This window comes from Streptomyces antnestii (assembly GCF_004005495.1).
Classification (GTDB): domain Bacteria; phylum Actinomycetota; class Actinomycetes; order Streptomycetales; family Streptomycetaceae; genus Streptomyces; species Streptomyces antnestii.
Genome location: NZ_RZYA01000020.1, coordinates 115,343 through 163,587, shown reverse-complemented (window position 1 = coordinate 163,587; position 48,245 = coordinate 115,343). Strand labels below are relative to the sequence as shown.

General features: G+C 71.1%; 42 protein-coding genes and 1 tRNA gene (1 of these 43 cut by a window edge). 23 read left to right on the top strand and 20 right to left on the bottom strand.

Annotated elements, in window-relative coordinates; all coding sequences use genetic code 11:
• Nucleotides 1-321: 321 nt before the first annotated feature.
• From rsmI to EOT10_RS31985, 6 genes are all read left to right on the top strand, one after another.
• Nucleotides 322-1,218 (top strand): 16S rRNA (cytidine(1402)-2'-O)-methyltransferase, encoded by an 897-nt coding sequence (gene rsmI / locus EOT10_RS32010; RefSeq protein ID WP_127831878.1) that lies wholly within the window; start codon nucleotides 322-324, stop codon nucleotides 1,216-1,218.
• A gap of 195 nt (nucleotides 1,219-1,413) precedes the next feature.
• Nucleotides 1,414-1,854, top strand: coding sequence for a hypothetical protein (locus EOT10_RS32005; RefSeq protein ID WP_223281326.1), 441 nt, complete (start codon nucleotides 1,414-1,416; stop codon nucleotides 1,852-1,854).
• Between the two features lie 26 nt (nucleotides 1,855-1,880).
• A complete protein-coding gene (locus tag EOT10_RS32000; protein ID WP_127831877.1) occupies nucleotides 1,881-2,762 on the top strand; it encodes a TatD family hydrolase in 882 nt (293 codons plus the stop codon).
• Nucleotides 2,763-2,870: 108 nt separating this feature from the next.
• A complete protein-coding gene (locus tag EOT10_RS31995) occupies nucleotides 2,871-4,229 on the top strand; it encodes a resuscitation-promoting factor (RefSeq protein ID WP_127831876.1) in 1,359 nt (452 codons plus the stop codon).
• 41 nt (nucleotides 4,230-4,270) lie between these two features.
• Nucleotides 4,271-5,149 carry a 16S rRNA (adenine(1518)-N(6)/adenine(1519)-N(6))-dimethyltransferase RsmA gene (gene rsmA / locus EOT10_RS31990; RefSeq protein ID WP_127831875.1) on the top strand — a complete coding sequence of 293 codons (879 nt, stop codon included), beginning with the start codon at nucleotides 4,271-4,273 and terminating at the stop codon, nucleotides 5,147-5,149.
• On the top strand, nucleotides 5,146-6,054 hold the full coding sequence (locus EOT10_RS31985) for a 4-(cytidine 5'-diphospho)-2-C-methyl-D-erythritol kinase (protein WP_127831874.1): 909 nt from the start codon (nucleotides 5,146-5,148) through the stop codon (nucleotides 6,052-6,054). The genes rsmA and EOT10_RS31985 overlap by 4 nt, the downstream gene beginning before the upstream one ends.
• On the opposite strand, the gene EOT10_RS31980 is transcribed toward EOT10_RS31985, so the two are convergent.
• Entirely contained in the window at nucleotides 6,042-6,302 is a 261-nt protein-coding gene (locus EOT10_RS31980; RefSeq protein WP_127831873.1) for a Txe/YoeB family addiction module toxin, read from the bottom strand. The two genes, EOT10_RS31985 and EOT10_RS31980, sit on opposite strands and share 13 nt — an antisense overlap.
• Complete coding sequence (locus EOT10_RS31975) at nucleotides 6,299-6,550, bottom strand: type II toxin-antitoxin system Phd/YefM family antitoxin (RefSeq protein WP_127831872.1); 252 nt, start codon at nucleotides 6,548-6,550, stop codon at nucleotides 6,299-6,301. Before EOT10_RS31975 ends, EOT10_RS31980 begins: the two co-directional genes overlap by 4 nt.
• Before the next feature lie 128 nt (nucleotides 6,551-6,678).
• On the opposite strand from EOT10_RS31975, the gene EOT10_RS31970 reads away from it, so the two are divergent.
• The 4 genes from EOT10_RS31970 (at nucleotide 6,679) to EOT10_RS31955 (ending at nucleotide 13,448) form a co-directional block, all read left to right on the top strand.
• Nucleotides 6,679-8,490: an ABC-F family ATP-binding cassette domain-containing protein gene (locus EOT10_RS31970; RefSeq protein WP_127831871.1), complete on the top strand. Its 1,812-nt coding sequence runs from the start codon at nucleotides 6,679-6,681 to the stop codon at nucleotides 8,488-8,490.
• A 181-nt stretch (nucleotides 8,491-8,671) separates the two neighbouring features.
• Nucleotides 8,672-10,489, top strand: a complete 1,818-nt coding sequence (locus EOT10_RS31965; protein WP_127831870.1) for an outer membrane protein assembly factor BamB family protein — start codon at nucleotides 8,672-8,674, stop codon at nucleotides 10,487-10,489.
• A 103-nt stretch (nucleotides 10,490-10,592) separates the two neighbouring features.
• Nucleotides 10,593-12,509, top strand: coding sequence for an outer membrane protein assembly factor BamB family protein (locus tag EOT10_RS31960; protein ID WP_127831869.1), 1,917 nt, complete (start codon nucleotides 10,593-10,595; stop codon nucleotides 12,507-12,509).
• Nucleotides 12,510-12,752: 243 nt separating this feature from the next.
• Nucleotides 12,753-13,448, top strand: coding sequence for a helix-turn-helix transcriptional regulator (locus EOT10_RS31955; protein WP_127831868.1), 696 nt, complete (start codon nucleotides 12,753-12,755; stop codon nucleotides 13,446-13,448).
• 140 nt (nucleotides 13,449-13,588) lie between these two features.
• On the opposite strand, the gene EOT10_RS31950 is transcribed toward EOT10_RS31955, so the two are convergent.
• Nucleotides 13,589-13,870, bottom strand: coding sequence for a hypothetical protein (locus tag EOT10_RS31950; RefSeq protein ID WP_127831867.1), 282 nt, complete (start codon nucleotides 13,868-13,870; stop codon nucleotides 13,589-13,591).
• A gap of 18 nt (nucleotides 13,871-13,888) precedes the next feature.
• Nucleotides 13,889-15,571: a sodium:solute symporter family protein gene (locus EOT10_RS31945; RefSeq protein ID WP_127831866.1), complete on the bottom strand. Its 1,683-nt coding sequence runs from the start codon at nucleotides 15,569-15,571 to the stop codon at nucleotides 13,889-13,891.
• Between the two features lie 256 nt (nucleotides 15,572-15,827).
• Here EOT10_RS31945 and galT point away from each other — a divergent pair, with 256 nt between their 5' ends.
• The 3 genes from galT to galK are packed head-to-tail and all read left to right on the top strand — an operon-like array spanning nucleotide 15,828 to nucleotide 19,024.
• Nucleotides 15,828-16,889, top strand: coding sequence for a galactose-1-phosphate uridylyltransferase (gene galT, locus EOT10_RS31940; RefSeq protein ID WP_127831865.1), 1,062 nt, complete (start codon nucleotides 15,828-15,830; stop codon nucleotides 16,887-16,889).
• Nucleotides 16,886-17,860 carry a UDP-glucose 4-epimerase GalE gene (galE, locus tag EOT10_RS31935; RefSeq protein ID WP_127831864.1) on the top strand — a complete coding sequence of 325 codons (975 nt, stop codon included), beginning with the start codon at nucleotides 16,886-16,888 and terminating at the stop codon, nucleotides 17,858-17,860. Before galT ends, galE begins: the two co-directional genes overlap by 4 nt.
• 3 nt (nucleotides 17,861-17,863) lie before the next feature.
• Entirely contained in the window at nucleotides 17,864-19,024 is a 1,161-nt protein-coding gene (galK, locus tag EOT10_RS31930) for a galactokinase (protein WP_127831863.1), read from the top strand.
• A gap of 34 nt (nucleotides 19,025-19,058) precedes the next feature.
• On the opposite strand, the gene EOT10_RS31925 is transcribed toward galK, so the two are convergent.
• Nucleotides 19,059-19,514, bottom strand: a complete 456-nt coding sequence (locus tag EOT10_RS31925; RefSeq protein WP_127831862.1) for a GNAT family N-acetyltransferase — start codon at nucleotides 19,512-19,514, stop codon at nucleotides 19,059-19,061.
• Nucleotides 19,515-19,779: 265 nt separating this feature from the next.
• On the opposite strand from EOT10_RS31925, the gene EOT10_RS31920 reads away from it, so the two are divergent.
• Entirely contained in the window at nucleotides 19,780-20,529 is a 750-nt protein-coding gene (locus tag EOT10_RS31920; RefSeq protein ID WP_127831861.1) for a response regulator transcription factor, read from the top strand.
• Between the two features lie 23 nt (nucleotides 20,530-20,552).
• On the opposite strand, the gene EOT10_RS31915 is transcribed toward EOT10_RS31920, so the two are convergent.
• Nucleotides 20,553-21,047 carry a MarR family winged helix-turn-helix transcriptional regulator gene (locus EOT10_RS31915; RefSeq protein WP_127831860.1) on the bottom strand — a complete coding sequence of 165 codons (495 nt, stop codon included), beginning with the start codon at nucleotides 21,045-21,047 and terminating at the stop codon, nucleotides 20,553-20,555.
• Nucleotides 21,048-21,136: 89 nt separating this feature from the next.
• Between EOT10_RS31915 and EOT10_RS31910 the strand changes: the two genes are divergently transcribed.
• Nucleotides 21,137-21,970, top strand: coding sequence for a trans-aconitate 2-methyltransferase (locus EOT10_RS31910; protein ID WP_127831859.1), 834 nt, complete (start codon nucleotides 21,137-21,139; stop codon nucleotides 21,968-21,970).
• Between the two features lie 169 nt (nucleotides 21,971-22,139).
• Here the strand turns inward: EOT10_RS31910 and EOT10_RS31905 are convergent, their stop codons facing one another.
• Together EOT10_RS31905 and EOT10_RS31900 are read right to left on the bottom strand one after the other, a co-directional pair.
• Nucleotides 22,140-22,820: a TetR/AcrR family transcriptional regulator gene (locus EOT10_RS31905; protein ID WP_189492334.1), complete on the bottom strand. Its 681-nt coding sequence runs from the start codon at nucleotides 22,818-22,820 to the stop codon at nucleotides 22,140-22,142.
• The gene (locus EOT10_RS31900; protein WP_127831857.1) at nucleotides 22,820-23,815 is read right to left on the bottom strand and encodes an acyl-CoA desaturase; all 996 of its coding nucleotides are present in this window, start codon (nucleotides 23,813-23,815) and stop codon (nucleotides 22,820-22,822) included. Before EOT10_RS31900 ends, EOT10_RS31905 begins: the two co-directional genes overlap by 1 nt.
• 293 nt (nucleotides 23,816-24,108) lie before the next feature.
• On the opposite strand from EOT10_RS31900, the gene ppc reads away from it, so the two are divergent.
• Nucleotides 24,109-26,847 (top strand): phosphoenolpyruvate carboxylase, encoded by a 2,739-nt coding sequence (gene ppc, locus EOT10_RS31895; protein ID WP_127831856.1) that lies wholly within the window; start codon nucleotides 24,109-24,111, stop codon nucleotides 26,845-26,847.
• Between the two features lie 109 nt (nucleotides 26,848-26,956).
• Here ppc and EOT10_RS31890 read toward each other — a convergent pair whose 3' ends face one another.
• The 7 genes from EOT10_RS31890 to EOT10_RS31860 form a co-directional block, all read right to left on the bottom strand.
• A complete protein-coding gene (locus tag EOT10_RS31890) occupies nucleotides 26,957-27,682 on the bottom strand; it encodes a single stranded DNA-binding domain-containing protein (protein ID WP_127831855.1) in 726 nt (241 codons plus the stop codon).
• A gap of 40 nt (nucleotides 27,683-27,722) precedes the next feature.
• Nucleotides 27,723-28,178, bottom strand: a complete 456-nt coding sequence (locus EOT10_RS31885; RefSeq protein ID WP_127831854.1) for a hypothetical protein — start codon at nucleotides 28,176-28,178, stop codon at nucleotides 27,723-27,725.
• 66 nt (nucleotides 28,179-28,244) lie between these two features.
• A complete protein-coding gene (gene pth, locus EOT10_RS31880; protein WP_127831853.1) occupies nucleotides 28,245-28,841 on the bottom strand; it encodes an aminoacyl-tRNA hydrolase in 597 nt (198 codons plus the stop codon).
• Between the two features lie 86 nt (nucleotides 28,842-28,927).
• Nucleotides 28,928-29,515 (bottom strand): 50S ribosomal protein L25/general stress protein Ctc, encoded by a 588-nt coding sequence (locus EOT10_RS31875; RefSeq protein WP_127831852.1) that lies wholly within the window; start codon nucleotides 29,513-29,515, stop codon nucleotides 28,928-28,930.
• 236 nt (nucleotides 29,516-29,751) lie between these two features.
• On the bottom strand, nucleotides 29,752-30,729 hold the full coding sequence (locus EOT10_RS31870) for a ribose-phosphate diphosphokinase (protein ID WP_116512553.1): 978 nt from the start codon (nucleotides 30,727-30,729) through the stop codon (nucleotides 29,752-29,754).
• A 119-nt stretch (nucleotides 30,730-30,848) separates the two neighbouring features.
• Nucleotides 30,849-32,300, bottom strand: coding sequence for a bifunctional UDP-N-acetylglucosamine diphosphorylase/glucosamine-1-phosphate N-acetyltransferase GlmU (gene glmU, locus EOT10_RS31865; RefSeq protein ID WP_127831851.1), 1,452 nt, complete (start codon nucleotides 32,298-32,300; stop codon nucleotides 30,849-30,851).
• A gap of 128 nt (nucleotides 32,301-32,428) precedes the next feature.
• A tRNA-Gln gene (locus tag EOT10_RS31860) sits at nucleotides 32,429-32,500 on the bottom strand.
• A 161-nt stretch (nucleotides 32,501-32,661) separates the two neighbouring features.
• Here EOT10_RS31860 and EOT10_RS31855 point away from each other — a divergent pair.
• Complete coding sequence (locus EOT10_RS31855) at nucleotides 32,662-33,981, top strand: sensor histidine kinase (RefSeq protein ID WP_127831850.1); 1,320 nt, start codon at nucleotides 32,662-32,664, stop codon at nucleotides 33,979-33,981.
• Between the two features lie 267 nt (nucleotides 33,982-34,248).
• Here EOT10_RS31855 and EOT10_RS31850 read toward each other — a convergent pair whose 3' ends face one another.
• Both EOT10_RS31850 and EOT10_RS31845 read right to left on the bottom strand, forming a co-directional pair.
• Nucleotides 34,249-34,731, bottom strand: coding sequence for an SUKH-3 domain-containing protein (locus EOT10_RS31850; protein WP_127831849.1), 483 nt, complete (start codon nucleotides 34,729-34,731; stop codon nucleotides 34,249-34,251).
• Nucleotides 34,732-34,785: 54 nt separating this feature from the next.
• Entirely contained in the window at nucleotides 34,786-35,343 is a 558-nt protein-coding gene (locus tag EOT10_RS31845) for a YwqJ-related putative deaminase (protein WP_127831848.1), read from the bottom strand.
• Between the two features lie 221 nt (nucleotides 35,344-35,564).
• Here EOT10_RS31845 and EOT10_RS31840 point away from each other — a divergent pair, with 221 nt between their 5' ends.
• The 3 genes from EOT10_RS31840 (at nucleotide 35,565) to EOT10_RS31830 (ending at nucleotide 40,315) form a co-directional block, all read left to right on the top strand.
• Nucleotides 35,565-36,572, top strand: a complete 1,008-nt coding sequence (locus EOT10_RS31840; RefSeq protein ID WP_127831847.1) for an SMI1/KNR4 family protein — start codon at nucleotides 35,565-35,567, stop codon at nucleotides 36,570-36,572.
• A gap of 7 nt (nucleotides 36,573-36,579) precedes the next feature.
• Nucleotides 36,580-39,165 carry an SUKH-4 family immunity protein gene (locus tag EOT10_RS31835; protein WP_127831846.1) on the top strand — a complete coding sequence of 862 codons (2,586 nt, stop codon included), beginning with the start codon at nucleotides 36,580-36,582 and terminating at the stop codon, nucleotides 39,163-39,165.
• Nucleotides 39,166-39,391: 226 nt separating this feature from the next.
• A complete protein-coding gene (locus EOT10_RS31830; RefSeq protein WP_127831845.1) occupies nucleotides 39,392-40,315 on the top strand; it encodes a coiled-coil domain-containing protein in 924 nt (307 codons plus the stop codon).
• Between the two features lie 30 nt (nucleotides 40,316-40,345).
• Here the strand turns inward: EOT10_RS31830 and EOT10_RS31825 are convergent, their stop codons facing one another.
• From EOT10_RS31825 to EOT10_RS31815, 3 genes are all read right to left on the bottom strand, one after another.
• Nucleotides 40,346-41,968, bottom strand: coding sequence for a sodium/solute symporter (locus tag EOT10_RS31825; RefSeq protein WP_127831844.1), 1,623 nt, complete (start codon nucleotides 41,966-41,968; stop codon nucleotides 40,346-40,348).
• The gene (locus EOT10_RS42920; protein WP_317617375.1) at nucleotides 41,965-42,603 is read right to left on the bottom strand and encodes a DUF485 domain-containing protein; all 639 of its coding nucleotides are present in this window, start codon (nucleotides 42,601-42,603) and stop codon (nucleotides 41,965-41,967) included. Before EOT10_RS42920 ends, EOT10_RS31825 begins: the two co-directional genes overlap by 4 nt.
• 166 nt (nucleotides 42,604-42,769) lie before the next feature.
• Nucleotides 42,770-44,347, bottom strand: coding sequence for an MDR family MFS transporter (locus tag EOT10_RS31815; RefSeq protein ID WP_127831843.1), 1,578 nt, complete (start codon nucleotides 44,345-44,347; stop codon nucleotides 42,770-42,772).
• A 285-nt stretch (nucleotides 44,348-44,632) separates the two neighbouring features.
• Here EOT10_RS31815 and EOT10_RS31810 point away from each other — a divergent pair, with 285 nt between their 5' ends.
• The 3 genes from EOT10_RS31810 to mfd all read left to right on the top strand — a co-directional run.
• Nucleotides 44,633-45,421: an ABC transporter ATP-binding protein gene (locus EOT10_RS31810; protein WP_127831842.1), complete on the top strand. Its 789-nt coding sequence runs from the start codon at nucleotides 44,633-44,635 to the stop codon at nucleotides 45,419-45,421.
• On the top strand, nucleotides 45,418-47,997 hold the full coding sequence (locus tag EOT10_RS31805; protein WP_127831841.1) for an ABC transporter permease: 2,580 nt from the start codon (nucleotides 45,418-45,420) through the stop codon (nucleotides 47,995-47,997). The genes EOT10_RS31810 and EOT10_RS31805 overlap by 4 nt, the downstream gene beginning before the upstream one ends.
• A gap of 203 nt (nucleotides 47,998-48,200) precedes the next feature.
• A protein-coding gene (mfd, locus tag EOT10_RS31800; protein ID WP_127831840.1) for a transcription-repair coupling factor crosses the window boundary here: on the top strand, nucleotides 48,201-48,245 show its start. The gene runs 3,486 nt beyond the window's last position; the window shows 45 of its 3,531 coding nt (coding positions 1-45); it begins with the start codon at nucleotides 48,201-48,203; its stop codon lies off the right edge, out of view.

Below are 48,245 nucleotides of genomic sequence, written 5' to 3'. Positions count from 1 at the left end.
CGGCGAGGACGCGGTACTGGTCACCGCGCCATCGTAGGGAACGCGACTGTGCGCGGGGGCGTCCGGCCGTTCCCCGTGTCCCGTCGGCGGCCCGCCGCAGTCGACGCCCAGGGGCGGGACGTGTCGGCCAGGCCGGGCTCGCGGCGTCTGGCACGGCGCCTCGCGGCGTTGTCGTCACTCGCCGACGTCCCCCAGCTACCGCTGGGAGGTGCCCCCACCGCGTCGACTCCCTCCTCCGCCTTGCGATGCACCGCACCAGACGCCGCTCCCTGATCCGGCCTGGCCGACACGTCCCGCCCGCGTCCCTGCGAGGATGGACCGGTGACAGGAAGCCCAGATTCCCCCGGAACGCTCGTGCTCGCGGGTACGCCCATCGGAGACGTGTCGGACGCGCCGCCCCGGCTCAGCAAGGAGCTGGCCGACGCCGACGTCATCGCCGCCGAGGACACCCGCAGGCTGCGGCGCCTGACGCAGGCGCTCGGCGTGACGCCCGGCGGACGCGTCGTGTCCTACTTCGAGGGGAACGAGTCGGCCCGCACGCCCGAGCTGGTCGAGGCCCTCGCGGGCGGGGCCCGGGTACTCCTCGTGACCGACGCCGGGATGCCGTCCGTGTCCGACCCCGGGTACCGGCTCGTCGCCGCGGCCGTCGAGCGGGACATCAAGGTCACCGCCGTGCCGGGCCCCTCCGCCGTGCTCACCGCGCTCGCGCTGTCCGGGCTCCCCGTCGACCGGTTCTGCTTCGAGGGCTTCCTGCCCCGCAAGGCCGGCGAGCGCATGGGCCGGCTGCGGGAGGTGGCGGAGGAGCGCCGCACCCTCGTCTACTTCGAGGCCCCGCACCGCCTCGACGACACGCTCGCCGCGATGGCCGAGGCCTTCGGGGACGAGCGCAGGGCGGCCGTGTGCCGCGAGCTCACCAAGACGTACGAGGAAGTGAAAAGGGGCCCGCTCGGGGAACTCGCGCGCTGGGCGGCCGAGGGCGTACGCGGCGAGATCACCGTCGTCGTCGAGGGCGCCCCGGAGAAGGGCGCGGAGGTCCTCGACGCCTCTGAGCTGGTACGCAGGGTGCAGGTGAGGGAAGAGGCGGGGGAGCGGCGCAAGGAAGCGATCGCCGCCGTGGCCGCCGAGGCGGGACTGCCCAAGCGTGAGGTCTTCGATGCGGTGGTCGCGGCAAAGAACGCCGCTCGCGGAGCCCCATCGGAGGGCAAAGGACTAACCTGAAAAGCAAAGCGCAGGCCGCGTACCGGGCCCTTTGCGACATGGAAAGGCCAAATCAGCTCCAACAGTCGACAGCCCTGATGCGCTCGCGCCGGGAGAAGCGTCCACTGGTCGAAGGGACGCACCCGTCCCAGGCTTCCGGGTGGATGTAATGCCCCGCCCGGAAGGTTCCTTGTCCAGCGGACAAGAGGAGCTGGCATGAGTGACATCGCAGGCGCCGCACCGACCCCGGCCAGTGCGACCGCACCTCCGATACCGAACCGGAGCGCGGCCACGGCCATCGCCCATGAGTCGTACTCGTTCGCGTGCATGCGGTGCGGCCACGGCTGGGAGCAGTCGTTCGAGATCGAGCACCACATCGACGGCGACGGCGCGGAGTTCGTGATGTACGTGGCGGGCGGCGAGCGGGTCCCGTCGCCGCTGACCCGGCCCACGTGCCTCAACTGCGGCGGTCATGTCGTACGGATCATGAGGGCGGGCCGCGTCTCGTCCGTGCTCGACGTGATGCACCGGCAGGAGACGGCTCCGCCGCAGCAGCGCGAGCCCGCGGACACCGGCGGCGCGGAGCGGCCCGCGAAGGACCACCACTGGCACCTCTCCGACCTCCTGCACCCCTTCCACCACCGCAAGACGGACTGAGCGGAGTTCGTTCGTAGGATCGGGGCATGAGCTCTGACCGTTCGAAGGACATCACCCCGCCGCCGCTGCCCGCACCCCTCACGGTGCCGGTCGCCGACTCGCACACCCACCTCGACATGCAGTCGGGCACGGTGGAGGAGGGCCTCGCCAAGGCCGCGTCGGTGGGTGTGACGACCGTCGTCCAGGTCGGCTGCGACGTGAACGGGTCCCAGTGGGCCGCCGACACCGCGGCCGCGCACCCGAGCGTCCACGCCACGGTCGCCCTGCACCCCAACGAAGCCCCCCGTATCGTCCTCGGCGACCCCGACGGCTGGTCCCGGCAGGGCGAGCGGCCGGCCGGCGGTGACGCCGCCCTCGACGAGGCGCTCGCCGAGATCGACCGGCTCGCGGCGCTCCCGCACGTGAAGGGCGTCGGCGAGACCGGCCTCGACCAGTTCCGTACGGGACCTGAAGGCATGGCCGCGCAGGAGCGCTCGTTCCGCGCGCACATCGAGATCGCCAAGCGGCACGGCAAGGCCCTCGTGATCCACGACCGGGACGCCCACGACGACGTGCTGCGCATCCTCAAGGAGGAGGGCGCCCCCGAGCGCACGGTCTTCCACTGCTACTCCGGCGACGCGGCGATGGCCAAGGTCTGCGCGGAGAACGGCTACTACATGTCGTTCGCGGGGAACGTCACCTTCAAGAACGCGCAGCACCTGCGCGACGCCCTCGCCGTCGCCCCGCGCGAACTCGTCCTGGTCGAGACCGACGCGCCCTTCCTGACCCCCGCGCCCTACCGCGGACGGCCTAACGCCCCGTATCTCATTCCGGTCACGCTGCGCGCCATGGCCGCGGTCAAGGGCCTCGACGAGGACACCCTGGCGGCGGCGGTCGCGGCCAACACGGCCCGCGCCTTCGACTACTGACCGCTCCGGGCCGCCGGGTTCACGACACTGCGTAGCCGCGTCGCTTTGGAGAGTGACGAACGCTCCGCTAGGTTCTCCTCGCCCGATCCGGACCCAGGGAGCGTCGTCGTGAGCAGTTCGCCGTACGAGACGTACGAGACCTACGAGCCGTACAGGACGTACGAGCCGAACGAGCCGAACGAGCGGGATGCGGTGTACGCACCGCGGGGCGGCACCTACCGCCCCGGCTACGAGTCCCTGGAGACCCAGCCCGCCTGGCAGGTGCCCGAAGCGGTGTTCCCGCGGCAGGCCGCCCCCGCCGGTGCTCCCGGCGTGCGGGCCGGGGGCCGGGCCGAGGCCCGCCGCGCGGCCCGGCGGGGGAAGCGGACCGAGCGGCCCGAGAGCCTCAGGCGGCTCCTGCCGCAGGCGCTCGTCGTCGCGTTCCTGGCCGGCGGCACCACCGCCTTCGTCGCCGCGGACAAGGAGCTCCAGCTCAGCGTCGACGGCAAGCCCCGCACCCTGCATACCTTCGCGGACGACGTCAGCGAGCTGCTCGCCGACGAGGGACTCGACGTCGGCCCGCACGACATCGTCGCCCCCGCCCCCGGAACCTCCCTGGCCAGCGGCGACGAGGTCGCCGTGCGCTACGGCCGGCCCGTCCACCTCACCCTCGACGGCGAGCGCCGCAAGGTGTGGACCACCGCGAGCACCGTCGACGGCGCCCTGCGCCAGCTCGGCGTCCGCGCCGAGGGCGCCTACGTCTCCACGTCCCGCTCCCGCCGCATCGCCCGCGACGGACTCGCGCTCGACGTCCGCACCGAACGCAGCGTCACGATCATGGCCGACGGACGCGAGCGCACCCTCCGCACCAACGCCGCCACCGTCCGGGACGCCGTCGAGGAGGCGGGCGTCCAGCTGCACGGGCAGGACACCACCTCCGTCCCGCAGGACAGCTTCCCGCGCGACGGGCAGACGATCACCGTCATGCGGATCAAGGGCAGCAGGGAGGTACGGGAGGAGCCCATCGCGTTTGCGGTGGAGCGGACCCAGGACCCGACCCTGTTCCGCGGCACCGAGGTCGTCGAACGGGCGGGCCGCCAGGGCACCCGGCGTGTCACCTACGCCCTGCGCACCGTCAACGGCGTCCGGCAGAAGCCGCGGCGCCTGGAGGCCGAGGTCGTGCGCGAGCCGCGCAGCCAGCTCGTGAAGGTCGGCACCAGGCCGCTGCCGTCCTCCGTCGCCGGCGCGGACAGCCTGAACTGGAGCGCGCTCGCCCGCTGCGAGTCGGGCGGCCGCCCCTCCGCGACCGACGCGACCGGCACGTACGGCGGCCTCTACCAGTTCGACGTGCAGACCTGGCACAGCCTGGGCGGCGGGGGACGGCCCCAGGACGCGTCCGCCTCCGAGCAGACGTACCGGGCGAAGAAGCTGTACGTGCAGCGCGGCACCGGCCCGTGGCCGCACTGCGGGGGCCGCCTGCACGGGTAGGTGTGGCAGGGCCCGTGCGCAGCGCCCCGTACCCTGAGTCCGTGAGCACCACTGACCCCCAGGGCCCCCTGCTTGGCCCCGCCGACATCCGCGAACTGGCGGCAGCCCTGGGCGTGCGGCCCACGAAACAGCGCGGCCAGAACTTCGTCATCGACGCCAACACGGTCCGCCGCATCGTGCGCACCGCGCAGGTCACCCCCGAGGACAATGTCGTCGAGGTCGGCCCGGGCCTCGGCTCGCTGACCCTGGCGCTCCTGGAGGCGGCGGCCCACGTCACCGCCGTCGAGATCGACGACGTGCTCGCCGCCGCGCTCCCCGCGACGATCGAGGCCCGCATCCCGCAGAAGAAGGACGCGTTCGCGCTCGTCCACTCCGACGCGATGCTCGTCGACGACATCCCGGGCCCGGCCCCCACGGCGCTCGTCGCGAACCTGCCCTACAACGTCGCCGTGCCGGTCCTGCTCCACATGCTCGACACCTTCCCGACCATCGAGCGCACGCTCGTCATGGTCCAGGCCGAGGTCGCCGACCGCCTCGCGGCCGCCCCCGGCTCGAAGGTCTACGGAGTCCCGTCGGTCAAGGCCAACTGGTACGCGGACGTGAAGCGCGCCGGATCCATCGGCCGGAACGTCTTCTGGCCCGCGCCGAACGTCGACAGCGGCCTCGTCGCCCTCGTCCGGCGCACCGAGCCCGTCGCGACGACCGCCACCAAGCGCGAGGTCTTCGCCGTGGTCGACGCGGCCTTCGCGCAGCGCCGCAAGACGCTGCGCGCCGCGCTGTCCGGCTGGGCCGGATCGGCCGCGGCGGCGGAAGCTGCCCTGGTCGCAGCCGGTGTCTCCCCGCAGGCCCGGGGCGAGGCCCTGACCGTCGAGGAGTTCGCGCGCATCGCCGAGCACAAGAACGCGGGAGCCGCCGCGTGAGCGTGACCGTACGGGTCCCCGCCAAGGTCAACGTCCAGCTCGCGGTGGGCGCCGCCCGCCCCGACGGCTTCCACGACCTCGCCAACGTCTTCCTCGCCGTCGGCCTGTACGACGACGTCACGGCGACCCCGGCCGACGAGCTGACCCTCACCTGCGAGGGCCCCGGCGCCGACCAGGTCCCCCTGGACCGTACGAACCTGGCGGCCCGCGCCGCGATCGCGCTCGGCGAGCGGTACGGGATCGAGCCCAGCGTCCACCTCCACATCGCCAAGGACATCCCCGTCGCGGGCGGCATGGCGGGCGGCTCCGCCGATGCGGCCGGCGCGCTCGTGGCCTGCGACGCGCTGTGGGGCACGGGTGCCTCGCGGGACGAACTCCTCGACATCTGCGCCGAGTTGGGCAGCGACGTGCCGTTCAGCCTGGTCGGCGGGGCGGCGCTCGGCACCGGACGCGGCGAGAAGCTGGAACTCCTCGACGTGGGTGGGGACTTCTGGTGGGTGTTCGCGGCCGCCGAGGGGGGCCTCTCCACGCCCGCCGTGTACGGCGAGTTCGACCGGCTCACCGAGAACACGGCGGTCCCCGTGCCCGAGGCCTCGCCCGCTCTCCTCGACGCCCTGCGCACCGGCGACGCGTCCGCGCTCGCGGCCACCGTCACGAACGACCTCCAGGCCGCCGCGCTCTCCCTCTTCCCGTCCCTGAAGGCCACGCTCGACGCGGGCACGGCGGCCGGCGCGCTCGCCGCCCTGGTCTCCGGCTCCGGCCCGACCACGGCGTTCCTCGCGGCGGACCCGGAGTCGGCCCACCGCATCGCCGAAGCCCTGACGGCATCCGGCACCTGCCGCTCGGTACGGGTGGCGCCGTCACCGGCGCCGGGTGCGACCGTGCTGCGAGGTCAGCCGCTGTAGTGGTACCGGCAGGCGGCGACCCGGACCTCGTCCTCGACGACCTTGTAGACGAGCCGGTGCTCATCGGTGATCCGCCGGGACCAGTAGCCGTGGAAGCCGTGCTTCAGCGGTTCCGGCTTGCCGATGCCGTCGTTCCCGTTGCGGGCGATGTCCTGGAGCAGCGTGTTGATCCGCTTGAGGATCTTCCGGTCCTGGGTCTGCCACCAGACGTAGTCCCCCCAGGACGACTCGTCCCAGACGAATTTCACTCGGCGAGCTCCCGTGTCGTGCCCCCGCCGTTCTCAAGGCGATCGATCGAGGCCAGCAGGCGACGGGCGTTCTCGGGGCTCCGCAGGAGGTAGGCGGTCTCCTTCAGGGACTCGTACTCGTCGAGTGCCACGATGACCACCGGCTCGTGTCCGGCGCGCGTCACTATGACCTCTTCGCGGTCGTCGACGACCGCGCTGAGGGTCTCGGCGTATTTGGCTCGCGACTCGGTGTAGGTCATCGTCCGCATGATCGCCTCCTCGGCTGTACGGGATTCTGTACGTACAGGAAACTGTACGTCGAGTGCGGGGGTGGCGGCAAGGGGCGGCTGCCGCGCCGTACCCTGGAAGACTGATCCATCCCCTCGTCAGGAGCGAAATGGCAGTCAACCTGGTCAATGTCGAGGCAGTCAGCAAGGTGTACGGCACCCGTGCCCTGCTCGACGGCGTATCGCTCGGCGTGTCCGAGGGGGACAGGATCGGTGTCGTCGGGCGTAACGGAGACGGCAAGACCACCCTCATCCGGATGCTCGCCAAGCTGGAGGACGCCGACACAGGGCGCGTCACCCACAGCGGCGGCCTGCGCCTCGGCGTCCTCACGCAGCACGACTCCCTCGACCCCGACGCGACCGTCCGGCACGAGGTCATCGGCGACATGGCCGACCACGAGTGGGCCGGCGACGCCAAGATCCGCGACGTGCTCACCGGACTCTTCGGCGGTCTCGACCTGCCCGGGTTCGAGAAGGGCCTCGACACGGTCATCCGCCCGCTGTCCGGCGGCGAGCGGCGCCGTATCGCGCTCGCGAAGCTCCTCATCGGCGAGCCCGACCTGATCGTCCTCGACGAGCCCACCAACCACCTCGACGTCGAGGGCATCTCCTGGCTCGCGGCCCACCTCCAGGCCCGCCGCTCCGCCCTCGTCTGTGTGACCCACGACCGCTGGTTCCTCGACCAGGTCTGCACCCGCATGTGGGACGTGCAGAAGGGCGACGTCTTCGAGTACGAGGGCGGCTACAGCGACTACGTCTTCGCGCGGGCCGAGCGCGAGCGCATCGCGGCGACGGAGGAGGCCAAGCGGCAGAACCTGATGCGCAAGGAGCTGGCCTGGCTGCGCCGCGGCGCCCCCGCCCGCACCTCCAAGCCCCGCTACCGCATCGAGGCCGCCAACGAACTCATCGCCGACGTGCCGGAGCCGCGCGACAAGAGCGAACTGATGAAGTTCGCCAGCTCGCGCCTCGGCAAGACCGTCTTCGACCTGGAAGACGTCACCGTGCAGGCCGGTCCCAAGGTGCTCCTCAAGCACCTGACCTGGCAGCTCGGCCCCGGCGACCGCATCGGCCTGGTCGGCGTGAACGGCGCGGGCAAGACCTCCCTCCTGCGCGCCATGGCACAGGCCGCCCGCACCGAGGGCGAGGCGCAGCCCGCGGCGGGCCGCGTCGTCGTCGGCAAGACCGTGAAGCTCGCCTACCTCTCCCAGGAGGTCGCCGAGCTCAACCCCGAGCTGCGCGTCCTGCAGGCCGTGCAGCAGGTCCGCGACCGCGTCGACCTCGGCAAGGGCCGCGAGATGACCGCGGGCCAGCTCTGCGAGACGTTCGGCTTCAACAAGGAGAAGCAGTGGACGCCGGTCGGCGATCTGTCGGGTGGTGAGCGCCGCCGCCTCCAGCTTCTGCGCCTCCTCATGGACGAGCCGAACGTCCTCTTCCTCGACGAGCCGACGAACGACCTCGACATCGAGACCCTGACGCAGCTCGAGGACCTCCTCGACGGCTGGCCCGGCTCCATGGTCGTGATCTCCCACGACCGGTTCTTCATCGAGCGCACCACGGACCAGGTGTTCGCCCTGCTCGGCGACGCCGCCCTGCGGATGCTGCCGCGCGGCATCGACGAGTACCTGGAGCGGCGGCACGCGATGGAGGACGCGGTGGCCGCGGCCTCCCCGGTCGCCGCCGCGACGCCCGCCCAGGAGAAGACCGTCTCCGCCGCGGACGCCCGCGCCGCGAAGAAGGAACTCCAGAAGATCGAGCGTCAGCTGGACAAGATGTCCGAGAGGGAGACCAAGCTGCACGCGCAGATCGCCGATAACGCCACGGACTTCGCGAAGGTGGCCAAGCTGGACGCGGAGCTGCGTGAACTCGGCGGGGAGCGCGAGGAGTTGGAGATGCGCTGGCTGGAGCTCGCGGAGGACGCGTGAAGCTCCCGTAACGGACCCATCACGGGCCGGTCCTCCCTTGGGAACAGGGGAGCGACCGGCCCGATGTGCTACTGCACAGGGTGATAGAAAGGTCGCTCTGGGAATTGCCTGAGAACGACCAGAGAACGTCCGGAAATCGACCAGGCGAGCAGACACATCAGTGAAGACGGGGGGAGCGCTGATGACTCAGCCGCCCAATCAGCCGCCGCAAGGCGGCTTCGGTGCACCACAGGATCCGCAGCAGCCGCCGCAGCCTCCGGGCAACGCGCCGCAGCCACCGGCTCAGCCGCCGGCCGGCGCCCCGCAGCCCGGATACGGCTACCCGCAGCAGCCCGGCCCGTACGGCCAGCCGCCGCAGGGCGGCCCCTACGGGCAGCCGCAGCAGCAGCCGGGTCCGTACGGTCAGGCTCCGCAGCAGCCGGGTCCCTATGGTCAGCCTCCGCAGCAGCCCGGCCCCTACGGTCAGCCTCAGCAGCCCGGTCCGTACGGCGCGCAGCCGCAGTACGGCTACCCGCAGCAGCAGCCCCCGTTCCCCGGTGGCCCGGCGGTCCCGGGCGGTGGCGGCGCCGGCTTCTTCAAGACCAGGGCCGGGATCGCCGTGGCCGCCGCCGCGGCCGTCGTCGTGATCGCCGGAGGTGTGGTCTGGGCGGTCGTGGGCGGCGGTGACGACCCGAAGAAGGACCCGGTCGCCGACAAGAGCCAGGACCCGAAGCCCACCGGCTCGGCCCCGGTCAACCCGGGCGACGGCTCCGGTGACGGGCACGCCGGGACGGAGGACCTCAACGCGGGCCGCCAGGCGGGCGAGTCGAAGGTCCTCTGGTACAAGACGGCCCCCAAGGCTCCCGGCGACGGCGCGGACGCGCCCGGCATGTGGATCACCAGCACGGTCGCCGCGAAGGCGGTCTACAACGAGGTCGTCGCGTACGACATCGTCGGCGGCAAGCCGAGCTGGCCGACGATCACGCTGCCGCACAAGATCTGTGGGGCCAGCCCGCAGAAGTCGGCCGACGACAAGGTCGCCGTCGCGTACATGAGCGGCGTCACCGACCGCGCCAAGTGCAACCAGGTCATCCAGATCGACCTGAAGACCGGCAAGAAGGACTGGGAGCGGAAGATCGGTGAGGGGGCCCTCTTCGACGGCACCGGCACCGGCGTCGAACTCACCTACGCGGGCAGCACGTTGATGGTCGGCCGCCAGATGTCCGGCGTCGGCCTGAGCACCACGGACGGCAAGCAGCTCTTCGAGAAGAAGAAGTACGGCGCCGCCTGCTTCCCCAGCGCGTTCGCCGGCGGCGAGCGCCTCCTCGCCGTCTCCTCCTGCGGTGCCTCCACCGACAAGGAGCACGACGAGGTCCAGGAGCTCGACCCGGCGACGGGCGAGGCGAAGTGGACCAAGCCGTTCCCCAAGGGCTGGAAGGTCGCCCGCGCCTACTCCGTCGCGCCGGTCGTCCTCTACCTCACGAACGAGGACAAGAAGCAGTGGAACATCACCACGCTGAAGAACGGCAGCAGCGCGGTGCGTTCCGAGGTCTCGGTCGACGAGAACTTCGCGCCCGAGTGCGGCTGGGCCATCCTCGACCGTGACCTCCAGGGCTGCACCGGTGTCGCGGCCGACACCAACACCCTGTACCTGCCGACCAAGGCCACCAGCGGCAGCGCCAACGAGGTCGTCGCGATCAGCCTGGAGAACGGCAAGGAGCGCTGGCGCGTGAAGTCGCCGGTCGCGCAGAACATGCTGCCGCTGAAGACGGAGAACGGCTCCGTGATCGCCTACGTCAACGCGTCCTACGACGCCGGAGGCCGGGTCGTGTCCCTCGCGACGGCGGGCGCGCACACGCCGAAGACGCTTCTCCAGAACCCGGCGGGAACCGCCGAGATCGAGAACGGCTTCTACTCGAAGGCGATCGACTACGTCGACGGGCGCTTCTACATCTCCACGACGCGGCTCTCGGGCAGCGCCAAGGGCCAGGAGAAGCTGATGCTGGCGTACGGCAAGTGACCGCCATCGCCACCGCCCCGGCTCCAGTGAACGGCGTGAACGCCGTGACCGCCCACCGCTCCGCCGCCCGCTCCTCCTTCCCGTATCACGAGGTAAAGACGTCATGACGCAGCCGCCCCAGCCGCCCAACGAGCCGCCGCAGGACGGTTTCGGCAAGCCGCAGGACCCCCCGCCCGTCGGTTTCGGCAAGCCCCAGGACCCGCCGCCCGCCGCAGGCTTCGGCGCGCCCCAGGAGCCCCCGGCCGGAGGCTTCGGCGCTCCGCAGGCCCCGCCGCCCGGTGGCTTCGGCGCGCCCACGCCGCCCGCGCAGCAGCCCGGTTACGGCTACCCGCAGGCACCCCAGACCCCGCCCCCGGCGCAGCCCCCGGCCGCGCCTCCCACGCCGCCGCAGGGTCAGCCGGGCTACGGCCAGCCGCAGCCCCCGGCGCCCCAGTACGGCTACCCGGGCCAGCCCCCTCAGGGCCAGCCGACGCCGCAGGGTTACGGCTACCCGGGCCAGCAGCCCCCGCAGTACGGCGCCTACCCGCCGCCCGTCACGACGCCCATGCAGGCGGCGGGCGGTGGCGCAGGCAAGAAGATCAGCAACCAGATGATGATCATCATCGGCGCTGTCGTCGCGGTCGCCCTGATCATCGGCGGCGGCGTCTGGTACTCCGCGTCGTCCGGCGGCGACAAGACGAATGCCAGTTCCGCCGGCCCGACGGGCGGCGGCGGCAAGGGCGGTGGCGAGAACAAGGGCGGCTCCGGCGGCACCACCTCCGGCGGCGAGAGCCAGGAGAAGGCCCCGGCGAACACCAGCGCCCAGGTCCTCATGCAGCTGCCCCAGCACGAGGTGCCCAAGGACGAGGTGTTCAGCGTCAAGGGCTCCTGGCTCACCGACACGACGTACGCCAAGGCGGGCGTCGGCGAGATCGTCGGCTACAGCGCGGTGACCGGCAAGAAGTCGTGGACCCTCCCGCTCTCCGGCCAGACGTGCGGCGGCGCCCCCGAGGTCACCCAGGACGGCCTGAGCGCGGTCATCAGCGAGGCGGCCCCGCGCAAGCCCAAGGACTACGAGTACCAGCCCTGCACCCAGATCACGGTCTTCAACGTCGACACCGGCAAGAAGCTGTGGACGAAGAGCGTCGGCAGCGGCGGGCGTGACATCCCGTTCAAGGAGCTGTCGATCACCGGCTCCACGCTGGCGGCCGGCGGCGGCTTCGACGGCGGCGCGGCCTTCGACATCAAGACCGGCAAGATCCTCTGGCAGCCGCAGACCGGCTCGTGCGAGGACGTCGGCTACCGCGGCGGCGAGCAGCTGGTCGCGGTCCGCAAGTGCGGTGACTACGGCGACGAGAAGCACGAGGTCCAGCTCCTCGACGCGGCGACGGGCAAGCCGAAGTGGACCTACAAGATCCCGGCCGCCGTGAACGTCATCTCCGTCGTCTCCAGCAAGCCGGTCACGTTCGTGATCGCCACCGGCGACGAGGTCCAGATGTCCGACCTGTTCTCGCTCGACGACGCGACCGGCCGGCTGCGCACCAAGATCTCGCTGGAGAAGGACAAGTACGACTTCGACTGCGAGGTCGGCGAGATCCACGGCTGCAAGGCGATCACGGTCGGCAACGACCGCGTCTACATGCCGACCCGCCAGCACGACGGCGGCGGCTCGAGCGGCCAGACCAACGAGATCGTGTCGTTCTCGCTGCAGACCGGCAAGCCGACCGGTGACCGGGTCGACGGCGGCGAGTACGAGATCTTCCCGGTCCGCATGGACGGCGGGAACATCCTGGCGTACAAGGACGGCCCCTACGACAAGGGCGCCGAGATCGTCACGATCGACCCGAAGTCGCTGCAGCAGAAGACGCTCCTGGTCACTCCGGCGACGGAGTCCGTGACCAGCGTCATCAGCAGCATGGTCCCCAAGTCGTCCGAGCTGCTCTACACCAACGGCCGCCTGGTCATGTCGAAGAACCTCATCTCCAAGCCGTACTCGGCGGACGAGAAGGAGTTCGAGGCCGTGGCCTTCGCCGCGCAGTAACTCCCCGGCTGTTCCCGGGCGTTCACCGACGGCCCCGCACCACGACATGGTGCGGGGCCGTCGGCCTGTCCGCCCTCCGGGGATTCCGGCATTCCGGGTCGCCTTCTCGCCGGTAGGGGAAGCGCAACGCCGAACGAGCGTGTAGCTTCCCGGAGATGGAGGAGGACGGGGAGTCGGGGGGCTTTCCGGGCCGTGGGGGTTGCGGGGTCCCGGAGGGCCCCGGGGGATGTGGGGGATAGCTCTATGGGTGTGCGGCTCATGGTGGTCGACGACCACCGCCTGCTCGCAGAGGCACTCGCCTCGGCCCTCAAGCTGCGCGGGCACCGGGTGCTCGCGGCGACCGCGCCCGCCGCGGGGGCGGCCGAGCTGGTCATCGCGCGGGCGCCCGAGGTCTGTCTGATCGGTACGTCGACGCCCGCGCAGCCGGGCATCTTCGATCCGATCGTGCGGATCAAGCGGGAGCGCCCGCAGGTGGCGGTGGTGGTCCTCGGGCCTGTGCCGTCACCGCGCGGCATCGCGGCGGCGTTCGCGGCCGGCGCGTCCGGATACGTACGGCACGACGAGCGGATCGAGGGGGTCGAGCGGGCCCTGATGAAGGCGCGCGCGGGGGAGGCGGCGGTGGCGCCGCAGCTGCTGCAGGGAGCCTTCAGTGAATTGCTCAACCCCGCCGCCCAGCCCGACGACGAGGGGCAGCGGCTTCTCCAGATGCTGACGCCGCGCGAGGTCGAGGTCCTGGTGCGGGTCGCGGACGGCGAGGACACCCGGGTGATCGCGGCCGGCATGGGCATCGCCCCGAGCACGGCCCGCACGCACGTACAGCGGGTCCTGATGAAGCTGGGCGTCGGCTCGAGACTGGAGGCGGCGGCACTCGCGGCCCGCACGGGATTGCTGGACCGGGCGGGCCCGGTACGGGGAGCCCCGGATTCAGGCGCCCCGTAGTCTCGCGCCCCGTAGGGGCGCGGGGAACTGCGCGACCAGCCCCAGGCACCCGCAGTGCTCCACGGCCTGAAGCCCCCCGAACGTCAAAAGGGCCGGAATCCACCGCACCACGGCGATGAACTCCGGCCCAGGGCAAGGGCTTACGCCTCGCCCACCTCCGGCGTCGGCGGCGCCGCAGGCCGCAGCTTCAGCCACACCAGGAAGAACAGCCCCAGGGCAAGCATGCCGAGGCCCGTCCACAGGTTGATGTTGATGTTCTCGGCCTTCTTCAGGTCCGCGTCGGACGCCGTGATCCCGGCGATCGTGACGATGACTCCGTACAGCACGAACAGTCCGCCGATGATGCGCCGGATGTCGAAGAGGCGTGCCGCGGTCGCGGACTTGCGCTCCAACTCGGAGACTTCGTTCAAGAGTTCAGACATGGTGGGTCGAGCCTCCGATCAGAGGGAGTAGGGGACGTAGCACAGCGCGGCCAGCGCGATCGCGCCCCAGCCGAGCAGCGCCGGCTTGCGGTACCAGGCGTCGTCGCCCTCGGCGGGCGGCTCCTCCAGGCCCGGCGCGGTCGTCCCGTACACGAGGCCCGCGAGCTCGGCCTCCGGCTTGGGCGCGGTGAAGAGGGTGACGACGACCATGACGACGGCGCCGGCGACGAAGCCGACGATCGCGGAGACGAAGTTGGCGCCCTGGTCGGTGGGGATGTCGATGACGCCCTGCTTGTAGATCACGAAGTAGTTGACCATCGCGGCCGTGGTGCCCGCGAGCAGACCCCACACACCGGACTTCATCGAGGCGCGCTTCCAGAACATGCCGATGATGAAGACGACGAACATCGGGACGTTGAAGAAGGAGAACAGCGTCTGGAGGTAGCCCATGATGTTCGAGAACGACGAGGCGATGAACGCCGTGCCGATCGACGCGAGGACACCGACGGCCGTGATGAGCCGGCCGAACTTCAGGTAGTACGCGTCGGGCTTGTCGGTCTTCACGTACTTGGCCCAGATGTCGTACGTGAACACGGTGTTGAAGGACGACACGTTCGCCGCCATGCCCGCCATGAACGCGGCGAGCAGACCGGTCACCGCGATGCCGAGCACGCCGTTGGGCAGCAGCTCCTGCATCAGGTAAGGGATCGCGTCGTTGTACGTGAGGCCCGAGCCCGCGGTGCCGATCTTCGGGACGAGGACGGCGGCGATCAGGCCCGGGATCATCACCAGGAAGACGATGAACATCTTCGGGAACGCGGCGATGAGCGGGGTGCGCTGGGCGGCGGACAGGTTCTTCGCGGACAGCGCGCGCTGCACCTCGGCGAAGTTCGTCGTCCAGTAGCCGAAGGAGAGCACGAAGCCGAGGCCGAGGATGATCGTCAGCCAGTTCGCGCCGAGCGGGTTGGCCTCGCCGATGCCCGTACCGCCCCATGCCGAGAGGAAGTTGTGGCCGTGCGCGCTCTCCAGGGAGTCGGTCATGCCGCCCCAGCCGCCGACCCGCTTGAGGCCGATGACGCAGATCGGGATGAGCGCGGCGAGGATCACGAAGAACTGGAGGACCTCGTTGTAGATCGCCGAAGAGAGTCCGCCGATGGTGATGTACGCGAGCACGAACAGGCCGGCGACGACGATCGCCACCCACTGCGGCCAGCCGAGCAGCGCCTCCACGACGATCGACAGGGCGTACAGGTTGACGCCCGCGATCAGGATCGCCGCGAAGGCGAAGAGTATGGAACTCAGCAGGTGGGCGCTCTTGTCGAACCGCTGGAGCAGGAACTCGGGGACCGAGCGCACCTTGGAGCGGTAGTAGAAGGGCATCATCACGAGGCCCAGGAAGACCATCGCCGGGATGGCGCCGATCCAGTACCAGTGGACGACCGCGACGCCGTACTGCGCGCCGGTCGCGGCCATGCCGAGGATCTCGGTGGCGCCGAGGTTGGCGGCGACGAACGCGAGACCGGTGACCCAGGCGGGCAGGGAGCGGCCGGAGAGGAAGAAGTCGAGGCTGGTCCTGACCGAGCGCCGGGCGGCGAATCCGATGCCGAGGACGACGGCGAAGTAGATCGCCAGGATCGCGTAGTCGAGGCCGTTGGTGGGCAGCCGGAGCCCCGCGGCCAGGGTTTGTGTGGGGGACAGCATGGAGAACTCGCTTCGTTGCGCGAACTGAACTGATCAGACCGGAACCTACGCGTCTATGTTCAATAAATGAACACTTCTGCTGAGGTTCTTTGTTTGATTGTGATGCGAGTGACACGCCGCACCCCCCGTTACGCCCCGCCACACACCGACGGATGCGTGCCGCGGCCTTGACCATCTCGTTGACCCATGCTTTGTTATGTTTGATTCTGTTGGGTTGTTCGTTCAAGTGGATTTCAGTGGATGAGGAGCATCGGACGTGAAGAAGACGTCGACCCGGCTCGCCGACGGTCGCGAGCTCATCTACTACGACTCGCGTGACGACGTCGTGCGCGACGCGGTGGACCGGCGTCCCCTCGACCCCGTGACCAGCTCCTCCGAGATCCGCCGCGACCCGCTCCTCGGCGACTGTGTGGCCGTCGCCTCCCACCGGCAGGCCCGCACCTACCACCCCCCGGCCGACGAATGCCCCCTGTGCCCGTCCGAGGGTGACCGGCTCAGCGAGATCCCCGACTCCTCGTACGACGTCGCCGTCTTCGAGAACCGCTTCCCCTCGCTCGCCGGGGACGCAGGGCGTTGCGAGGTCGTCTGCTTCACCTCCGACCACGACGCGTCCTTCGCCGGCCTCACCGAGGAACAGGCCGGCCTCGTCCTGGAGGCCTGGACGGACCGCACCGCCGAGCTGTCGAACCTGCCCTCCGTCGAGCAGGTCTTCTGCTTCGAGAACCGCGGCGCCGAGATCGGCGTCACCCTCGGCCACCCGCACGGCCAGATCTACGCCTACCCCTTCACCACCCCCCGCACCGCCCTCATGCTGCGCTCCCTCGCCGAACACAAGGAGCAGACCGGGGGCCGCAACCTCTTCGACGACGTCCTCGCCGAGGAGCGCGCCGGTGAACGCGTCGTCATCGAGGGCGACCACTGGGTGGCCTTCGTGCCGTACGCGGCGCACTGGCCCTACGAGGTGCACCTCTACCCGAGGCGCCGCGTGCCGGACCTGCTCGCGCTCGACGACGCGGCCCGCACAGAGTTCCCTCAGGTTTATCTGGAACTGTTGAGGCGGTTCGACCGGATCTTCGGAAGCGGGGAGCCGCCGACGCCGTACATCGCCGCCTGGCACCAGGCGCCGTTCGGCACGCTGGACGAGTTCGCGGGTGTCCAGCGCGACGACTTCGCGCTCCACCTCGAGCTTTTCACCATCCGCCGCACTTCCGGCAAGCTGAAGTTTCTCGCAGGTTCCGAATCCGGCATGAATGTGTTCATCAACGATGTGCCACCGGAGACGGCGGCCGAACGACTGCGAGAGGTTGCGAGTTCATGAGCGGGAAGTACCTGGTCACCGGTGGTGCGGGATATGTCGGCAGCGTGGTCGCACGCCACCTCGTCGAGGCAGGCCACGACGTCACTGTCCTGGACAACCTCTCGACCGGGTTCCGCGAGGGCGTGCCCGCCGGTGTGACGTTCGTCGAGGGCGACATCCGCGACGCCGCGAAGTGGCTGGACACAGCGGGCGCTCCGTACCACGCGGTGCTGCACTTCGCGGCCTTCTCCCAGGTCGGCGAGTCCGTCGTGAAGCCCGAGAAGTACTGGGAGAACAACGTCGGCGGCACGATGGCGCTCCTCGCCGCGATGCGCGCCGCGGGCGTCCGCAAGCTGGTCTTCTCCTCGACCGCGGCGACGTACGGCGAGCCGGTGAACACCCCCATCACCGAGTCCGACCCCACCGCCCCCACCTCCCCGTACGGCGCCTCGAAGCTCGCCGTCGACCACATGATCAGCGGCGAGGCGGCCGCGCACGGCCTGGCCGCCGTGTCGCTGCGCTACTTCAACGTCGCCGGCGCGTACGGCGACTGCGGCGAGCGCCACGACCCCGAGTCGCACCTCATCCCGCTCGTCCTCCAGGTCGCCCAGGGCAGGCGCGAGGCCATCTCCGTCTACGGCGACGACTACCCGACCCCCGACGGCACCTGCGTCCGCGACTACATCCACGTCGCCGACCTCGCCGAGGCCCATCTGCTGGCTGTCGAGGCCGCCACCCATGGGGAGCACCTCATCTGCAACCTCGGCAACGGCAACGGCTTCTCCGTGCGCGAGGTCATCGAGACCGTCCGCCAGGTGACGGGCCACCCGATCCCCGAGGTCGCCGCGCCGCGCCGCGCCGGTGACCCGGCCGTCCTGGTCGCCTCCGCCGGCGCCGCGCGCGAGCGCCTCGGCTGGAACCCGTCCCGCGCGGACCTCGCGGGAATCGTCGCCGACGCCTGGGCCTTCGCCCAGGCCCGCCAGGAGGGGTAAGTCATGACCGTCGCCTCGCAGTTCAGCGATCTGTACGGATACGAGCCCGAGGGGGTCTGGGCCGCGCCCGGACGCGTGAACCTCATCGGCGAGTACACCGACTTCAACGAGGGCTTCGTGATGCCGCTCGCGCTGCCGCACACCGCGGTGGCCGCCGTCGCGCGCCGCACCGACGGCGTCCTGCGGCTGCACTCCGCGGACATCGACGCGCCGATCGCCGAACTGCGGGCCGACGGCCTGACCCCCCTGTCCGAGTTCGGGCAGGGCGGCTGGGCGGCGTACCTGGCGGGCGTGGTGTGGGCGCTGCGCGAGGCCGGGCACGTGATCACCGGCGCCGACGTCCACCTCTCCTCGACCGTGCCGACCGGCGCCGGCCTCTCCTCGTCGGCCGCCCTGGAGGTCGTCACGGCGCTCGCCCTCAACGACCTCTTCGAACTCGGCCTGTCCGGGCCGGAGTTGGCGCGGATCGCGCAGCGCGCGGAGAACGACTTCGTGCGGGTGCCCTGCGGGATCATGGACCAGATGGCGTCGGCGTGCGCCACCGAGGGCCACGTCCTGCACCTCGACTGCCGCGATCTGTCCGTCCGTCAGGTCCCCTTCGACCTGGCCGCGCAGGGTCTCCGGCTGCTCGTCGTCGACACCCGCGTCAAGCACGAGCTCGGCGACGGCGCGTACGCGGAGCGCCGCGCGGGCTGCGAGGCGGGCGCGGCCGCCCTCGGCGTGTCCCACCTGCGGGACGTGCCGTACGCCGAACTGCCGGACGCGCTCGCGAAGTTGGCGGATCTCACGGACGAGAAGGTCGTCCGCTACGTCCGGCACGTCGTCTCCGACGACCACCGGGTCGAGCGGGTCATCGAACTCCTCGACGCCGGTGACGTACGGGCGATCGGCCCGGTCCTGACCGAGGGTCACGTCTCGCTCCGCGACGACCTGCGGATCTCCTGCGCGGAGCTGGATCTGGCCGTGGAGAGCGCGAACGCGGCGGGCGCGCTCGGGGCCCGGATGACGGGCGGCGGCTTCGGCGGATCGGCGGTCGTCCTGGTGGAGGAGGCGGACGCGGAAGCGGTGACGAAGTCGGTCACGGAGGCGTTCGCGACGGCGGGCTTCACACCACCCCGCGTCTTCCCGGCGGTCCCGTCCCCGGGCGCGCATCGCCTGACCTGACGTCAGCCCAGCCGCTTCGTGCGGTGCGGTGTGCTCAGCCCAGCCGCTTCGTGAGGGTGAACTCCTTGATTCCCGGCGGGTAGTCGGGGATCACGCATACGAGGTCGTAGCCGTGCTGCCGGTAGAAGCCGGGGGCCTGGAAGTCCCATGTTTCCACTCGGGCGCCCCGGCAGGCGCGGTCCTCGTGGGCGATGCGTTCCGCCTCCGTGAGCAGACGGGAGCCCAGGCCCTTCGCGCGGTGGCGGTCGTCGACCCAGAGCAGGTTCACGTGGAGCCAGGTCGCCCACGTGTGCCCGTCCAGGCCGCCCGCGATCTCGCCGTCCTCGTCCAACGCCCAGACCTGGAGCGGAACTTCGCGCTCCTCGGGCGTGCCGCGCAGTGCCCTGAGCTCCGCCGACGCCGCGGCGTTCGTCTCGCGCAGCCGGAAATGGAGAAGATCGCGCCGCTGTTTGTCGACTCCTGTCTCAATTCGAAACATACGCCTCACCATAAACGCGCAGGCCAATCAGTTCTGCAAATTGCCTTCCGCTCCTGGCCCGCGGCCCTACTCTGAGGGCAGCACCGGTGGGGGCCGGTGCTGATCAGGGGGCGAGACAGCCGGGTACGACGCCCGGAGCGGGGGTGGCGGTATCCACGCGGCGGCGGCCGCGCGACCGCGATGACCTGCCTCTTCGGGCGCCGTACCCGCGCCGGCCGTCCTCCGGCGCCGGGGAGTCCCCTGCTCCGCGAGGAGCGCGGGGAAGGGGGTTATACACGTGGTTCGCATCCGAGTCCTGGTCGTCGACGACCACCGCATCTTCGCCGAGTCGCTCGCCGCGGCGCTCGCCGCCGAGCCCGACGTGGACGTGTCCGCGGCCGGCAGCGGCCCCGCCGCACTGCGCTGTATGGACCGCGCGGCGGCGGAGGGGCGGACGTTCGACGTGCTCCTCGTCGACGCCGACCTGGGAACGGCCCTGCACGGCCCGCGCCCGGCGGCGGTCGTGCCCGACGAGGGGCCCGGCCAGGACGGCATGGTCGACGGGATCTCCCTGGTCGCGGGCGTGCGCTCGGGCCGGCCCGCCGTACGGACCGTGGTGCTCGCGGAGAAGGACGACCCGCGCCGCGCGGCCCTCGCGCTCCAGGCGGGCGCCTCCGGCTGGGTGGCCAAGGACTGCTCGCTGTCACGCCTCCTCACCGTCATCCGGGGCGTGCTGCGCGACGAGACGCATCTGCCGCCCGCGCTGCTCACGGCCGTCCTGCGGGAGCTGACCGCGGCCCGCAAGCACCGCACCGAGTCCGAGCGCCTGGTGGAGTCCCTGACGCCGCGCGAGCGGGAGGTGCTGCGCTGCATGGTGGCGGGCCTCGGCCGCAAGGCGGTCGCCGAACGCCTCTTCCTGTCCCCGCACACAGTCCGTACGCACATGCAGAACGTGCTGGGCAAGCTCGGCGTGCACTCCACCCTCGCGGCGGTGGCACTCGCGCGCCGGGCCGGGGTGGGTCCCGCGGACCTCGAAGCGGCGTCGTAGAACAGCTGGAGAGGGGTCGGCTGTCAGGGGATGTTGTCGAACGGCGCGGTCAACTGCCGCAGCAGCCCGGCCAGTTCACCGCGCTGGGTGCGGGACAGCTCGGCGAGGATGGCCCGCTCCTGTTCGAGGAGGCCCGCCAGGGCCAGGTCGGCGCGGTCCTGTCCCTCGATGGTCAGCCGGACCAGGACGCCCCGCCGGTCGCTCGGATCGGGCAGCCGCTCGACGAGGCCCTTCTTGGCGAGCCGGTCGATACGGTTGGTCATCGTGCCGGAGGTGACGAGCGTCTGCGTGAGGAGCTGTCCGGGGGAGAGCTGATAGGGGGCGCCGGCCCGCCGCAGGGACGTCAGTACGTCGAACTCCCACGGCTCCAGCTGGTGCTCGGCGAACGCCAGGCGCCGGGCCCGGTCCAGATGACGCGCCAGCCTGCTGACTCGACTGAGCACCTCCAGGGGCTCCACGTCGAGGTCAGGGCGCTCTCGGCGCCACGCAGCGACCAGTCGGTCGACCTCGTCCTCCATGGAGATCAGTCTAGTGGGTCCCTCGATGTGAAGTCTCTTGAATTCAACTATCTTGACATCGAGATAAGCTCGGGAGGATCCTGGCCGCCATGAGCGCCCCCGACGCACACACCCCACCTGCCTCCCCCGCCTCACCCACGTGGGACCCCCAGCAGTATCTCCGCCACGCGGATCACCGCACACGCCCCTTCGCCGACCTCCTCGCCCGCGTCCAGGGCGACCCGGCCAGGATCGCCGACCTCGGCTGCGGCGCGGGCAACGTCACCGCCCTGCTCGCCGAGCGCTGGCCCAAAGCCAGGATCACCGGCTACGACAACTCTCCGCAGATGCTGGAGAAGGCCGCCGCCCACGCCACCGACCGGCTCGACTTCGCCCCCGCCGACGCGGCCACCTGGACCCCCGCCGAGCCCTTCGACCTGATCGTCTCCAACGCCCTGCTCCAGTGGGTCCCCGGCCACACCGACCGCTTCCCCGACTGGCTGGCCGCACTCACCCCCGGCGGCACGTTCGCCTTCCAGGTCCCCGGCAACTTCGACGCCCCCAGCCATGTCCTGATGCGGGAACTGGCCGAGTCCGCGCGGTGGCGCGACCGGCTCGGCGGGGTCCTGCGCCACGGGGACCCGGTGCACACGCCCGCCGTCTACCTGGAGCGCCTCGCAGGGCTCGGCTGCCGGGTCGACGCCTGGGAGACGACGTACTTGCACGTGCTTTCCGGTGAGGACCCGGTCCTCGACTGGGTCAAGGGGACCGCGCTGCGCCCCGTGCTCACGGCTCTCGCCGGTGACCAGGCCGGGCGGGACGAGTTCCTGACGGAGTACGCGGGCCTGCTGCGCGAGGCGTATCCGGCGACGGGATACGGCACGGTTCTGCCGTTCCGGCGCGTCTTCGTGGTGGCGGTGACGCAGTCGCGTCTGCCCGGTTGATGAGCGGGGGCGTCTGCGGCTTCGGTGGGGGCCGGTCGCGCCCCGCGGCGGAGCCGCTGATGACACAGCCCCGCGCCCCTGAAATGCGTGCGCTGCGCGCGGCATTTCCCCGATTTCAGGGGCGCAGGGTCCTGCGCGACCGGCCCCCACCGAAGCCGCACCCGAAAGATCAGCTCTTGCGGCGCCCGATCAGGTGCGGGTTCGCCTCCATGCCGTCCAGGCCGTGCCACGCCAGGTTCACCAGGTGCGCCGCCACCTCGGCCTTCTCCGGCTTACGGGCGTCCAGCCACCACTGGCCCGTCAGGGCGACCATGCCGACCAGCGCCTGCGCGTACAGCGGCGCCAGCTTCGGGTCGAAGCCGCGGTTCTTGAACTCGCGGCCCAGGATGTCCTCCACCTGCGTCGCGATGTCCGAGATCAGAGACGCGAACGAACCCGTCGACTGCGGGATCGGGGAGTCCCGGACCAGGATCCGGAAGCCGTCCGTGTACTCCTCGATGTAGTCGAGGAGCGCGAAGGCCGCCTGCTCGCACAGCTCGCGCGGATGCCCGGCCGTCAGGGAACTGGTCACCATGTCGAGGAGCTGGCGCATCTCCCGGTCCACGACGACCGCGTACAGGCCCTCCTTGCCGCCGAAGTGCTCGTACACCACCGGCTTGGAGACCCCGGCCTTCGCCGCGATCTCCTCCACCGATGTGGCCTCGAAGCCCTTCTCCGCGAAGAGGGTGCGGCCGATCTCCAGGAGCTGCTGACGGCGCTCCGCACCGGTCATCCGGGTGCGGCGCGCACGCCGCGGTTTGTCGTTGCCGGCTGGGCTCGCAGTGCTCGGTTCGGTGGCCACGCGCTTCATCATGCCGCGTCAGCGGCTTGCGGCTTGCGGCGGGAGTCGATCCGCTCCTTCGACGGCCAGCGCACGTCGCTCGCCCAGCCCAGCTGCTCGAACCAGCGGATCAGCCGCGCCGAGGAGTCCACCTGGCCGCGCATCACACCGTGCCGCGCCGACGTCGGGTCCGCGTGGTGCAGGTTGTGCCACGACTCACCGCACGACAGGACGGCCAGCCACCACACGTTGCCCGAGCGGTCCCGAGACTTGAACGGGCGCTTTCCGACCGCGTGACAGATCGAGTTGATCGACCACGTGACGTGGTGCAGAAGCGCCACCCGCACCAGGGAGCCCCAGAAGAACGCCGTGAACGCGCCCCACCACGACATCGTCACCAGACCGCCGATCAGCGGCGGCAGCGCCAGCGACAGGATCGTCCAGAAGATGAACTGCCGCGAGATCGCCCTTATGGCCGGATCCTTCACCAGATCGGGCGCGTACTTCTCCTGCGGTGTCTGCTCCTCGTCGAACATCCAGGCGATGTGTGCCCACCACAGGCCCTTCATCAGCGCCGGCAGCGTCTCGCCGAACCGCCACGGCGAGTGCGGGTCACCCTCCGCGTCGGAGAACTTGTGGTGCTTGCGGTGATCGGCCACCCAGCGCACGAGCGGCCCCTCGACCGCCATCGAACCCATGACGGCAAGCGCGATACGCAGCGGCCGCTTCGCCTTGAAGGAACCGTGCGTGAAGTACCGGTGGAAACCGATCGTGATGCCGTGGCAGCCCAGGTAGTAGAAGAAGACGAGCAGGCCGAGGTCGAGCCAGCTCACACCCCAGCCCCAGGCCAGCGGCACCGCCGCGACCAGCGCGAGGAACGGGACGGTGATGAAGAGCAGCAGCGCGAGCTGCTCCACCGAACGCTTCTGCTCACCGCCGAGCGTGGCGGACGGCGGCGGAGCGCCGGTCGGGTCGGCCGGCGACGCCTGCGGGGCGTCGTCGATCAGATCGGAGCTTGTGGTCATGGGGCGTCCCCTGTGGGGTCGAGGGTCGAGAACGGGGATGTCGTGCTGAAAGGTGTTGCTACGGGTCCGTAACTTACGGCGTCGTAAGTATGGCAGCGCGGAGGCGGGCGGCAAGAGGCCCGCAAAACGGCCCCTCCGGGCGGACACCTATCCTTGGAGACGGTCGGACAGCGCGGTCCGCTTCTGTATCTCCACCCGGATTCTGTATCTCCACCCGGAACTCCACCGGGACTCTTGCCCGGATCCGGGGATTCCCTCCCAGACGTGCTTCACCACTGCAAGGAGCCGCACCTGTGAGCAGTGCCGACGACCAGAGCCGTGAGGCCACCGCCAGCGCCGAGCTGCGCGCCGACATCCGCCGGCTCGGCGATCTCCTCGGCGAGACACTCGTACGCCAGGAAGGCCCCGAGCTCCTCGAACTGGTCGAGAAGGTCCGCCGCCTCACCCGCGAGGACGGCGAGGCCGCCGCCCGCCTGCTGGGCGACACGGAACTGGAGACCGCGGCCAAGCTGGTCCGCGCCTTCTCGACGTACTTCCACCTGGCGAACGTGACCGAGCAGGTCCACCGCGGCCGCGAGCTGCGCGCCCGCCGCGCCGCCGAGGGCGGCCTCCTCGCCCGCACGGCCGACCGCCTCAAGGACGCCGACGCCGACCACCTGCGCGAGACCGTCCAGCACCTGAACGTGCGGCCGGTCTTCACCGCCCACCCGACGGAGGCCGCCCGCCGCTCCGTCCTCAACAAGCTGCGCCGCGTCGCCGAGCTCCTCGAAACCCCCGTCATCGAGGCCGACCGCCGCCGCTACGACACCCGCCTCGCCGAGAACATCGACCTGGTGTGGCAGACCGACGAGCTGCGCGTCGCACGCCCCGAGCCGACGGACGAGGCCCGTAACGCCATCTACTACCTCGACGAGCTGCACGCCGGTGCCGTGGGCGACGTCCTCGAGGACCTGACGGCGGAGCTGGCGCGCGTCGGCGTCACCCTGCCCGACGCGACCCGCCCCCTTACCTTCGGCACCTGGATCGGCGGCGACCGCGACGGCAACCCGAACGTCACGCCCCAGGTCACCTGGGACGTCCTGATCCTCCAGCACGAGCACGGCATCAACGACGCCCTGGACCTCATCGACGAGCTGCGCGGCTTCCTGTCGAACTCGATCCGCTACACCGGCGCCACCGACGAGCTGCTCACCTCCCTCCAGAACGACCTGGACCGGCTGCCGGAGATCAGCCCCCGCTACAAGCGCCTCAACGCCGAGGAGCCCTACCGGCTCAAGGCCACCTGCATCCGGCAGAAGCTGGAGAACACCAAGGAACGCCTCGCCAAGGGCATCCCGCACGAGACGGGCCGCGACTACCTCGGCACCGGCGAACTCCTCCGGGACCTCACCCTCATGCAGACGTCCCTGCGCGAGCACCGCGGCGCCCTGTTCGCCGACGGCCGGATGAACCGCACCATCCGCACCCTCGCCGCGTTCGGCCTCCAGCTCGCCACCATGGACGTCCGCGAGCACGCCGACGCCCACCACCACGCCCTCGGCCAGCTCTTCGACCGGCTCGGCGAGGAGTCCTGGCGCTACGCCGACATGCCCCGCGAGTACCGCCAGAAGCTCCTCGCCAAGGAACTCAGGTCCCGCAGGCCCCTCGCGCCCTCGCCCGCCCCCCTCGACGCCGCCGGCGAGAAGACCCTCGGCGTCTTCCACACGGTCAAGCGCGCCCTGGACGTCTTCGGACCCGAGGTCATCGAGTCGTACATCATCTCGATGTGCCAGGGCGCCGACGACGTGTTCGCCGCGGCCGTCCTCGCCCGCGAGGCCGGACTCCTCGACCTGCACGGCGGCTGGGCCAAGATCGGCATCGTGCCGCTCCTGGAGACCACCGACGAGCTGCGCGCCGCCGACGTCATCCTCGACGAGATGCTCGCCGACCCGTCGTACCGCAGGCTCGTCGCGCTCCGGGGCGACGTCCAGGAGGTCATGCTCGGCTACTCCGACTCCTCCAAGTTCGGCGGCATCACCACGAGCCAGTGGGAGATCCACCGGGCGCAGCGGCGGCTCAGGGACGTCGCTCACCGTTACGGCGTCCGGCTGCGCCTCTTCCACGGCCGCGGCGGCACCGTCGGCCGCGGCGGCGGCCCCTCGCACGACGCGATCCTCGCGCAGCCCTGGGGCACCCTGGAGGGCGAGATCAAGGTGACCGAGCAGGGTGAGGTCATCTCCGACAAGTACCTCGTGCCGTCCCTGGCCAGGGAGAACCTGGAGCTCACGGTCGCCGCGACGCTCCAGGCCTCCGCCCTGCACACGGCTCCGCGCCAGTCCGACGAGGCGCTCGCCCGCTGGGACGCCGCGATGGACGTCGTCTCGGACGCCGCGCACGCCGCGTACCGCAAGCTGGTCGAGGACCCGGACCTGCCGACGTACTTCCTCGCGTCGACGCCGGTGGACCAGCTCGCCGACCTGCACCTCGGCTCGCGGCCCTCCCGCCGCCCCGGCTCGGGCGTCTCCCTCGACGGCCTGCGCGCCATCCCGTGGGTGTTCGGCTGGACCCAGTCCCGGCAGATCGTGCCCGGCTGGTTCGGCGTCGGCTCGGGTCTGAAGGCGCTGCGCGAGGCCGGTCTCGACACCGTGCTCGACGAGATGAGCGAGCAGTGGCACTTCTTCCGGAACTTCCTCTCGAACGTCGAGATGACGCTCGCGAAGACGGACCTGAGGATCGCCCGCCACTACGTCGACACGCTCGTCCCGGACGAGCTGAAGCACGTGTTCGCCGCGATCGAGGCGGAGCATGAACTGACGGTGCGGGAGGTGCTCCGCGTCACCGGGGGGCAGGAACTCCTTGACACGCAGCCGGTGCTGCAGCAGACGTTCGCGATCCGGGACGCGTATCTGGACCCGATCTCGTACCTTCAGGTGGCTCTGCTCAAGCGACAGCGTGACGCTGCCGCGGCGGGGGAGGAACCGGATCCGCTGCTCGGGCGTGCGCTGCTGCTGACGGTGAACGGGGTGGCGGCGGGGCTCCGTAACACGGGCTGACCGGCCCGTACGACGATGACTGAGGGGCATCTCCCGGCCGGGAGACGCCCCTCAGTCATTCAGTCAGTCATTCATTCATCGCTCCGGATGCCCGGTGCTGTGGGGCCGGTCAGCTCTGTCGGCCCGCTGCCTTGCGACGCCACATGATCAGCGCGCCGCCGGCTGCCACCAGCACCGCGGCGACCGTGGCCAGCAGGCCGACGGGCGCGCTGCTGCCGGTCTCCGCCAGATCGCCGCCGGTCTGCGACGACGGCTTCGAGGACGGGTTCGACGACGGCTGCGAGGACGTCTTCGAGGACGGGGCGGTCGAGGTGGGCTCGACCGCGCCCGGCGACGGGGAGCCCGATGCGGACGCGCTGGGCTGCGCCGTCGCACCCTCGGCCGGAGACGCTGACGGCTTGCCGCCCGGCTGCTCGTTGCCGGAGTCCGAGCAGTCCGTCCAGAACACCTTGTGCTTGGCGGAGCCGTGCTCGCCGTCGAAGTTCCAGAACAGCTTGTAGTGCCCGTCCGGCAGCGACAGGTCGTCGGTGCGGCCGTGCCCGTCCGAACCCAGTGTCAGCGAACCGGACTTGACGGACTCGCCCTTGACGTGGGCGGTCGGTGCCCAGGCCTCGATGTGCCAGTCGACCTGCTGGTCGCTGTCGAAGCCGAAGGCGTCGAGGTAGAAGGTGCAGACGTGGGGCTCGTTCTTGCGGAGTTCGTCCCCGGTCGTGGCGTCGTGGATCTTCACGGTGCCGTTGTCGCCGTGGGCGCCGGTGGCGTACGCGGAAGGGGCGAGCAGCAGCGCGGCGGAAGCCGTCACGGCTATCGCGCCCGCGGAAAAGAGGGTGCGCATGGGCAGTCCATCAGAGAAACCCCGGCAGGGGAACGGTCCTTCAGAACGTGACCGTGACGAATGCTGCCGTCAGGAGCAGCCCGCCGGCGCCTGCCGAGACCCACGCGAGCCGCTTGCGCTGCAGGCCTCCCGCGATCACCACCGCCGTCAGCAGGAGTGCGCCGCCCAGGGGGACCCATGCGTGGAAGAAGCCCGGTGCGCCCGCGCGCACCACCTCGCGCGTGCCGGGCTTCACCACCACCGGGACGCGGGTGCCCTTCTTCTCCGCGATCGACCGGTCGATGACGACACGGGCGCGGGGCCGCGAACCCGGCGACAGGGGAGCGTAGGAGCCCGTGCACGTGCTGTCGGCGCACCGGGTCACCGTCATCGTGCCGCGCTCACGGCCCTTGGTGAGCATCACGTGCTGCGCCGACCCCCAGGACGCCCAGACGCCCGCGACGAGGATCAGCGCGACGAGCAATACCGTGCCGGCCTGCCGGGTGAACGAAAGCATGGCGGCGATCTTTGGCCATGACCCCGCGAAGAGTCAACAGAAGAGCTGGCAGGGGGCGGGGGTCATTCAGGAGTTGTACGCGCTCTGCGCCCGTTCCAGGCCCTCCGTGACCAGGCACTCCACCGAGTCCGCCGCCCGGTCCACCAGGTAGTCGAGCTCCTTGCGCTCCGTGGACGAGAAATCCTTGAGCACGAAGTCCGCGACCTGCATCCGCCCCGGCGGACGCCCGATCCCGAACCGCACCCGGTGGTAGTCGGGACCCAGCGACTTGGTGATCGACTTCAGACCGTTGTGCCCGTTGTCGCCGCCGCCCAGCTTCAGCCGCATCGTCCCGTAGTCGATGTCCAGCTCGTCATGGATCGCCACGATGTTGCCGACCGGCACCTTGTAGAAGTCACGCAGACCCGTCACCGGGCCCCCCGACACGTTCATGAACGACATCGGCTTCGCCAGGATCACCCGGCGGTTCTGCGGACCCGGCGCACCGATCCGCCCCTCCAGAACCTGCGCCTGCGCCTTGCCCGCCCGCTTGAACTTGCCACCGATCCGCTCCGCGAGCAGGTCGGCCACCATGAAACCCACGTTGTGGCGGTTCATCGCGTACTCGGGCCCGGGGTTGCCGAGACCCACGATGAGCCAGGGGGCAGTGGCATCGGTCGTCATCGGGACCGCGTCTCCTCACGTAGGGCAACAAAAAACGGGGTGGCGGGCCGCAGTGGCCCGCCACCCCGTCAAGCAGAGCGTACGGCTCAGGCCTCGGCGCCCTCGGCCTCGGCACCCTCAGCGGCGGGCTCCTCGGCCTGCGCGGCCAGGATCTGGATGACGGCGGCCTCGGGGTCGGTCACCAGGGTGGTGCCGGCCGGCAGCTTGACGTCCTTCGCGTGGATGGCGTCGCCGGCCTCGAGGCCCGCGATCGACACGGTGACGGAGGTCGGGATGTGCGTGGCCTCGGTCTCGACCGACAGCGTGTTCAGCACGTTCTCGACGAGGAAGCTGCCCGGGGCCAGGTCGCCCTCGGTCTCGACCGCGACCTCGACCGTGACCTTCTCGCCCTTCTTGACGAGCAGCAGGTCGACGTGGACCAGGTAGCCCTTGATGGCGTCACGCTGGACGGCCTTCGGGATCGCCAGCTCGTTCTTGCCGTCGATGTCCAGGGACAGCAGGACGTTCGGGGTACGGAGCGCGAGCAGCAGCTCGTGGCCCGGCAGGGTCACGTGGACCGGCTCGGTGCCGTGACCGTAGATGACACCGGGAACCTTGTTCTCACGGCGGATGGCGCGCGCGGCACCCTTGCCGAACTCGGAACGGACGTCGGCGGCGAGCTTGACCTCGGACATGTGCACTCCTCGTAGAAATCTGGGGAAGGTGGTCACCCGGCCACGAACGGGCCTGCTACGAAGAGCGCGTCGATAACGGACCGCCGCCACCACTTCCGAACGGAAATGAGAGCGGCCTCCCTCGCCGAGCAACTCCGTGAGTCTACCCGGCGGGGAGGCCGCCCCAAAATTGATCTATACGAGCGCGGGCGTGGCGATGCCTGCGTGGTTGCGCCCGTGTGGTGACGCCTGCGTGGTTACGCCTGCTCCTCGAAGAGGCTCGTCACCGAACCGTCCTCGAAGACCTCACGCACCGCGCGCGCGATCGTCGGCGCGATCGACAGCACCGTGATCTTGTCCAGCTCCAGCTCGCCCGGCGTCGGCAGCGTGTCCGTGAACACGAACTCGCTCACCTTCGAGTTCTTCAGCCGGTCCGCGGCGGGGCCCGAGAGCACACCGTGCGTCGCCGTCACGATGACGTCCTCCGCACCGTGCGCGAACAGCGCGTCCGCGGCGGCGCAGATCGTGCCACCCGTGTCGATCATGTCGTCGACCAGGACACAGACGCGGCCCTTCACGTCACCGACCACCTCGTGCACGGTGACCTGGTTCGCGACGTCCTTGTCACGGCGCTTGTGGACGATCGCCAGCGGCGCGCCCAGACGGTCGCACCAGCGGTCGGCGACGCGCACGCGGCCGGCGTCCGGGGAGACGACGGTCAGCTTGTCGCGGTCGACCTTCGCACCCACGTAGTCCGCCAGGATCGGCAGCGCGAACAGGTGGTCCACCGGGCCGTCGAAGAAGCCCTGGATCTGGTCCGTGTGCAGGTCCACCGTCAGAATGCGGTCCGCACCGGCCGTCTTCATCAGGTCGGCCACCAGACGCGCCGAGATCGGTTCACGTCCGCGGTGCTTCTTGTCCTGACGGGCGTAACCGTAGAACGGCACGATCACCGTGATGGAGCGGGCCGACGCGCGCTTCAGCGCGTCGATCATGATCAGCTGCTCCATGATCCACTTATTGATCGGAGCCGTGTGGCTCTGGATCAGAAAGCAGTCGGCGCCGCGAGCGGACTCCTGGTAGCGAACGTAGATCTCGCCATTGGCGAAATCGAATGCCTTGGTCGGAACGATCCCGACACCGAGCTGGTGCGCGACCTCCTCGGCAAGCTCGGGGTGGGCGCGGCCGGAGAAGAGCATCAGCTTCTTCTCGCCGGTCGTCTTGATCCCGGTCACAGCACTTGTCTCCTCAGACGCGTTCTTCCGCCGCTGCGCCCGCTCGTCCCATTAGCAGCGAGGCAGCCGAATCGTGTGCACCTATCACGGTACGCCGTGTCGGGGGCACCTGTTTCCGGTCAGCCTTCGCTGCCGGCCTCCCGGGACGCCTCCTCAGCCGCCTTCGCGGCCGCGCTCCCCGGACGCTTACGAGCCACCCAACCCTCGATATTCCGCTGCTGGCCACGGGCCACGGCCAGCGAACCGGCCGGTACGTCCTTCGTGATCACCGAGCCTGCGGCGGTGTAAGCACCGTCCCCGACCGTGACAGGAGCCACAAACATGTTGTCCGAACCGGTCCGGCAATGCGATCCGATCGTCGAGTGGTGCTTGTCCTTGCCGTCGTAGTTCACGAAGACGCTCGCCGCACCGATGTTGGTGAAATCGCCGATCGTCGCGTCACCGACGTAGGAGAGGTGCGGGACCTTCGTGCCCTCGCCGATCGTCGCGTTCTTCGTCTCCACGTACGTACCGATCTTGGACTTCACGCCGAGGCGCGTGCCGGGGCGGAGGTACGCGAAGGGGCCCACGGACGCCTGCGGGCCCACCTCGGCGCTGTCCGCCACCGTGTTGTCGACCCGCGCCCCCGCACCGACCCTCGTGTCCTTCAGGCGCGTGTTCGGGCCGACTTCGGCACCCTCGCCCAGGTGCGTCGCGCCGAGCAGCTGCGTGCCCGGGTGCACGAGAGCGTCCCGCTCGAAACTCACCGTCACGTCGATCCACGTCGACGCGGGGTCGACGACCGTCACGCCCGCGAGCATCGCCCGCTCCAGGAGCCGGTCGTTCAGCGTGCGGCGCGCCTCGGACAGCTGGACGCGGTTGTTGATCCCCGCGATCTCACGGTGGTCCGCGGCGACGGCCGCGCCCACGCGGTGACCCGCCTCACGCAGGATGCCGAGGACGTCCGTCAGGTACTCCTCGCCCTGGCTGTTGTCCGTGCGCACCTTGCCGAGCGCGTCCGCCAGCAGCTCACCGTCGAACGCGAACACACCCGAGTTGATCTCCCGGATCGCCCGCTGCGCCTCACTCGCGTCCTTGTGTTCGACGATCGCCGTCACGGCGCCGGTGGCCTCGTCCCGCACGATCCGGCCGTAACCCGTCGCATCCGGAACCTCGGCCGTCAGCACCGTCACCGCGTTGCCGTCGGCGGAGTGCGTCGCCGAGAGGTTCTTCAGCGTCTCGCCCGTCAGCAGCGGGGTGTCGCCACAGACGACGATCACCGTCCCGCTGACCTGGCCGCCCAGCTCCTCGAGCCCCATCCGCACCGCGTGCCCCGTGCCGTTCTGCTGCTCCTGCACGGCGGTACGCGTCTCGGGGTCGATCGCGGCGAGGTGCTCACGGACCCGCTCGCGCTCGTGACCTACGACGACGACGAGGTTCTCCGGGTTCAACTCCCGCGCGGCGGCGAGCACATGCCCGACGAGCGACCGGCCACTGATCTCGTGCAGGACTTTCGGTGTGGCCGACTTCATACGGGTGCCCTCACCCGCTGCAAGAACGACGACGGCGGCGGCCGGGCTATTGGCGCTCACGGGTGTGCCCTTCGGCTTCGGATGACATGGGGGGACATCCGCAGGATACCGGGGGGTTGTGGGGCGGAAATAAGTGCGGGGCCCGACCGACTGGTCGGGCCGGCATTCGGGCCGCGTTACAAGGTGAGCTCCCCCGCCAGGACTCGAACCCGGACAGATGGCACCAAAAGCCACAGTGCTGCCAATTACACCACGGGGGATGGAAGCGGCCGGAGTCGGACATTTCGTCAGGCTGTCGGCCGGGCCACCAACACTATGCCGTACGGGGAGGCCTCGGTGCGACGGTACTTGGGGTCGCCGACGGAGATCGGCGTGGAAAGTCACCGGAAACGGGGCACCCCGCGCCCGTAGGCTGGGCGGTATGACCACGACGGGGGAAACGCACCGGACGGCCGGGGGGCCGTGGTGGTGGGGGCGTTGGCGTAGTGCCGCGCTCGACGGGGGACTTGCGGTCGCTTCGGCGGTCGAGTGCGGGGTGGAGGGGGTTCGGTTCGCGCGGGATGCCGGGGTGCCGGTGGCCGTGGGGGTCGTTTTCGGGGTGCTCGCCGGGTTCGCGCTTGTGTTGCGGCGGCGGTGGCCCATCGCGGTGGTGCTCGTCGGCGTCGCCGTGACCCCGGCCCAGATGGGTGTGCTGCTGGGTGTGGTGGGCCTCTACACGCTGGCCGCGTCCGAGATGCCCCGGCGGATCATCGGGGCGCTCGCCGGGATGTCGTTCCTCGGCACGCTGATCGTGGCCGTGGTGCAGGCCCAGCGGGACATGGGGCACGGCGGTCTGGTGCGGGTGGGGGGCTGGTTCGTTCCGTTCGTCGCCATTACGACGTCGTTGGGGGTTACCGCTCCGCCGTTGTTGCTGGGGCTGTATGTAGGGGCTCGGCGGCGGCTCATGGAGTCTCTTCGGGAGCGGAACGATTCGCTGGAGCGGGAGCTTCAGCTGCTTGCCGAGCGGGCGGAGGAGCGGGCCGAGTGGGCTCGGGGGGAGGAGCGGACGCGGATCGCCCGCGAGATGCATGACGTCGTCGCGCATCGGGTTTCGTTGATGGTCGTGCATGCGGCGGCCTTGCAGGCCGTGGCCCGTAAGGATCCGGAGAAGGCCGTGAAGAACGCGGCCCTGGTGGGGGATATGGGGCGGCAGGCGCTCACTGAGCTGCGGGAGATGCTCGGGGTGATGCGGGCCGGGGGTGGTGGCGGTCGGGTGCGGGAGTCTGATGTCGTGGCGCCGCTTGCTGCTGTGGGGGTGGCTGCTGCCGCTGCCGCGTCTCGTGCCGTCGATGATGAGGACGGGCCCTGTCTGGGGGATCTGGATGAGCTCGTGGGGCAGTCTCGGGCCGCGGGGATGGTTGTTGAGCTGCTTGTTGAGGGGGATGTGACTTCTTCGTATGTTGCTGCCGTCGAGCAGACCGCCTATCGCGTCGTTCAGGAAGCGCTGACCAACGTGCACAAGCATGCGGCCGGGGCGAAGACGTATGTGCGGCTTGCTCATCGCGCGTCCGAGATTGCCATGCAGGTCGAGAACGAGCCGCCCGCGGCGGATGCGGATTCTGCGGCGGGGGTGCGGTTGCCCAGTGGGGGGAACGGGCTCGTCGGGATGAAGGAGCGGGTGACCGGGCTCGGCGGCGTTTTTGTGTGCGGGCCCACTGATGCGGGTGGGTATCGGGTGTCCGCGGTGTTGCCTGCGGGGTAGCCGGTGCGGGGTGGCCTGTCGGTGCGCTTCGGTTTCTTGGGTGCGGGCGGCGGTCGGGGTGCTTCGGTTTCTTGGGTGCGGGCGGCGGTCGGGGCGCTCCGGTTTTTCAGGTGCGGGGCCGCGGCGGGATGTACGTGCTCGCTGTTCTACGGGGCCTCGTTCCGCGAGATCATGCCGCCTGCGCGTGGTGCTGGTGGCTCCGCGCGCACATCCCGCCACGGCCCCTCCCGTCTCGTACGCGCCTGATCGCCGGGGGGGGGGCTCGGTTTATGCCGTCAGGCGCGTTGGTGTTGTGCCTGTGATCAGGGTTTCCAGGGCCTGGTCTATGCCCGGGCCCAGGTACCAGTCGCCGCTGTGGTCCAGGGCGTAGACGCGGCCCTCGGTGTCGATGGCCAGGAGTGCTTCCGAGCCGGATTCCGCGCCCAGGGGGCAGACCTCGGTGTCCAGGGCCCGGCCCAGGTCGCCGAGGGTGCGGGCCATGTGGAGGCCGTGCAGGGGGTCGAGGTGCGGTTGGGCCGGTGCTATCTGGCGGCCGGGTCCCTGGGGGGTGAGGTGGAGGCCGCCGAATTCGGCCCAGGCCTCGACCGCTGCGGGGAAGACGCTGTGGCGGTGGCCTGCGGGGGATACGTGGGTGCGCAGGGCGTCGGCCCAGAATTCGGCCTGTTTGATGTCCCAGCGTCCGGGCTGCCAGCCGGCGGCGCGCAGTGCGGTGTCGACGGGGGTGGTGAAGCGGTTGCGGTCGGCGGTCATGCGGGTGGCCTCGTCCTGTTCTGCTGCTGCCTGCGGTCGTGCGTGCTGCGACGGTCAGTCGGTGTCCGTGGCCGGGTCGACCACGTGGACGCCGAAGTGGGCGGTGAGCGCGGCGCAGGCGCGGCAGGGGCGGGCGAAGCCGCCGTGCAGGGGGTCGCCGTCCTCGCGGATGCGGCGGGTGGTGAGTTTGGCGCTTTTGAGCGCTTTGCGGGCTTCGCCGTTGGTCATGGGTTTGCGGCGGGCGCGCTTCGAGCGTTCCTCGTCGGCGGCCGTGAGGTGGCGGGAGATGAGGATCGTTTCGGCGCAGCGGCCGGTGAAGCGGTCGCGCTGGGCGCTCGTGAGGGTGTCGAGGAAGTCCTGCACGAGCGGGTGGAGGGTGGGGGCGTGCTCGCCGCGGGCTGCTGTGCTGGTGAGCGTGGTGCCGCGGACGGAGAGGGCGGCGGCGACCGTGGGCAGTATGCCGTCGCGGCGCTGGCGGAGTGCCGGGGCCGGGGCGTCCTCGGTGCTGCTCCAGCCGACGCGTGGGTCGCCGGAGGGGCCGTCGGCGGCGAGCGGGTGCTCGGTGCCCGGCTTCGAGGCCGTCTCGGATGACGGTTTGGTGCTGCTCTGCATGTGGTGCTTCCCCTCCTGCAATCCCCCGGGTTGCGTGGACAGACTGCCAAATGGGGCCGGTGGTGCGGAAGCTGGGGCCGGACGACACGCGGGACTGTGGGCTCATCGTCACGGTGAGGTGACTGCTGGTCATGGAACCGGAGGGCCGGTGACCGGTGTCGTACAACCGCATAGGCTGTCGCTATCCGCGATCCATAACAGTGCCGCAGGGGGCAACCGCCATGACGACAGGTCGGCTCGGGCAGCAAGCCGCGCCGCCGAACGCGGCCTACGCCGGGCAGGTCGTGCACTTCCCGGACCCGGTCCGTGCAGCGCGCCATCCCAGGGGCGTACGGATCGACGGGAACGGCTTTCCGGACTTCTCGGCGTACGCGCGTGCCGCGACGGAGATCGCCGATCCTCCGGAGGGGTTCGGGGTCGACGAGCTGCGGTTGACGGACTATGTGTCGGCGAACGCGGCGATGGCCGCCGCCGGGCATGAGTTGTGGGACACGATCGTGCCGGTGGCGACGCCGCACGGCTGGACCTGGCATCACGTGCCGGGCAGTCGGCGTATGGAGCTGGTGCCGGTCGAGGTGAAGGCGCTGCTGCGGCATCACGGTGGTCTCGCGACGGCCGCGGTGGACCACCGCAAGCGGGGGACGCGTCCGCTGCAGGAGACGCGGCCCGCGCACTTCGGGCTTCCGAAGTCGTCGGTGGCCGTGAGCGAGCAGCAGGTGATGGGTGCCGAGGAGGATCTCGGGTACCGGCTGCCGGGCGCGTACCGGGCGTTCCTGAAGGCGGCGGGCGGGTGTGCTCCGGTGGGGGCCGCGCTCGATGCCGAGCTGGGGCTTCTCGTGGACCAGCCGTTCTTCACGGTGCGGGACGAGGCCGCGGTGAACGACCTGGTGTACGTCAACAAGTGCCTGCGTGATCACCTGACCAAGGACTACCTGGGTGTCGCCTTCGTGCAGGGCGGGATCCTCGCCGTGAAGGTCAAGGGTGAGCGGGCCGGTTCGGTGTGGTTCTGCGCGTACGACGACGCGCGGGACAGCGGGGAAACGGCCGGCTGGTCCGTCGCCGAGCGGGTGGAGCGGCTGCTGCTGCCGTGCGGTGATGACTTCGATGCCTTCCTGGCCCGGCTCGCGGGCAATCCGCCCGAGCTGGAGACGGTGGCGAATCTGATGGTCGACGGCGGGTTCGCCAAGGCTGTCGACGCTGCCGCTTCGACTGTTCCGGACGAGGGGTGAGTGTCCGATGGTGACGTTCGCGCAGGCGCAGGAGCGCGCCGAAGAGTGGATCAACGGGGATGTGCCCGGCTACCAGCACCGTGAGGTGCGGGTGCGGGAGTTCGAGCTGGGGTTCGTGGTGTGGGCCGAGGACCGCGAGGGCGGTCCGGTGTCCGACGGCGGGCGCCAGCGGCTCGTCATCGCGCGCGACAGCGGTGACGCCACGCTGTGGCCCGGACTGCCGGTGGGTGAGGTGATCCGGCGGTACGAGGAGGAGTACGGGCTTCCGGACGCTTCGCCGGAGCCGGTGGACTCGCCGCCCGAGCGGGTGGATCTGAATCAGACGTCCTTCCTGTTGAGCCCCCCGGAGTGGCTCCAGGAGGCGGCGGACAAGTTGGGGATTCCGGATCGGCGGGGGGAGGGCGGCGCTCAGGCTTCGTCCGCTGACGCTTCGTCCGATCAGGTTTCGTCTGCTCAGGTCTCGTCCGCTCAGGTCTCGTCCGCTCAGGTTTCGCCGTCGGTGCCGCAGGCTTCTGTCGCTGACGGTGGTAGTGGAGCGACGCCTTGGCCCGCCTCGCCTCCGGCCCCGGCCGGGGCCACTCCGTGGGCCGGTACGGACACGAACGCAGGTGAGGAGGAGGACCGTTCGGTCGCTCCCCCGGCGACCGTGTTCGCGCCTCCGCTCGCGGACGGCGCCGGCGCGCCCGCGCCCGTCACGCCGCCGGACGCCAAGACCGCGCTGATGTCGGGTGGCAGTCAGCTTCCGCGTACCGCGGTGGCCCCCGCGCTCGGCTCGCCGGCGCCTGGTGCTACTCCGGCTCCTGGGGTCAACGTGCCGCCCGCGCCCGGGAGTTCGCCTTCGCAGACTGCTGCGCCGGGGGTGCCTTCCTCGTACGGGTATCCGCAGGATGCCTCCGGGCGGCCGCTCGCTCCTGGGGCCGGGGACATCGCCGATGCCGCGACCAGCAAGGCGCAGGGTCCGCCCCGCGGTGCGCGCGGTGGTGGCGCGACGACTCCGCCGCCGCCCGGTGCGCCCGGCACTCCGGGTGCGCGGCCTTCGGGGCCCGGTGCGCCCGGCACCCCGGCCGCCGGTTACGTACCGACTCAGCTCGTCTCGCAGCTCGGCCCCGACGGGCCCGAGGCTCCGCCCGCCCCGGGGAGTACGCCGCCCGGTGGCGTGCACCATGCCGCGACGATGCTCGCGCCCGGCAGCATGGGTGGCCCCGGCGCGCCCAAGCCGCCCGGCGCGCCCGGCACTCCGGGGGCGCCGCAGCCTCCCGGTCCGCCCGGTGTCCCGGGTGCGCCGCTGCCTCCCGCTGCCCCGGGCAGTACGCCGCCCGGCGGTGTGCACCATGCCGCGACGATGCTGGCCGGGCCCGGGCAGGTCGGTCCCGGTGGTCCCGGTATGCCTCCTCCTCCGCCGTCCGCGCCGGGCGCTCCCGGTACGCCGCCCGGTGGTGTGCATCACGCCGCGACCATGCTGGCCGGGCCGGGGCAGGGTGGTCCCGGTGGTCCCGGTATGCCTCCGCCTCCGCCGCCGCAGGTGCCGGGCGGGATGCCGATGCCTCCGCCCATGCCCGGGCAGCAGGTTCCGGGCGGGCCGCCCCCCGCCGCGTACGGGTATCCGCAGCCCAGCGGTCAGCCGACCGTCGGGCCCGGCTACCAGGCCGTGCTGCGGTACCGCGCGCCCGACGGGTCCGAGCAGCAGCTCATCCGCCGCTCGGCGCCCGGTACGCCGCACCCGGAGTGGCAGATCTTCCACGAGCTGCGCGGCATGAACATCCCGCCGGACCAGGTTCTGGAGCTGCACACGGAGCTGGAGTCGTGCGAGCTGCCGGGCGCGTACTGCGCCCGCATGATCCGTGAGCAGTGGCCGCAGGCCCGGATCACGTCCATCGCCCCGTACGGCCGCGACCACGCGTCGCGTCAGCAGGGCATGCAGCAACTGATCGCGCACCAGGGCGAGTTGCACCAGGTGGCCGACGGTCCCGCGCGGCTCGCGCCGGTGCGGGCGCCGCTGCCGCCCGCGCAGCCCATGCCGCCGGTTCCGCCGGAGGCGATCGGGCATGAGCTGGCCGCGGCGTTCGGTCCCGGCGTGTTCCGCTTCGACCAGCGCGCCGTCTCGCGTCAGGGCGTGCCGGACATCGTGGCGCACACCCTCGTCGTGGCGGGGCTGCCCGCCGACTTCGGGCCGTTCTTCTGGGCGCAGGCCCAGCCGGGCCGCCCGGTGCCGACGCTCGCCGAGCTGGCGCAGGAGCGGGGGGTGCAGCCCGCGTCGGACGCGGGGTCGTACCTCGTGATGGGCAGCGACTTCGGGCGGGCCGTCTGTGTCCAGTACGGCACGGCGAACATCGTGGCCGTACCGGTGGAGGCGGGCCCCGGTGGCGCTCCCGTGCCGCCGCAGTTCGTGAACACCGGGCTGCCCGAGTTCGCGCGCAGCCTGGCGGTGCTCGGCCGGATGTGGCCGCTGCGGTTCGGGCTCAACCAGGAGCAGGCGGGCCGCTGGACCGTCGACTTCCAGGCGCAGCTGGCCGCCGTCGACCCGGCGGCGCTCGCGTCGCCGGAGGGCTGGTGGTCGGTGCTCCTCGAGCAGATGTGGGACGGACTGCTGTAGGCGGCGGTCACGGAGGTGTGAGGGTGAGGCGCGCGACCGGACAGGTCGCGCGCCTCACCCGTTTCTCCGGTGGGTGTGTGTGACGTCGCTCGCGTCCGGGTTCTCGATTCCGGCTTTCGGTCGTATTTGACGCATCCTTGTCGGGAGGGTTGGGCGGAGTGTCGCGTTATGGGCACTTCCCGTTCGATCGTGTGCCGGGCCGGAGAGTCGCAGAGGGGAATCAAGGATGAGCAGCGGTGCGTCGGTGTCGCCCCATGGCTTCGTCACGGGACGGGGCCGCGGCTACCGTCCCGAGCAGGTGGACGCCCTGGCCGCGGAGCTGTTCCGGGACCGCGACGACGCCCGTGAGCGCGCCGCCCGGCTGACCGCCCACGTCGAGGAGCTGGAGGCCGAGGCGGAACGGCTGCGGCTCGCCGTGGCGCAGCTGGCCCCCCAGACCTACGAGTCCCTCACCGACCGCGCCCGCGAGATCCTCGCCCTCGCGCAGGAGCAGGTGGAGGAGATACGGGCGACCGGCGCCGAGGACGTCCGGCGGATCGCCGGCGACGCGGACGCCGACGCGCGGGCGACGCGTGAGGCGGCCCGCGCCGACGCCGACGCCGTACGGGCCGCCGCGGAACAGGCCGCCGACGAGCGCCTCGGCGCGGACCGGGCCACGGCCGACGGGATCCGCGGCGCCGCCCGCGACGAGGCGAAGGAGCGGCGCGCGGAGGCGCTCGCCGCGCTCGACGAGATGGGCGAGCGGACCGCGGCGACCCTCGCCGACCAGGAGAAGGACCACGCCGGGCGGCGCGACGAGGCCGAGCGCGAGATCGCCGGGCGCGACGCCGCGGCCGACGCGCGTGAGACGGAACGCATCGAGCGGGCCGAGGCGCGCCTCGCCGAGGCCCGGCGCGGGTTCGCCGACGCGGAGGAGGCGGCCCGGCACGGTCAGGAGGACGCGGAGGCGCGCGCCGCGGAGATCCTCGCGGAGGCGGCCCGGCACGAGGAGCGCGTGGGCCGCGAGACGGAGCGGGTGCTGCGCGAGCACGGCGAGAAGTGGGACGAGGTCCGCGCCCACATGGAGCACGTCCGCGCCAGCCTGGCATCCCTGACGGGCCGCACCCCTACGGAGGAGAGGGAAGGGACGGGGGAGGCAGAGGAGGCGTAGGCGTGCGCCTGTGTATCGGGTGACAGGCCTTCAGCCCTCCGTCCGCGGTGCGCGCCGCGTCGCGCCCGCCAGGATCCAGGACTCCACCGCCTCGTACTGGCGGCGCTGGGTGTCCGCCGTGCGGCGGCCCGAGGCGAGCGTGCCGAGCCAGCCGAGGAGGAAGCCGAGCGGGATCGAGGCGATGCCCGTCGTGGTGAACGGGAACCAGTTGAAGTCCTGGTCCGGGAACGCCGACGTCGGGGACCCCGACACCAGGTTCGTACCCGTCATCAGGACCAGGCAGGACACCGTGCCGCCGAGCAGCGTCCAGAGCAGGCCCGTGCGCGTGTAGCGGCGCCAGAACAGGCTGTAGACGAGGGCCGGTGCGAGTGCCGAGGCGCCCAGGCAGAACGACAGCGTGACCAGCGGCTGGAGGTTGCGGTGCTGGACGAGCGTGGCCAGGAGGATCGCGGGTACGCCGACGCAGAGCGCCGAGACCCGGGCGAGTGTCATCTCGCGGCGGCCCGTGAGCGGCGCTGCGCGGTGCGCGAAGACGTCGTGGGCCAGGGAATTGGCGCAGGCCAGGATCATTCCGGCGACCGACGCGAGCAGCGTGAGGAAGAGCGCCGTGGTGACCGTGGTGAACAGGAGCGTCTCGGCCGTCGAGACGTCCGCGCCGAACGCGGCCCGCGTGCCCAGCAGATACGCGGTGTTGCCCTGCGGGTCGGCCGCCGCGACGGCGGCCCGGCCCAGGAACGCCGTCGCGCCGAACCCGACGACCGCCATGACCAGGACGAAGAACCCGACCGCCGACACCGCCCAGGACATCGAGCGGCGCACCTCACGCGCGCTGCGGGCCGTGTACATGCGCATGGTGACGTGCGGCAGGCACGCGCCGCCGAGGACGACCGTCAGTTCCGAACTGATCATGTCCAGACGGGGGTTGGCGCTGCCGGCGAACTGGAGACCCGAGTGCAGGAACGCCGGGCCGGCGCCGCTGGCCCGCGCGGCCTGTGAGGCGAGCGCGCCGGGGTTCCAGTCGAAGCGGTGCAGGATGAGGAGGGCGACGGCCAGGCCGGAGCCGAGCAGCGTCACGGTTTTCAGGATCTGGATGAGGGCGGTGCCCTTCATGCCGCCGATCGCCGCGTAGCTGATCATCAGGGCGCCGAGCGCGATGACGCACCCCGTCTTGAAGCCCTCGCTGGTGAAGCCGAGGACGAACGCCAACAGGTCGCCCGCGCCCGCCAGTTGGACCAGCATGAGCGGCAGCAGCGCGGCGAGGGTGGTGGCGCACGCGGTGACGCGTACGGCGCGGCCCGGCATCCGGCGGGCGAGCGCGTCGCCCATGGTGAACCGGCCCGCGTTACGCAGGGGTTCGGCCAGCAGGAACATCAGGAGCATCAGGGACAGGGACGTGCTCAGAGCGAGGACGATCCCGTCGTAACCGGCGAGGGCGATGATGCCGCCGGTGCCGAGGACGGTCGCGGCGGAGATGTAGTCGCCCGCGATGGCGAGCCCGTTGCGCATCGGGGAGAGGGAGCCGAAGCCGGTGTAGAACTCGTCGAGGTCGTCACGGTCGGGGCCGGTCATCACGCACAGGAGCAGCGTGATCGTGGCGACCGCGGTGAAGGCGACCAGGGACATGTCGTGCGCCGAGTCACTGAAGACGGTCATCGCAGCACCCCTCCTGCCGTGCCGGGCGTCGGCCGGTGGTCCAACTCGGCCTGCCGGCGCAGGCGGTGGGCGAGCGGGTCGACGCGGCGGCGGGCCGTGCACTCGTACAGGCAGAGGGCGAGGCCGGTGACCGGGAGCTGGCACAGGCCGAGGAGGAGGCCGGTGGAGAGGCCGCCGGGGAGCGTGCCCGTCATGAGGGAGGGGGCGAACGCCGACAGGAGGAGGAAGAGCGTGAAGTAGCCGAGCGCGGTGAGTGTGGCGACGCGCCGCTGCCGGCGGTACGCCACGCGCAGGAGCCGCAGGTCGCTGTGGCGGCCGAGCAGAGGGTGGCGCGGCAGGCGGCGCGCGGGCGCGGGCGGCGGGGGAGGGGGCGCCCAGGGGTAGGTGAGGGGCGCGGGGTCGGGGGCGGGGTGCGGCTGGTGGTGCGGCTGCGGCTGCGGCTGGTGGTGCGGCTGGTGGTGCGGGGGTTCGTGCCAGGTTCCGTACGGGGACTGGTGCTGGGTTCCGTACGCGTTCTGGTCCCGGGTCCCGTACGGGTTCCGGTGCTGGGTTCCGTACGGGTTCCGGTCCGCTGGGGAGGGGGCGGGCCAGGGGGCGTCGGGGTCGGGGAAGGAGCGGTGGGGGGTGTCGGGCATCCCGGTTCTCCTTGCGCGGCTTGGGTCCGCCGGGGATTGCGGACGCAGGGAGCGAGAGGGGAGCCGGAACGTTACTCGTAGGTAGGGGGATTGCGCGACGGTTCTGTCGAACTGTTCAGTCGGTTTGTTGTGAGAGGGGTGAGTGGTGCTGCTGTGAACCTTGTGGTCAGGGTGAGGCTTTCTCGGGCTCGGGCTCGGGCTCGGGATCGGTCCTGGGCTCGGCCCCGGCCGCCCGCTCGTTCTCCTGGTCGATCACCGGGAAGCGCCGCGGCGCCAGGCACAGCAGGATCACCAGGGCGAGCGCGGCCCCGCACGCGGCGCCCACGTAGACCGCGTCGACGGCCGCCGCCACGGCGTGCCGGAGCCGGTCGGGGTCTGCCACGGAGGCCGGGTTCTCCAGGGCCCCGGCCACCGCGTCGAGGGAGCCGGCGCCGCCGAGCCGTCCGGCGAGCACGGTGTTGGCGACGGCGCCGAACAGCGCGGCGCCGATCGTCTGGCCGATCTGCCGGCAGAACAGGACGGACGCCGTCGTCGTGCCGCGCTCGGCCCAGCCGACGGTCGACTGGACCCCGACGATCAGGGGCAGTTGGAAGAGTCCGAGTGCCGCGCCGAGCGCCAGCATGATCAGCGCGGGCTGCCAGGCGGCGCCCGGGTAGGGCAGCAGCGGGAAGGCGAGCAGGATCAGGAGGGCCGCCGCGATGCCGACGACGGCCGTGTTGCGGAAGCCGATCCTGCGGTAGACGTGCTGGCTGAGGGCCGCGGAGACCGGCCAGCTCAGCGTCATCACGGAGAGCACGAACCCGGCCGCCATCGGCGCGAGCCCGAGGACGGCCTGCGCGTACGTGGGCACGAACACGGTCGGCGCGACCATCAGGAGGCCCATGGCGCCGAGCGCGAGATTGACGGCCGCGATGGTGCGGCGCCGCCAGACCCAGCCGGGGATGATCGGCTCGGCGGCGCGCCGCTCGATCGCGACCACGGCGGCCGTCAGAGCAACTCCCGTACTGAACAAGGCGATTGACGGCGGCGAGAGCCAGCCCCAGGCGACGCCGCCCTGGACCAGTGCCGTCAGCAGGACCCCGCCGCACGCGAACACCGCGAGCGCTCCGGCCCAGTCGATCGGGGCACGCGGCCCCTTCTCCCGTACGGGCTCGTGGAGATGGCGGGCGACGAGCCACAGGGCGAGTGCGCCGATGGGCACGTTGATGAGGAAGATCCAGCGCCAGCCCGCGCCGGAGGCGAGCATTCCGCCGAGCGCCGGGCCCGCGACGGACGAGGTCGCCCAGACCGTCGAGAGCCTGGCCTGGATGCGGGGGCGTTCCTTGAGGGGGTAGAGGTCGGCGGCGAGGGTCTGGACGGTGCCTTGTATGGCGCCGCCGCCGAGTCCCTGGACGACGCGGAAGGCGATGAGCGCGCCCATGTTCCAGGACGCCGCGCACAGGACCGAGCCGAGCAGGAAGAGGGCGCTGCCGCCGATGAGTACGGGCTTGCGGCCGAAGGTGTCGGACAGCTTGCCGTAGACCGGCAGCGTGACGGTGACGGCTAGGAGGTAGCCCGAGAAGAGCCAGGAGAACACGGAGAAGCCGCCGAGGTCGCCGACGATCTGCGGGACCGCGGTGGAGACGATGGTGGAGTCGAGGGCCGCCAGTGCCATCGAGAGCATCAGCGCGGCGACGACCGCTCCCCGACGCCGGTCCGTGCCCGCGCCTGTGCCCGTGCCCGCCTGCGATGCCGCGCCGCCCACCGGATTCCTTCCCCCTGCATCTATCTCCGGTGCGCACCTTATGCGGGTGGACGGACCCTGAGTAGGGGTCCACCGAGGGGTGGACCTCCCCTAGGGGGACCTCCGTACAAGGGACGGGGGGTGCTTCGTCCGCTCGGAGGACGAGAGGGGCGGGGGGTTCTTCCTACCTTCGAGGGGTGGGGTTTTCCCCCGGGAAAGACGGTGACTTCCACCAGCGCGCCGGGGGCTCCGCGTCACCAGACTTACGTACACCGCACCGACCCGTTCAGGCATAGGAGACGTACCGTGACAACGGCTGTGACCATTCCCCGGCACGGGGGCACCGGAGGGCGTACGGCCGTTGCCGCGCGGGCGCGGCAGGTCGTCAAGGCCTACGGCTCGGGCGAGACCCGCGTCGTCGCGCTCGACCACGTCGACGTGGACATCGCCCGCGGCCAGTTCACCGCGATCATGGGCCCCTCGGGGTCGGGCAAGTCCACGCTCATGCACTGCCTCGCCGGGCTCGACAACGTCACGTCCGGGCAGATCCACCTGGACGAGACCGAGATCACCGGCCTCAAGGACAAGAAGCTCACGCAGCTGCGCAGGGACCGGATCGGCTTCATCTTCCAGGCGTTCAACCTGCTGCCGACGCTGAACGCGCTGGAGAACATCACGCTCCCCATGGACATCGCCGGCCGCAAACCCGACAGGGAGTGGCTGGACCGCGTCGTGCGGACCGTGGGCCTGGCCGAGCGCCTCAGGCACCGGCCCACCGAGCTCTCCGGCGGCCAGCAGCAGCGCGTCGCCGTGGCCCGCGCCCTCGCCGCCCGGCCGGAGATCATCTTCGGTGACGAGCCGACCGGAAACCTGGACTCGCGGGCCGGCGCCGAAGTCCTCGGCTTCCTGCGGCAGTCCGTCGACGAGCTGGGCCAGACCATCGTGATGGTCACCCACGACCCGGTCGCCGCCTCGTACGCGGACCGGGTGCTCTACCTCGCGGACGGCCGCATCGTCGACGAGATGCTGCGCCCCACCGCCGACGCCGTCCTCGACCGTATGAAGGACTTCGACGCGCGAGGCCGCACGTCATGAGTGCGAACACCATGATGAAGACGTCCGTGCGCAACTTCTTCGCGCACAAGGGGCGCATGGCCCTGTCGGCCGTCGCGGTCCTGCTGTCGGTGGCGTTCGTGTGCGGCACACTCGTCTTCACCGACACGATGGACACGACGTTCGACAAGCTGTTCGCGGCGACGTCGTCCGACGTCACCGTCAGCCCGAAGGAAGCCAAGAACGAGGGCAGCGACACCGGCCGCCCCGAGTCGATGCCGGCCTCCGCTCTCACCCGGGTCGAGCGGGCCGACGGCGTCAAGTCGGCCGAGGGCGCGGTCAGTTCGATGAACGTGACCGTCGTGAACGCGGACAACAAGAACATGGGCTCCGAGAACGGCGCCCCCACCATCGCGGGCAACTGGACCCACAACGACCTGCGGTCCATGGACATCACCTCGGGCCACGCCCCACGCGGACCCACCGAGGTCATGGTCGACTCCGACACCGCGAAGAAGCACCACCTGAAGATGGGCGACGAGCTGCGGACCATCGCCGCCACCGGCGACTTCAGGGCGAGGATCGTCGGCATCGCCTCCTTCAAGGTGACCAATCCGGGCGCGGCCGTCGTCTACTTCGACACGGCCACCGCCCAACGTGAACTCCTGGGCCGCACCGGCCAGTTCACCCAGATCAACGTCGCGGCCGACGCCGGCGTCAGCGACGCCGTGCTCAAGAAGAACGTCGCGGCGTCCCTCGACGGCCCGTACAAGTTCCAGACGCAGGCGGAGGCCGCGGACGCCAACCGCAAGGACGTCGGCTCGTTCATGGACGTCATCAAGTACGCCATGCTCGGCTTCGCCGGGATCGCCTTCCTCGTCGGCATCTTCCTGATCATCAACACGTTCTCCATGCTGGTCGCCCAGCGGACCCGCGAGATCGGCCTGATGCGGGCCGTCGGCTCCAGCCGCAAGCAGGTCAACCGCTCGGTCCTCGTCGAGGCGCTGCTGCTCGGCGTCTTCGGGTCGGTCATCGGGGTCGGCGCGGGCGTCGGACTCGCCGTCGGCCTGATGAAGATGATGTCCGCGGCGGGCATGGACCTGTCCACCGACGACCTGACGGTCCGCTGGACGACCCCGGCGATCGGGCTGCTGCTCGGCATCGTCGTCACCGTCCTCGCCGCCTACGTGCCGGCCCGCCGCGCGGGCAAGGTCTCGCCGATGGCCGCCCTCAGGGACGCGGGCACGCCCGCCGACGTCAAGGCGGGCCTGGTCCGCGGGCTCATCGGTCTCGTGCTCACGGGCGGCGGCGGCTTCGCGCTCTACACGGCGACCCAGGCCGCCAAGGCGGGCGAGGGGTCTCTGTGGCTCGGCGTCGGCATCGTCACCACGCTCGTCGGCTTCGTCGTGATCGGCCCGCTGCTCGCGGGCGGCGTGGTCCGCGTCATCAGCGCCGTACTCCTGCGGATGTTCGGCTCCGTCGGCCGGATGGCCGAGCGGAACGCGCTGCGCAACCCGCGCCGCACCGGCGCCACCGGCGCGGCACTGATGATCGGCCTCGCGCTCGTCGCCTGTCTGTCCGTCGTCGGCTCCTCCATGGTCGCCTCGGCCACCAGCGAGCTCGACAAGTCCGTCGGCGCCGACTTCATCGTCGAGGGCCAGAACGGGCTGAAGCCGCAGGCCGCCCAAGCCCTCAAGAGCGCTGGTGAGTCGGGGTACGTCTCCCACGTCACGGAGGTCAAGTTCGTCCGGACGACGCTGACCACGCCGGGCGGGGTCAAGGAGGACGAGCAGCTCGTCGCCGCGACCCCCACGTACGCCCAGGACCTGCGGCGCGAGACGACCGCCGGTGAGCTGTCGGCGGCGTACGGCAAGGACGCGATGTCGGTCGGCTCGGAGTTCGCGAAGAAGAACCACCTCAAGGTCGGCGACACGATGAAGGTCGCCTTCGACCACGGCCGCACCGTCGGCCTGAGGATCGCGGCGATCACGTCGGACGACACCACGTTCGACAAGGGCGCGATGTACATCAACCTCACGACCGCCAAGCGGTACGTGCCCGCCGACCGGCTGCCGCTGAACGGGATGATGTTCGCCAAGGCGGAGCCGGGCAAGGCCGGCCAGGCCTACAAGGCGCTGAAGTCCTCGGTCGCCGCCGACCCGACGGTCCACGTCAAGAACCAGACCGACTACAAGCAGACCCTCAAGGACCAGGTCGGCCAGATGCTCAACATGATCTACGGGCTCCTGGCCCTCGCGATCGTCGTGGCGGTCCTGGGCGTCGTGAACACGCTGGCCCTGTCGGTCGTCGAGCGGACGCGTGAGATCGGCCTGATGCGCGCCATCGGCCTCTCCCGCCGCCAGCTGCGCCGCATGATCCGCCTGGAGTCGGTGGTCATCGCCGTCTTCGGCGCGCTCCTCGGCCTCGGCCTGGGGATGGGCTGGGGCGCGACCGCCCAGAAACTGCTCGCCCTGGAGGGCCTGGACGTCCTGGAGATCCCCTGGCCGACGATCCTCACGGTCTTCGTCGGCTCGGCCTTCGTGGGCCTCTTCGCCGCCCTGATCCCGGCGTTCCGGGCGGGCCGGATGAACGTACTGAACGCGATCGCCACGGAGTAGGCGGCGGGGCCGGGACCGAGGCCCGCGGCCCCGGAGTGTCCTTCCCGGACGCTCCGGGGCCGCCGTGCGTTCCGGGGCGTGCCGATGGGATCCGCGAATGATCCGCACGCGGGTGTCGGCGGCGCGTCGTAGTCTGGAGACCCCCGGCCCGTTCGACGTGTCGGGCGGTTCGCGTTGCCCACTCTCCGGGATGGAAGACCTTCATGAGCCTGCACGGTCTGCTGGACGCCGTCGTACGAGACGACGCG

Excerpts from the sequence above, each read along its gene's own strand:
- EOT10_RS31890 (WP_127831855.1), bottom strand. The coding sequence starts at position 27,682 with ATGCGCACCCTCTTTTCCGCGGGCGCGATAGCCGTGACGGCTTCCGCC.
- EOT10_RS32005 (WP_223281326.1), top strand. The coding sequence starts at position 1,414 with ATGAGTGACATCGCAGGCGCCGCACCGACCCCGGCCAGTGCGACCGCA.
- EOT10_RS32000 (WP_127831877.1), top strand. The coding sequence starts at position 1,881 with ATGAGCTCTGACCGTTCGAAGGACATCACCCCGCCGCCGCTGCCCGCA.
- EOT10_RS31945 (WP_127831866.1), bottom strand. The coding sequence starts at position 15,571 with ATGCTGTCCCCCACACAAACCCTGGCCGCGGGGCTCCGGCTGCCCACC.
- EOT10_RS31885 (WP_127831854.1), bottom strand. The coding sequence starts at position 28,178 with ATGCTTTCGTTCACCCGGCAGGCCGGCACGGTATTGCTCGTCGCGCTG.
- EOT10_RS31960 (WP_127831869.1), top strand. The coding sequence starts at position 10,593 with ATGACGCAGCCGCCCCAGCCGCCCAACGAGCCGCCGCAGGACGGTTTC.
- EOT10_RS31805 (WP_127831841.1), top strand. The coding sequence starts at position 45,418 with ATGAGTGCGAACACCATGATGAAGACGTCCGTGCGCAACTTCTTCGCG.
- EOT10_RS31855 (WP_127831850.1), top strand. The coding sequence starts at position 32,662 with ATGACCACGACGGGGGAAACGCACCGGACGGCCGGGGGGCCGTGGTGG.
- EOT10_RS31975 (WP_127831872.1), bottom strand. The coding sequence starts at position 6,550 with ATGCGGACGATGACCTACACCGAGTCGCGAGCCAAATACGCCGAGACC.
- EOT10_RS31925 (WP_127831862.1), bottom strand. The coding sequence starts at position 19,514 with ATGGTGAGGCGTATGTTTCGAATTGAGACAGGAGTCGACAAACAGCGG.
- EOT10_RS31835 (WP_127831846.1), top strand. The coding sequence starts at position 36,580 with ATGGTGACGTTCGCGCAGGCGCAGGAGCGCGCCGAAGAGTGGATCAAC.
- EOT10_RS31910 (WP_127831859.1), top strand. The coding sequence starts at position 21,137 with ATGAGCGCCCCCGACGCACACACCCCACCTGCCTCCCCCGCCTCACCC.
- EOT10_RS31875 (WP_127831852.1), bottom strand. The coding sequence starts at position 29,515 with ATGTCCGAGGTCAAGCTCGCCGCCGACGTCCGTTCCGAGTTCGGCAAG.
- EOT10_RS31825 (WP_127831844.1), bottom strand. The coding sequence starts at position 41,968 with ATGACCGTCTTCAGTGACTCGGCGCACGACATGTCCCTGGTCGCCTTC.
- EOT10_RS31915 (WP_127831860.1), bottom strand. The coding sequence starts at position 21,047 with ATGGAGGACGAGGTCGACCGACTGGTCGCTGCGTGGCGCCGAGAGCGC.
- EOT10_RS42920 (WP_317617375.1), bottom strand. The coding sequence starts at position 42,603 with ATGCCCGACACCCCCCACCGCTCCTTCCCCGACCCCGACGCCCCCTGG.
- galK (WP_127831863.1), top strand. The coding sequence starts at position 17,864 with ATGACCGTCGCCTCGCAGTTCAGCGATCTGTACGGATACGAGCCCGAG.
- EOT10_RS31850 (WP_127831849.1), bottom strand. The coding sequence starts at position 34,731 with ATGACCGCCGACCGCAACCGCTTCACCACCCCCGTCGACACCGCACTG.
- EOT10_RS31955 (WP_127831868.1), top strand. The coding sequence starts at position 12,753 with ATGGGTGTGCGGCTCATGGTGGTCGACGACCACCGCCTGCTCGCAGAG.
- EOT10_RS31840 (WP_127831847.1), top strand. The coding sequence starts at position 35,565 with ATGACGACAGGTCGGCTCGGGCAGCAAGCCGCGCCGCCGAACGCGGCC.
- EOT10_RS31830 (WP_127831845.1), top strand. The coding sequence starts at position 39,392 with ATGAGCAGCGGTGCGTCGGTGTCGCCCCATGGCTTCGTCACGGGACGG.
- EOT10_RS31965 (WP_127831870.1), top strand. The coding sequence starts at position 8,672 with ATGACTCAGCCGCCCAATCAGCCGCCGCAAGGCGGCTTCGGTGCACCA.
- pth (WP_127831853.1), bottom strand. The coding sequence starts at position 28,841 with ATGACGACCGATGCCACTGCCCCCTGGCTCATCGTGGGTCTCGGCAAC.
- EOT10_RS31905 (WP_189492334.1), bottom strand. The coding sequence starts at position 22,820 with ATGAAGCGCGTGGCCACCGAACCGAGCACTGCGAGCCCAGCCGGCAAC.
- galE (WP_127831864.1), top strand. The coding sequence starts at position 16,886 with ATGAGCGGGAAGTACCTGGTCACCGGTGGTGCGGGATATGTCGGCAGC.
- EOT10_RS31950 (WP_127831867.1), bottom strand. The coding sequence starts at position 13,870 with ATGTCTGAACTCTTGAACGAAGTCTCCGAGTTGGAGCGCAAGTCCGCG.
- EOT10_RS31970 (WP_127831871.1), top strand. The coding sequence starts at position 6,679 with ATGGCAGTCAACCTGGTCAATGTCGAGGCAGTCAGCAAGGTGTACGGC.
- EOT10_RS31845 (WP_127831848.1), bottom strand. The coding sequence starts at position 35,343 with ATGCAGAGCAGCACCAAACCGTCATCCGAGACGGCCTCGAAGCCGGGC.
- EOT10_RS31900 (WP_127831857.1), bottom strand. The coding sequence starts at position 23,815 with ATGACCACAAGCTCCGATCTGATCGACGACGCCCCGCAGGCGTCGCCG.